General features: G+C 61.5%; 47 protein-coding genes and 2 tRNA genes (1 of these 49 running past the window's edge). 22 read left to right on the plus strand and 27 right to left on the minus strand.

The genetic code is table 11. From position 1 onward, the window contains the following. Nucleotides 1-609: 609 nt before the first annotated feature. The 9 genes from MU846_RS07375 to MU846_RS07415 form a co-directional block, all read right to left on the minus strand. A tRNA-Ser gene (locus MU846_RS07375) sits at nt 610-700 on the minus strand. Between the two features lie 115 nt (nt 701-815). Further along, nucleotides 816-1,004, minus strand: coding sequence for a carbon storage regulator CsrA (gene csrA / locus MU846_RS07380; RefSeq protein WP_246951208.1), 189 nt, complete (start codon nt 1,002-1,004; stop codon nt 816-818). Between the two features lie 203 nt (nt 1,005-1,207). Continuing rightward, a complete protein-coding gene (locus MU846_RS07385) occupies nt 1,208-2,437 on the minus strand; it encodes an aspartate kinase (RefSeq protein ID WP_246951210.1) in 1,230 nt (409 codons plus the stop codon). A 116-nt stretch (nt 2,438-2,553) separates the two neighbouring features. Further along, nucleotides 2,554-5,154, minus strand: coding sequence for an alanine--tRNA ligase (alaS, locus tag MU846_RS07390; protein WP_246951212.1), 2,601 nt, complete (start codon nt 5,152-5,154; stop codon nt 2,554-2,556). A gap of 232 nt (nt 5,155-5,386) precedes the next feature. Further along, complete coding sequence (locus tag MU846_RS07395; RefSeq protein WP_246951214.1) at nt 5,387-5,941, minus strand: regulatory protein RecX; 555 nt, start codon at nt 5,939-5,941, stop codon at nt 5,387-5,389. Between the two features lie 192 nt (nt 5,942-6,133). Continuing rightward, nucleotides 6,134-7,177 (minus strand): recombinase RecA, encoded by a 1,044-nt coding sequence (gene recA / locus MU846_RS07400; protein ID WP_246951221.1) that lies wholly within the window; start codon nt 7,175-7,177, stop codon nt 6,134-6,136. A 171-nt stretch (nt 7,178-7,348) separates the two neighbouring features. Then, nucleotides 7,349-7,840: a CinA family protein gene (locus MU846_RS07405; protein ID WP_246951223.1), complete on the minus strand. Its 492-nt coding sequence runs from the start codon at nt 7,838-7,840 to the stop codon at nt 7,349-7,351. 74 nt (nt 7,841-7,914) lie between these two features. After that, a complete protein-coding gene (locus tag MU846_RS07410; RefSeq protein WP_246951226.1) occupies nt 7,915-8,814 on the minus strand; it encodes an AEC family transporter in 900 nt (299 codons plus the stop codon). A 46-nt stretch (nt 8,815-8,860) separates the two neighbouring features. Next, nucleotides 8,861-9,601 (minus strand): glutamine amidotransferase, encoded by a 741-nt coding sequence (locus MU846_RS07415; RefSeq protein WP_246951228.1) that lies wholly within the window; start codon nt 9,599-9,601, stop codon nt 8,861-8,863. A gap of 398 nt (nt 9,602-9,999) precedes the next feature. Between MU846_RS07415 and MU846_RS07420 the strand changes: the two genes are divergently transcribed. Beyond that, the gene (locus MU846_RS07420; RefSeq protein ID WP_246951230.1) at nt 10,000-10,395 is read left to right on the plus strand and encodes a hypothetical protein; all 396 of its coding nucleotides are present in this window, start codon (nt 10,000-10,002) and stop codon (nt 10,393-10,395) included. 26 nt (nt 10,396-10,421) lie between these two features. Beyond that, nucleotides 10,422-11,981: a phospholipase D family protein gene (locus tag MU846_RS07425; RefSeq protein ID WP_246951232.1), complete on the plus strand. Its 1,560-nt coding sequence runs from the start codon at nt 10,422-10,424 to the stop codon at nt 11,979-11,981. A 78-nt stretch (nt 11,982-12,059) separates the two neighbouring features. Here MU846_RS07425 and MU846_RS07430 read toward each other — a convergent pair whose 3' ends face one another. The 4 genes from MU846_RS07430 to MU846_RS07445 form a co-directional block, all read right to left on the minus strand. Then, on the minus strand, nt 12,060-12,887 hold the full coding sequence (locus MU846_RS07430; RefSeq protein ID WP_246951234.1) for an energy transducer TonB family protein: 828 nt from the start codon (nt 12,885-12,887) through the stop codon (nt 12,060-12,062). After that, nucleotides 12,884-13,318 carry a TonB system transport protein ExbD gene (gene exbD / locus MU846_RS07435; RefSeq protein ID WP_246951236.1) on the minus strand — a complete coding sequence of 145 codons (435 nt, stop codon included), beginning with the start codon at nt 13,316-13,318 and terminating at the stop codon, nt 12,884-12,886. Before exbD ends, MU846_RS07430 begins: the two co-directional genes overlap by 4 nt. Then, complete coding sequence (gene exbB, locus MU846_RS07440) at nt 13,318-14,280, minus strand: tonB-system energizer ExbB (protein WP_246951238.1); 963 nt, start codon at nt 14,278-14,280, stop codon at nt 13,318-13,320. Before exbB ends, exbD begins: the two co-directional genes overlap by 1 nt. A gap of 389 nt (nt 14,281-14,669) precedes the next feature. Then, nucleotides 14,670-15,281 carry a hypothetical protein gene (locus MU846_RS07445; RefSeq protein WP_246951241.1) on the minus strand — a complete coding sequence of 204 codons (612 nt, stop codon included), beginning with the start codon at nt 15,279-15,281 and terminating at the stop codon, nt 14,670-14,672. A gap of 273 nt (nt 15,282-15,554) precedes the next feature. On the opposite strand from MU846_RS07445, the gene MU846_RS07450 reads away from it, so the two are divergent. The 5 genes from MU846_RS07450 (at nt 15,555) to MU846_RS07470 (ending at nt 24,193) form a co-directional block, all read left to right on the plus strand. Next, on the plus strand, nt 15,555-16,220 hold the full coding sequence (locus tag MU846_RS07450) for a response regulator (RefSeq protein WP_246951243.1): 666 nt from the start codon (nt 15,555-15,557) through the stop codon (nt 16,218-16,220). A 90-nt stretch (nt 16,221-16,310) separates the two neighbouring features. Next, the gene (locus MU846_RS07455) at nt 16,311-18,623 is read left to right on the plus strand and encodes a cytochrome c3 family protein (RefSeq protein ID WP_246951245.1); all 2,313 of its coding nucleotides are present in this window, start codon (nt 16,311-16,313) and stop codon (nt 18,621-18,623) included. Next, complete coding sequence (locus MU846_RS07460) at nt 18,605-20,842, plus strand: sulfatase-like hydrolase/transferase (RefSeq protein WP_246951247.1); 2,238 nt, start codon at nt 18,605-18,607, stop codon at nt 20,840-20,842. The genes MU846_RS07455 and MU846_RS07460 overlap by 19 nt, the downstream gene beginning before the upstream one ends. A gap of 98 nt (nt 20,843-20,940) precedes the next feature. Beyond that, entirely contained in the window at nt 20,941-21,747 is an 807-nt protein-coding gene (locus MU846_RS07465) for an outer membrane protein (protein WP_246951249.1), read from the plus strand. A gap of 178 nt (nt 21,748-21,925) precedes the next feature. Next, nucleotides 21,926-24,193 (plus strand): sulfatase-like hydrolase/transferase, encoded by a 2,268-nt coding sequence (locus MU846_RS07470; RefSeq protein ID WP_246951250.1) that lies wholly within the window; start codon nt 21,926-21,928, stop codon nt 24,191-24,193. Between the two features lie 75 nt (nt 24,194-24,268). Here the strand turns inward: MU846_RS07470 and MU846_RS07475 are convergent, their stop codons facing one another. The 3 genes from MU846_RS07475 to MU846_RS07485 form a co-directional block, all read right to left on the minus strand. Further along, complete coding sequence (locus tag MU846_RS07475) at nt 24,269-24,577, minus strand: putative quinol monooxygenase (RefSeq protein ID WP_246951251.1); 309 nt, start codon at nt 24,575-24,577, stop codon at nt 24,269-24,271. Between the two features lie 147 nt (nt 24,578-24,724). Beyond that, nucleotides 24,725-26,224, minus strand: a complete 1,500-nt coding sequence (locus MU846_RS07480) for a catalase (protein WP_246951252.1) — start codon at nt 26,222-26,224, stop codon at nt 24,725-24,727. A gap of 357 nt (nt 26,225-26,581) precedes the next feature. After that, nucleotides 26,582-26,989 carry a carboxymuconolactone decarboxylase family protein gene (locus MU846_RS07485; RefSeq protein WP_246951253.1) on the minus strand — a complete coding sequence of 136 codons (408 nt, stop codon included), beginning with the start codon at nt 26,987-26,989 and terminating at the stop codon, nt 26,582-26,584. Nucleotides 26,990-27,254: 265 nt separating this feature from the next. Here MU846_RS07485 and MU846_RS07490 point away from each other — a divergent pair, with 265 nt between their 5' ends. Together MU846_RS07490 and MU846_RS07495 are read left to right on the plus strand one after the other, a co-directional pair. Continuing rightward, the gene (locus MU846_RS07490) at nt 27,255-27,623 is read left to right on the plus strand and encodes a DUF3375 family protein (protein WP_246951254.1); all 369 of its coding nucleotides are present in this window, start codon (nt 27,255-27,257) and stop codon (nt 27,621-27,623) included. Between the two features lie 353 nt (nt 27,624-27,976). Then, complete coding sequence (locus MU846_RS07495) at nt 27,977-28,414, plus strand: DUF6878 family protein (RefSeq protein WP_246951255.1); 438 nt, start codon at nt 27,977-27,979, stop codon at nt 28,412-28,414. Between the two features lie 520 nt (nt 28,415-28,934). Here the strand turns inward: MU846_RS07495 and MU846_RS07500 are convergent. Next, a complete protein-coding gene (locus MU846_RS07500) occupies nt 28,935-30,062 on the minus strand; it encodes a GTPase family protein (RefSeq protein WP_246951256.1) in 1,128 nt (375 codons plus the stop codon). 77 nt (nt 30,063-30,139) lie between these two features. After that, complete coding sequence (locus MU846_RS07505; protein ID WP_246951258.1) at nt 30,140-32,074, minus strand: PKD domain-containing protein; 1,935 nt, start codon at nt 32,072-32,074, stop codon at nt 30,140-30,142. A gap of 249 nt (nt 32,075-32,323) precedes the next feature. On the opposite strand from MU846_RS07505, the gene MU846_RS07510 reads away from it, so the two are divergent. The 3 genes from MU846_RS07510 to fdxA all read left to right on the plus strand — a co-directional run bounded on the left by MU846_RS07510 (nt 32,324) and on the right by fdxA (nt 36,108). After that, a complete protein-coding gene (locus tag MU846_RS07510; RefSeq protein WP_246951260.1) occupies nt 32,324-32,650 on the plus strand; it encodes a helix-turn-helix domain-containing protein in 327 nt (108 codons plus the stop codon). Nucleotides 32,651-33,102: 452 nt separating this feature from the next. Continuing rightward, nucleotides 33,103-35,667 (plus strand): DNA mismatch repair protein MutS, encoded by a 2,565-nt coding sequence (gene mutS / locus MU846_RS07515; protein ID WP_246951262.1) that lies wholly within the window; start codon nt 33,103-33,105, stop codon nt 35,665-35,667. 117 nt (nt 35,668-35,784) lie between these two features. Further along, nucleotides 35,785-36,108, plus strand: coding sequence for a ferredoxin FdxA (gene fdxA / locus MU846_RS07520; protein ID WP_246951264.1), 324 nt, complete (start codon nt 35,785-35,787; stop codon nt 36,106-36,108). Nucleotides 36,109-37,115: 1,007 nt separating this feature from the next. Here fdxA and MU846_RS07525 read toward each other — a convergent pair. Beyond that, nucleotides 37,116-37,463: an Hpt domain-containing protein gene (locus MU846_RS07525; RefSeq protein ID WP_246951266.1), complete on the minus strand. Its 348-nt coding sequence runs from the start codon at nt 37,461-37,463 to the stop codon at nt 37,116-37,118. Nucleotides 37,464-37,644: 181 nt separating this feature from the next. Between MU846_RS07525 and MU846_RS07530 the strand changes: the two genes are divergently transcribed. Then, a tRNA-Arg gene (locus MU846_RS07530) sits at nt 37,645-37,721 on the plus strand. Nucleotides 37,722-38,375: 654 nt separating this feature from the next. On the opposite strand, the gene MU846_RS07535 is transcribed toward MU846_RS07530, so the two are convergent. Both MU846_RS07535 and MU846_RS07540 read right to left on the minus strand, forming a co-directional pair. Beyond that, nucleotides 38,376-38,864: a hypothetical protein gene (locus MU846_RS07535; RefSeq protein WP_246951268.1), complete on the minus strand. Its 489-nt coding sequence runs from the start codon at nt 38,862-38,864 to the stop codon at nt 38,376-38,378. Nucleotides 38,865-38,895: 31 nt separating this feature from the next. Continuing rightward, complete coding sequence (locus MU846_RS07540) at nt 38,896-40,344, minus strand: phospholipase D-like domain-containing protein (RefSeq protein ID WP_246951270.1); 1,449 nt, start codon at nt 40,342-40,344, stop codon at nt 38,896-38,898. 213 nt (nt 40,345-40,557) lie between these two features. Between MU846_RS07540 and MU846_RS07545 the strand changes: the two genes are divergently transcribed. Together MU846_RS07545 and smrA are read left to right on the plus strand one after the other, a co-directional pair. Then, a complete protein-coding gene (locus MU846_RS07545) occupies nt 40,558-40,728 on the plus strand; it encodes a hypothetical protein (protein ID WP_246951272.1) in 171 nt (56 codons plus the stop codon). Nucleotides 40,729-40,912: 184 nt separating this feature from the next. Next, the gene (smrA, locus tag MU846_RS07550) at nt 40,913-41,488 is read left to right on the plus strand and encodes a DNA endonuclease SmrA (protein ID WP_246951274.1); all 576 of its coding nucleotides are present in this window, start codon (nt 40,913-40,915) and stop codon (nt 41,486-41,488) included. Here the strand turns inward: smrA and sthA are convergent. From sthA to MU846_RS07570, 4 genes are all read right to left on the minus strand, one after another. Beyond that, nucleotides 41,485-42,882 (minus strand): Si-specific NAD(P)(+) transhydrogenase, encoded by a 1,398-nt coding sequence (gene sthA / locus MU846_RS07555; protein ID WP_246951276.1) that lies wholly within the window; start codon nt 42,880-42,882, stop codon nt 41,485-41,487. The two genes, smrA and sthA, sit on opposite strands and share 4 nt — an antisense overlap. 244 nt (nt 42,883-43,126) lie before the next feature. Further along, entirely contained in the window at nt 43,127-47,203 is a 4,077-nt protein-coding gene (locus MU846_RS07560) for a choice-of-anchor Q domain-containing protein (protein WP_246951278.1), read from the minus strand. Nucleotides 47,204-47,516: 313 nt separating this feature from the next. Continuing rightward, nucleotides 47,517-48,206: a DnaA regulatory inactivator Hda gene (gene hda, locus MU846_RS07565; RefSeq protein WP_246951280.1), complete on the minus strand. Its 690-nt coding sequence runs from the start codon at nt 48,204-48,206 to the stop codon at nt 47,517-47,519. Nucleotides 48,207-48,262: 56 nt separating this feature from the next. Continuing rightward, nucleotides 48,263-49,387 (minus strand): DUF2066 domain-containing protein, encoded by a 1,125-nt coding sequence (locus MU846_RS07570; RefSeq protein ID WP_246951282.1) that lies wholly within the window; start codon nt 49,385-49,387, stop codon nt 48,263-48,265. Nucleotides 49,388-49,498: 111 nt separating this feature from the next. On the opposite strand from MU846_RS07570, the gene purM reads away from it, so the two are divergent. From purM to MU846_RS07590, 4 genes are read left to right on the plus strand one after another with little or no spacing between them, the layout of a single operon-like run. Next, nucleotides 49,499-50,536 (plus strand): phosphoribosylformylglycinamidine cyclo-ligase, encoded by a 1,038-nt coding sequence (gene purM / locus MU846_RS07575; RefSeq protein ID WP_246951285.1) that lies wholly within the window; start codon nt 49,499-49,501, stop codon nt 50,534-50,536. Then, nucleotides 50,533-51,234 (plus strand): phosphoribosylglycinamide formyltransferase, encoded by a 702-nt coding sequence (purN, locus tag MU846_RS07580; RefSeq protein WP_246951287.1) that lies wholly within the window; start codon nt 50,533-50,535, stop codon nt 51,232-51,234. Before purM ends, purN begins: the two co-directional genes overlap by 4 nt. Then, a complete protein-coding gene (locus MU846_RS07585; RefSeq protein ID WP_246951289.1) occupies nt 51,161-51,874 on the plus strand; it encodes a DUF3108 domain-containing protein in 714 nt (237 codons plus the stop codon). Before purN ends, MU846_RS07585 begins: the two co-directional genes overlap by 74 nt. A 29-nt stretch (nt 51,875-51,903) precedes the next feature. Then, nucleotides 51,904-52,668 carry a DUF3108 domain-containing protein gene (locus MU846_RS07590; RefSeq protein WP_246951291.1) on the plus strand — a complete coding sequence of 255 codons (765 nt, stop codon included), beginning with the start codon at nt 51,904-51,906 and terminating at the stop codon, nt 52,666-52,668. A gap of 40 nt (nt 52,669-52,708) precedes the next feature. Here the strand turns inward: MU846_RS07590 and dcd are convergent, their stop codons facing one another. Beyond that, nucleotides 52,709-53,275: a dCTP deaminase gene (gene dcd, locus MU846_RS07595; RefSeq protein WP_246951292.1), complete on the minus strand. Its 567-nt coding sequence runs from the start codon at nt 53,273-53,275 to the stop codon at nt 52,709-52,711. An 86-nt stretch (nt 53,276-53,361) separates the two neighbouring features. Then, nucleotides 53,362-54,465, minus strand: coding sequence for an iron-sulfur cluster carrier protein ApbC (apbC, locus tag MU846_RS07600; RefSeq protein ID WP_246951294.1), 1,104 nt, complete (start codon nt 54,463-54,465; stop codon nt 53,362-53,364). Nucleotides 54,466-54,590: 125 nt separating this feature from the next. Between apbC and MU846_RS07605 the strand changes: the two genes are divergently transcribed. The 3 genes in view from MU846_RS07605 to MU846_RS07615 are tightly spaced (at most 24 nt apart) and all read left to right on the plus strand, a layout consistent with a single transcriptional unit that may run on beyond the window. Then, the gene (locus MU846_RS07605) at nt 54,591-55,295 is read left to right on the plus strand and encodes an SIMPL domain-containing protein (protein WP_246951296.1); all 705 of its coding nucleotides are present in this window, start codon (nt 54,591-54,593) and stop codon (nt 55,293-55,295) included. Between the two features lie 6 nt (nt 55,296-55,301). Continuing rightward, nucleotides 55,302-56,330 (plus strand): AraC family transcriptional regulator, encoded by a 1,029-nt coding sequence (locus MU846_RS07610; protein WP_246951298.1) that lies wholly within the window; start codon nt 55,302-55,304, stop codon nt 56,328-56,330. A 24-nt stretch (nt 56,331-56,354) separates the two neighbouring features. After that, nucleotides 56,355-57,671 carry the 5' portion of a glutamate-cysteine ligase family protein gene (locus MU846_RS07615; protein ID WP_246951300.1) on the plus strand. It continues 138 nt past the right edge of the window, so only the first 1,317 of its 1,455 coding nucleotides appear in the window; the start codon lies at nt 56,355-56,357; its stop codon lies beyond the right edge, outside the window.

The following is a 57,671-nucleotide window of genomic DNA, read 5'->3' on the forward strand; positions in this document are numbered from 1 at the left end:
CCTGCGCCGCCTGCGGCGGCTGGTCGAACGGGGGTTCTCATCAAAGCCTCCCTCACCGCCAGACACAAAAAAACCCGCAAGTGGCAGTAGCGGGCGTGGCAGTGAGACGCCGGTCGGGATTGACTCGCGCTTACGCGCTCGGGGCTGCGCCCCGTCATCTGCGATGACGTCCTGCGCCGCCTGCGGCGGCTGGTCGAACGGGGGTTCTCATCAAAGCCTCCCTCACCGCCAGACACAAAAAAACCCGCAAGTGGCAGTAGCGGGCGTGGCAGTGAGGCGCCGGTCGGGATTGACTCGCGCTTACGCGCTCGGGGCTGCGCCCCGTCATCTGCGATGACGTCCTGCGCCGCCTGCGGCGGCTGGTCGAACGGGGGTTCTCATCAAAGCCTCCCTCACCGCCAGACACAAAAAAACCCGCAAGTGGCAGTAGCGGGCGTGGCAGTGAGGCGCCGGTCGGGATTGACTCGCGCTTACGCGCTCGGGGCTGCGCCCCGTCATCTGCGATGACGTCCTGCGCCGCCTGCGGCGGCTGGTCGAACGGGGGTTCTCATCAAAGCCTCCCTCACCGCCAGACACAAAAAAACCCGCGTGAGCGGGTTCTTTTGTGTCTGGCGGTGAGGGAGGGATTCGAACCCTCGATACGCTTTTAACGTATACTCCCTTAGCAGGGGAGCGCCTTCAGCCGCTCGGCCACCTCACCAGATTTTGTGGGAAATATTATCCCAAGGCACCGGGCCGGCTAACGCCGACCGCGGGGCATAATACCACTTTCAAGATGAAATCCCAGCCCTGAAAAAGGATTGGCTGGAAAAAAATCAGACGCCATCGCCCTCGGTGGTTTTCTCGTGCTGGATTCGCATATAGATCTCTTCGCGATGCACGGCCACTTCCTTTGGTGCGTTGACGCCGATACGAACCTGGTTGCCCTTGACGCCGAGCACGGTCACGGTGACTTCATCACCGATCATCAATGTCTCGCCTACTCGCCGGGTCAGAATAAGCATGGGTAATCCCTCCTGGGTCCTTTCAGTGTTAATGAGCGCATTTCCGCGGCTCAGGGCTCTTGGCACCTCCGGGTTGATCCTTGGCCCGGAACCACGCACCCACTTCCCTGACGCGGGCTGACATTATGCAGGATGCGTCAGATAATGTCTTCCCGAGTTAGCCAGCCAGGGGGCAATTGTCTGCCGTGGCTGGCCCCATGATCTCAGCTTGCGACCGGGTGGTCGAGCTCAAATGCCGAATGCAGTGCACGCACGGCCAGCTCCAGATACTTCTCGGCAATCACCACCGATACCTTGATCTCGGACGTTGAGATCATTTCGATATTGATGCCTTCATCAGCCAGCGCCTGGAACATTTTCGAGGCAACACCTGCGTGCGACCGCATGCCCACACCTACCAGTGACACCTTGGCGATTTTGTCGTCGCCGATGATCTCCGGGTTGCCGAGCTCCTCGGCGGCATCGTGCAGCACTTGCTGGGCGCGCTTGAAATCATTGCGGTGCACGGTGAAGGTGAAATCCGCTGCGCCATCCTTGCCGACGTTCTGCACGATCATGTCGACTTCGATATTGGCAGCACCCACCGGCCCGAGGATCTTGTAGGCGATGCCGGGAGTATCCGGTGCACCTCGTACGATGATCTTTGCTTCATCACGGGTAAAGGCGATCCCGGAGATGACCGGCTTTTCCATATCTACCTCGTCGTCGACAGTAATGAGGGTGCCAGGGCCTTCCTGAAAACTATGCAGCACCCGCAGCGGCACGCCGTACTTGCCGGCAAACTCGACCGCCCGGATCTGTAGTACCTTGGAGCCCTGGCTCGCCATTTCGAGCATTTCTTCAAAAGTGATGGTGTTCAGCCTGCGGGCATTGTCGACCACGCGCGGATCTGTGGTGTAGACGCCGTCCACATCGGTATAAATCTGGCATTCGTCGGCTTTCAGGGCAGCCGCCAGCGCCACAGCCGTGGTATCGCTGCCGCCTCGGCCCAGTGTGGTGATGCGGCCCTGGGCATCAACGCCCTGGAATCCGGCCACCACGACCACACGCCCGGCATCAAGATCGGCGCGCATGTTGTGATCGTCGATGTGCTCGATGCGTGCCTTGGTGTGGGTGCTATCGGTGAGCACACGCACTTGCATGCCGGTGTAAGACCGCGCATCCAGCCCCAGTTTGTGCAAGGCCATGCTCAGCAGCGCGATGGTGACTTGCTCGCCGGTGGATACCAGCACGTCCATCTCACGCGGGTCGGGCGTGTCGGTCATGTCGTTGGCCAGTGCGATCAGGCGGTTGGTTTCGCCGCTCATGGCGGAGACTACCACTACCACCTGATCCCCTCTGGCCCGGAACCCGGCAATCTTTTCCGCCACTGCCTGGATGCGTTCCACGGTACCGACCGAGGTACCGCCGTATTTCTGTACGATGAGCGCCATAAATGAGATCAGTCAAGTGAATCGGGTGAAAAGGGGCGCTACTTTAACATCTGCACCGCACCCTTGTATAACCGTCCCGGCACTGGGCAAACCGCCCTTCCGTGCCGGTCTGCCTGTCAGCTTTGCCGCTGCCGAACCCAGTCTTCCACCGCCGCCAATGCGGCCGGCAGTGCAGCGGTATCTGCCCCGCCACCCTGAGCCATGTCCGCCCGGCCACCACCTTTGCCGCCAATGGCGCTGGCCACATGGCGCACCAGCTCCCCGGCCGGGTATTGCCCGGTCAGATCAGCGGTGGTGCCCGCCACCAGGCTGATCTTGTCGCCTTCCACGGCAGCCAGAATCGCGACCACCGAACCGAGCTTGCTCTTGAGATTGTCCATGGCGGTGCGCAAGGTACGTGCATCGGCGCCGTCCAGCTGCGCCGCCAGCACCTGCACGCCATTGACCTCGCGCACCTGGCTGCTCAGATCGCTGCCGGAGCCCGATGCCAGTTTCTGCTTCAGGCGTTCGATTTCCTTTTCCAGCTCACGGCTACGCGCCACGAGCTGCTCGACACGGCCTGCCACCTGTTCGGGCGCCGATTTCACCAGGCCGGCAACCCGTGCCACGGTGTCGGAGAGTTTCCGTACGGCTGCCAGCGCCTGCTCCCCGGTCACCGCTTCGATGCGCCGCACACCTGCTGCGGTGGCGCTTTCCGAGGTAATTCTGAACAAGCCGATATCACCGGTTCTGCTGACGTGTGTACCACCGCAAAGCTCTTTCGAGAAGGCGGCCTCGCCCATGGTGAGCACGCGCACCTGATCGTCGTACTTCTCGCCGAACAGGGCCATGGCGCCTGCTGCGCGGGCCGCTTCGATATCCATCAGCTCGGTGCCGACGGCACTGTTGGCCAATATATGCTCATTCACCAGGCGCTCGATTTCGGCAATCTGCTCGGCAGACAATCCTTCACCGTGGGAAAAATCAAAGCGCAGATAATCCGGGCCCACCAGCGAGCCTTTTTGCGTGACATGCTCGCCGAGCACTTTGCGCAGCGCGGCATGCATCAGGTGCGTCGCCGAGTGGTTGCGCATGATCGAGCGGCGGCGCGCCATATCCACGCCCGCCTGCACGGTATCGGCAATCGCCAGGCTGCCCTGCTCTACCTTGCCGTGATGAACAAACGCTTGCTGGCGTTTGCGCGTATCGGTTACACGGAATCGTGTGCCGTTTGCCACCAGCCAGCCGGTATCGCCCACCTGGCCACCGGACTCGGCATAAAACGGTGTGCTATCAAGCACCACCAGGCCCTCTTCGCCGGCTTCAAGACGCGCTACGGCTTCGCCATCGCGATACAGGCCCACCACACGGCATTGATCGTCCAGCAGCTCATAGCCGGAGAACGTTGTCTCGCCCTCGATTTGCAGGCGGTCGCTGTAATCATTGGCGAAGGCGTCTGCGCCGCGGGCACGCTGGCGCTGGGCCTCCATCGCGGCTTCAAAGCCGGCCTCGTCGATGCTCAGGCCCTTCTCGCGCGCCACATCGGCGGTCAGATCCGGCGGGAAGCCGTGGGTGTCATAGAGTGTGAACACCACCTCGCCCGGGATCACGGTGCCTTTCAGGCTGGCCACCGCCTGTTCAAGCACTTTCATGCCTTGCGCGAGGGTGCGGCCGAACTGCTCTTCTTCCGCCAGCAAGGCTTTTTCGATGCGCGCCTGCTGGGTGCGTAGCTCGGGGTAGGCATCGCCCATCTGCTCGGCCAGCGGGGCCACCAGCGTGTGGAAAAACGGTTTCTCGCACCCGAGCTTGTGCCCGTGGCGCAAGGCGCGGCGAATGATGCGGCGCAGCACATAACCACGGCCCTCATTGGACGGGATCACACCGTCGCTGATGAGGAAGCTGGCCGAGCGAATGTGATCGGCAATCACCCGCAGCGATTTGGCATCCGGGTCGCTGGTGCCGGTCGCTTTTGCCGCAGCGGCCAGCAACGCCTGAAACAGATCAATCTCGTAGTTGGAATGCACGCCCTGCATCACGGCGGCAATGCGCTCAAGGCCCATGCCGGTATCCACCGACGGCTTGGGCAACGGCACCAGTTCGCCATCCGGTTGGCGGTCATACTGCATGAACACCAGGTTCCAGATTTCGATATAGCGATCCAGATCGTCACCGGGGGAGCCGGGCGGGCCGCCTGGCACGTCAGCGCCGTGGTCGTAGAAGATTTCGGTGCAAGGCCCGCAGGGGCCGGTATCGCCCATTTGCCAGAAGTTGTCTTCATCCAGCCGGGAAAAGCGCTCGGCGCTGACGCCCATTTCCTTCAGCCAGATATCCGCCGCTTCGTCATCCGAAACATGCACCGTGACCCACAACCGCTCGGCAGGCAGTTTCATTTCGACAGTGAGGAACTCCCAGGCAAAGCGAATTGCCTCGCGTTTGAAGTAATCACCGAAGCTGAAGTTGCCCAGCATCTCGAAAAAGGTGTGGTGTCGTGCGGTATAACCGACGTTTTCCAGGTCGTTGTGCTTGCCACCGGCACGCACGCAGCGCTGGCTGCTGGCAGCGCGGTTATAGGCGCGCTTGTCACGGCCGAGGAACACATCCTTGAACTGGTTCATCCCGGCGTTGGTGAATAGCAACGTCGGATCATTCGCCGGCACCAGTGAGCTGGATGGCACAACGGTATGCCCCTGGCGGGTAAAGTAATCGAGGAAAGCCTGGCGAATGTCGGCGCTTTTCATAAGTCTCGCTGCAATGTCGGTCGAGGATATGGCGGAAAGCGGCAAGTATAACGAGGCAAGCCAGCAGGCGCCATGCGGCCACCCCGCCTCTCCAGCTCTCCTTCGAGCTCTCCTTCAAGCCGGCCTGAAGCGGCTTGCGACGGTCGAGATGGGGCAACTCGGGTGGCAGGTGAGGGCGGCAGCAGCATAAGGCCCACCAGGACAGGCGGCTCAGTTAAAGCCCTGCTCGGCGCTATTCGGTGAGGCGGTCACCATCCAATGCAGAAGAGTCCAGTGCGGCGGCGTCCAGTGCGGCGAAACACTGATCAGCCGTGAAACCACGGTATTGGAGGAAGCGCAACCGGCGCGCTTTTTCTTTTAGATCGGCAGGTGGGACGGCGCCGAAGCGTTTCTGGCAGGTGCTGGCCGCCAGCTCGAACCAGTCGCACTCTGCCTCAGCCAGTGCCTCTTCCGCCAGCGCGGTGCTGATGCCAGTTTGCTGTAGCGCCTGCCGGATGCGTAACGGCCCCTGCCCGCGTGCTACGCGGCTACGCACGAAAAGCCGGGCGTAACGGTTGTCATCCAGCAGTTGCTGGCCTTCGAGCCAGTCGAGCAACGGGGCTACGGGTGCCGCATCGCCAAAACGCTTGAGCAGCCGCTCGGCCATGTCCTGACGGGCAAAGTCGCGCCGCGCCAGCATGGCCAGCGCGGCATTGCGCAAATCCGCCTCCGGCGTGGGGGATGGATCGGCTTTTGCCGCCTCCCCGTCCTGCCGCCGTGGCGGGCGAAAGCTTGTTCTGCCAGCCATCTTGCTCTGTGCCTCTCAGGCTGCGCTTTTCTCTTTGAGCTCGGTTTTCTGACTCGGTTTTCGAAGCTCCGCTTTCCGGTCTCAGCTTTCCGATCTCAGCTTTCCGATCTCGACTTTGAGCTCGTCTGCTCTTGAGCTTGCCGGCTCTCGAGCTCGCCAACTTGCCCGCCGCCGCATTTCCGGCCCGTTGGGTCAGTCTGCCTGTTCTGCGGCCTGCTCTTCTTTCTCGTCACCGCTTTCCTTGGTGGCCGGGGTCAGCAGGCGAGCGCGAATCTGGGCTTCCACTTCCTGAGTGATCTCCGGGTGGTCGCGCAGGTAATCGCAGGCGTTTTGCTTGCCCTGGCCAATCTTGTCACCTTGATAAGCATACCAGGCCCCGGCCTTGTCGATCAGGCCAAGCTGCACGCCCATATCCAGGATTTCGCCCAGGTTGTTGATACCCGTGCCATACAAAATCTGGAACTCGGCCTGACGGAACGGCGGCGCCACCTTGTTCTTGACAACCTTGACGCGGGTTTCGCTGCCGATGATTTCATCACCCTGCTTTACCGCACCGATACGACGAATATCCAGCCGCACGGAGGAGTAGAATTTCAGAGCGTTACCGCCTGTGGTGGTTTCGGGGTTGCCGAACATCACGCCGATCTTCATGCGGATCTGGTTGATGAAGATCACCAGGCAGTTGGCATTTTTCACTGAACCGGTGATCTTGCGCAGCGCCTGGCTCATCAGGCGTGCCTGCACGCCCACGTGGTGATCACCCATCTCGCCTTCGATTTCGGCCTTGGGCACCAGCGCTGCAACGGAATCCACAATGACCACATCTACCGCGCCGGAGCGCACCAGCATGTCGGTGATTTCCAGTGCCTGCTCGCCTGTATCCGGCTGCGAGACGATGAGATCGTCCACATTGACACCCAGCTTTTCAGCGTAATCCGGGTCTAGCGCGTGCTCGGCATCGACGAAGGCGCAGTTGGCGCCGTGTTTCTGCGCCTGTGCAATCACGGACAAGGTCAGCGTGGTTTTACCGGAGGATTCCGGGCCATAGATTTCAACAATCCGGCCCTTGGGCAGGCCGCCGATACCCAGCGCCACATCCAGGCCGAGAGAACCTGTGGAGATCGCTGGCATCGGTTCGCGCTTGCGATCGCCCATACGCATCACCGAGCCCTTGCCGAACTGACGTTCAATCTGGGAAAGCGCCGCGCTCAGAGCCTTGCTCTTGTTGTCATCCATTGCTGGTTCCTCTCGATGATGGTCTCGATGATGGTCTCGATAGTGGTGTCGGCGAACGGTACACCCGCCGACAACCTGCGTCCTGCCAGTGGCCCGGCAGAAGCTGCCCTGGCCCGAGCACTGTTAATATGGACAGTATTATGAACAGGAGATCTGCCGCCTGCAACCCCCCTAAGAGCGCGCACCCGGCAAGCGCGCCAACAGCCCGCGCAGGGCCACTTCGATAGCGCCGCTGCGCACGCCATCACGATCCCCCGCGAGGCACTGGCAATGCGTATCGGTGCCGCCATCTCGGCGCGCCCAGGCAAACCAGACGGTGCCGACGGGCTTCTCTGCCGAGCCGCCATCCGGCCCGGCGATGCCGGTGACCGCCACACTGATGTCGGCAAGGCTATGCTGCAAGGCGCCCTCGGCCATGGCACGGGCAACCGGCTCGCTGACGGCGCCGTGTTGTGCCAGCAGTTCTTGCGGCACGCCCAGCATGGCCATTTTCGATTCGTTGGAATACGTCACGAAGCCCCGCTCGAACCAGCCCGAGCACCCCGCGATATCAGTGATGGCGGCGGCGATAGCGCCTCCCGTGCAGGATTCCGCCGTGGCCAGGGAAATCTCGGCTCGCGCCAGCGCTTCTCCTACTTCCGTTGCCAATTGCTGATGTCTCAAGGGCGCACCTCCAGGCATTCGATTGTGTTCGCGCCTGCCGCCATGGCCACCGGAGACTGTTACCGGCGCAATAATCACAGGCGCAATAAGTAGTCCGCTAACGGAACGGTAAGCAGTGACAACAACAAGCCGATACCGACAATGCGATTGGCAAGCGCCGGCGCCAGGCCATGCTGCTGTGCCAGGATGCCGGCGGTAATCATCGGTGCCATGGCGGCCTGAAGCACGGCGATATCAGCCGTCGCCGGCTGCGCTCCCATGGCGATCGCCAGCCCCGCTATCATCAGGGGTGCGAGCAACAGTTTCCAGCCCAGGCCGTACAACATGGGCACCAGATCATGCCGAACCGCGCTCAACCGCAACTGCATCCCGACGGTGAACAGCGCCAGCGGTGTGAGGGTCTGTCCGAGCCGGCCGAGCACTTCCATCAACACGCCCGGAAGACCGCCCGTCTGGCGCAGGATCAATGCCAGCAACAGCGCAAAAAAGGCGGGGAACATGGCCACGCGCCGCAGCAGATCCATCGCCGAGACGCGCTGGCCGGCATACACCGCCGCCACGATCACGCCCAGCGAGGAGAGCACCAGAAAAGAGCCCATCTGATCGGCGATCACTGCCACCCCAAGCGCCTCGGTGCCGCGCAGTGCTTCGATCAGGGGGTATCCGACGAACGAGGTATTGCCCAGCCCGGCCGTGAGCACCAGGGCGCCGATCTGGCCTCGTGTCCAGCCCAGGCTGCGACCAAGCAGGTTGATGAGGAGCCAGGCGCCTGCGAACACCAGCCACATCGCGACTGCCGGAAACAGCAGCTCGTGGCTCCATTGCAGCAACAGTATCTGTTGCAGCACCAGCGCCGGCAGGGCCACATGCAGCACCCACCAGTTCAAGCCTGCCGCGAGCCCTTCCGGATGATGAAACCGTGCCGCCAGTGCTCCGGCACCCAGACAGATTATGACCAGCCAAAGCGCACTCAAGAATTCGCCTCTACTCTCGTTCGGAATTGACAGGCGGCGCAGTGTATCACCAAGCATTGCTGCCGGTATGCCCGCACCCAGTTCCTGTGCCGGCTGCGCTCAATGCCGCAAAGCGGCTCAGGATGGCAGCGGCGTGCGGCGTTTCCTGCACGCTCCGGGCCAACACCGGGGCATCAGGTTCCGGTGCCAGTTGCTGCACGTACTCGCGCATCACCGTGGCAGAAAACTCGGGATGAAACTGCACGCCCCAGGCACGCTGGCCGATACGAAACATCTGGCAGGGCTCGGGCTCGTGGCCCGCCAGACGGCACGCGCCTGGCGGCAATCGCAGCACTGATTGCCGGTGCACAAATGGCGCCGGAAAGCGGGCCGGCAAGCCATCCAGCAACGCATCCCCGACAGCGCCAGCAGTGAGCTGCACCGTGTCCGTACCGAGAGCCAGACCACCAGCACGATAGCCGACCTCTCCGCCCAATGCGTAAGCCAGCAATTGATGCCCATAGCAAATCCCGAGCACCGGCACCTCCGCATGCACCAGCTCACGCAGCCAGCCCGCCAGCCGTTCGCTCCAGCTCTCATGATCGGTGACCATGCTCGGGGAGCCGGTCACCACGACTGCGGCAATATCCGTCACCGCCGGCAGTGAGGGCGCAGTACGCGCATCCAGCACGGCCACCGGCAGCGCCGGCCCCAGGCCGGCAGCGATCCAGTCGCTGAAATCGCCATGACGGCCGAGAATTGCCGGCGGCGGCTGCCCGGCGCTGACGATAATGATCGGTTTCAGCATGACTCGCTCCTGCCTCAAGGGGTTGATATCTGGCGAGCCGCCACTGCTGCATTCGCCGCCGTCCCCCGGATGCTGCGCCGGACAACCCCACCACCCACGCCATCCGAAAGCGGAAAGACCGTCTCGCGCACGGATCAAAAAAAGAGGAAAGCCTCGACCTTTCCATGCCGATCCGGTCACCATGCCGCTGATAGGCTGCTGCCACACGTGATCTGTATTACCCGTAGCGGAACGTGCATTATTCATACCACTATCACATGATCTCCATGTCTTCTTCGGTGGGGCTGCTGGATGGCGCGCGTGATTCACTCGATCAATACGACGGCGAGCGGCCTGTGCCTTCCTCTGGATAGCCGCGTTGACAACGATCATCAGCAGCATGCTATCGACCCTGTCTTATGCGCCAGCAGCCCGGTGGCCGGCACTCCGGTGGCCGGCATCCCGGTGGCCGGCACCCGGTGTTCGGCAGCACTGACTTTGACTTGTTTATGAGTTTCTGGCCCGATGCGCCAACGGCAACGAAAGCACCCGAGACAACGCAGCCTCTGGCAAAAGCATTCGCCGCCACCCCCGAGCAGGTGACGCCCATGGCGATGACGCGGCATGGCTGTAGCATTCTTGTGCGCAAGTTTGTGGAAAAATTGACGGCACCGCACGGGCCAGCCATCACCGTCGTCTGCCCCGTATTCGCCGCCAGCTTGCCGGGCAAAAGGCTGGCCCATGCGTTTTTCATTCCGGCTCGGCCGGCCATCGGTGCGGGCGTGCGGGTGGCAGGCGGTGTGGCAGTGTTTTGACAATATCTACTTTGGGTCTTCCAGACATGCCTTATAAATCAGCCCGCAACACAGCACTGAACAGCCTCTGCGCGCTGCTCTCCCTGGCCCTCGCCGGCTGCTCCCTGCCCTCCCTGGAAAGCCGGGTTGATAGCACTGTACTGCCCGCCGCCGCGCTGGAGGGTGGCTGGCTGGATGCGGCCACAAAGCCACTGGCCGCCGCTCATCCGGGGCTGTCCGGCATCCTGCCGATCACCGACGCCCGCCATGCCTTCGCCACGCGCATGTTGCTGGCTTATACCGCCGAGCGCACGCTGGATATCCAATATTACATCTGGCATCAGGACATCACCGGCACCTTGCTGCTGGAAGCGTTGCGCGATGCCGCCGACCGCGATGTGCGGGTGCGCCTGCTGCTGGATGACAACGGCGTGCGCGGCATGGATGAAGTGCTGGCCGCGCTGAATCAGCACCCGAACATCGAAGTGCGGCTGTTCAATCCCTTCAGCGTGCGCCGGCCCAAGGAGATCGGTTTTATCACCCATTTCTCCCGCGCCAATCGCCGTATGCACAACAAATCATTTACCGCTGATCAGCGCCTCACTATCGTCGGCGGGCGCAACGTGGGCGATGAATATTTCGGCGCCACTGACGGCCTGCTGTTTTCCGATCTGGACGTGCTGGCGATCGGCCCGGTGGCACAGGAGACGGCGCTCGATTTCGATCGCTACTGGGCCAGCCAGTCCTCTTATCCTGTCGAGTTGATCTTGCCCGCTGTGCCCGAACAGACGCTGGCCGCGTTGAGTGATGCCGCAGAACGCGCCGAACGCGATCCTCGTGCGGAAAAATATCTTCGCGCACTGCGTGAAGCCGGGCTTGATCGCCGTGCGCCATTGAGCGAGATGCCGTTCGAATGGGCGCCGACGCGCATGATCAGCGACGACCCCGCCAAGGGGCTCGGCCTGGCAGACGACAGCGATTTGCTGATCAGCGAGCTGCCCCGCGTCATCGGCCAGGCGAAAGAATCTTTCGATCTGGTTTCGCCTTATTTTGTGCCCACTGCCGCCGGTGTCGAGACGCTGGCGGAAATGGCCGCGCAGGGCGTGCGCGTACGGGTGCTGACAAATGCCCTGGAAGCCACTGATGTTGCCGCAGTACATGCCGGTTATGCCAAGCGACGCCGTGATCTGTTGCGCGCTGGCGTGCAGCTGTTCGAGACTCAGCGCCAACCCGGCGACCCGGGGCGCAACGAAAGTGCCGGGCCGTTCGGCAGCTCCGGCTCCAGCCTGCATGCCAAGACATTCGCCGTGGATGGCAAGAAAGTGTTTGTCGGTTCGTTCAACTTCGATCCGCGTTCCGCACGCCTGAATACCGAGCTTGGCTTTGTGATCGACAGCCCGCTGCTGGGCGAAGCCATCAACCGCGCCTTTGACGAGCGGATTCCAATGGAGGCGTACGAGGTGCGCCTGAATGACGCCGGCCGGCTGTACTGGGTGCAGCGCGAGCCCGACGGCGACATCCATCACCGCCGTGAACCCGGCACCAGCATGCTGCGCCGCGTGGGCGTGCGCTTGCTGTCCTGGCTGCCGATCGAGTGGTTGCTGTAGCAGCCGAGCAGCCGAGCAGCCGAGAGGATATCGCTTCGAGAACCGGTACTGTTCGTTCGCGTGTCGCTCGCGTGCTCATCAGCGCGTGATGGAAAACGCGATCGGCACCACCAGGCTGATTTGCTCTCCACCCACCTCCGGCGGCGGTTTCGGCAATGGCTCGGCACGCCGCAACAGCGCCAGCGCTTCACGATCCAGCAGTGTTTCACCACTGGGCTGCTCCAGCGCCGCCTCCAGCACTTTGCCTTGCCGATCCAGCGTGAACCGCACCAGCGGCACACCTTCGCGGCGCATCACCCGCGCCTGCCGTGGATAGCGCTTGCGCTGCTCCAGATGAGCCACCACCGTGCTGTGCCAGCGTTGCTCGGCCTCCACCGCCTGCGGGCTGGGCGTGCCCGGATTCGGGGCAGCGGCCATTTGCTCTGTTTCCGGCGCGTCCACTGCTGGCGATGCCGCTGCCGCGACCTGCTCGGCAGGCTCCGGTTCGGATTCGGGTTCAGCTTCCGGTTGCGGCTCGGGCTCCGGTTCTGGCTGCGGCTCGGGTTCCGGCTCAGGCTCAGGCTCAGGCTCAGGCTCAGGTTCTGGTTCTGGTTCGGGCTCAGGTTCGGGCACTTCCTCCAGCACCACTTCCGGCTCGGCCTCCGGTTCGGGGGGCGGCTCTTGCCGAGGCGGCTCCGGCGACGGCTCCACGGGCGGCGGCGCGGCAGATGTGGCGGGTGCCGTAGCAGCAAAGAACGCCACATCCATCACCAGCGGCGCGGCCATCGGTGCCTCGGGCAGCGGCGGGTTGCGCCATAACAGCGCCACTGCCACGGCTCCATGCGCACCCACCGCGAACATCGCAGCCAGCGCCCAGAGCCAGAGCTCCCGGCGGCGGCGCCTGAGACCACCCGCCAGCGGCGTCATGACCCCTCGCTTGCTCGCTCAAGGCCGACCAGCGCCACTTTCAGATAGCCCGCGCTACTCAGCACACTCATGATTTCCATCAGATCGCCGTAGGCCACCTGACGGTCGGCGCGCAGCAAAATGCGCTGCTCGGGATCCGGCACATCCTCCCGTAACGCGGCTGCCAGGGTTTCACGCCGCAGCTGCCGGCTTTCGCCCAGCGTCAACGTCAGATCAGGTTGAATGGTCAGATAAACCGGCTCCTGGGGCGCAGGCCGTGGCGAGGCAGCTGCGGCCGGCAAATCCACCGGAATACTCACCGTCGCCAGGGGCGCTGCCACCATGAAAATGATCAGCAGCACCAGCATCACATCAATAAAAGGCGTAACGTTGATATCGTGGTTGTCCGGCAGCTCCTCAGCGCCACTTCCGATCTTCATGCCCATCGCCATCAGCGCACTCCTTCCGGCACAGGTGCCTGATCCGCCGCCATCTCCCGCGCCTGCGGGTGGGAGCGGTCAAGATCCCGGCTGACCAGCGTCAGCAGGGCCGTGGCAATGTCGCCCAGCACCGCGCGGTAGCCGCCGATTGCCCGAGCAAAATGGTTATAAATGACGACCGCCGGAATCGCCGCCACCAGACCGATGCCGGTCGCCAGTAGTGCCTCGGCAATACCCGGCGCCACCACGGCGAGGTTTGTAGTCTGGGTCTGGGCGATGCCGATAAAGCTGTTCATGATGCCCCACACGGTGCCGAACAGGCCCACAAACGGCGACACCGAGCCAATCGTCGCCAACGCACCAGTGCCGCGATTGATCCGGTTGCCGGCGGCAACCTGTACCCGTTCCAGCCGCGCCGCAACACGTTCCTTGATGCCCTCATCGGTGGCCGGGCCGTGCGCCGACAACGCCAGCTCATGGGCAGTGGCCTGCAACAGATAGCAGCCGGCGCCGCGCTCGTCAGCACAGCTTTTTTGCGCCTCCGCAAAGCTCCCGGCATCCACCAGTCGCTGCAGCATATGGGCCGCCTGGCGGCGCACCAACCGCAACTGCACCGTTTTGAACAGCCAGATGGTCCAGGTGACCACGGAGGCGATCAGCAAGCCGATCATCACCGATTTCACTACCCAGTCGGCGGCCTGATACATCCCCCACACGGAGAGATCGTGGGGCAGCGCATCCTCGACAAGCGGAGGCACGGTATTTTCCACGAGACCCTCGCCCGCAAGACCTTCGTCCTCGGCCATCATGGTGCGCTCGCCAATAGCGCTCTCCACAGGTTCGCCAGCCTCGTCGAGCGCTCGCGGCGCCTCCGCTTCGGTTGCCGGCGCATCGGAGCCGGGCGCCTGCTGCGCCTGTGCCACAGACCATGGCAACCATGCCAGACATCCGATCAGCAGCCAGTGTCTCATCATCACGAATATTCCCAGGAAAACCGGAGATGCGCGCCGAATGCGCGCCTGAAAAGTAGCGCCGGAACCAGCCCGGCAACGGCATCGCATGGTAGCAGAACGAACAGTCAAATGAGAAGCAATATCAATAAAAAAAGCGCTACAGCCCTACCTGAAATCGTTCGCACGAGAGCATTGCTGCGATCGTCGGCTGCGCCCAAGCCGGGCCAAAGCTGGCCTGCCGCAGCTAAAGCGGCAGCCGCCAGCGGTGACCGAGGCCGGGCGTGGCAAGGCCAAGGTGAGGCCAAGGTGGCCTAAGTCGAGGCGACCAGAAGAGTGGCGGTTTAACGCCATACTCCTGTCAGGGGGAGATCAGACTGGAGGGGCGCCACGCGGTGCCCCCTGCGGCTGGCTCAACGGCTGGCAGCAGCACGCCCGCCCGGCCTGTGGCGAAACAAGAACAGCCGCACCGCTTCCCGCAGCGCAAATGCACCATGCATATACAGCCCACCCAGCCAATATGGCACGCCGAAGATATCCACGTGGCGATACTCCACCAGGCCGAACTGGATCAGCAGCCCCTCGCCGAACATGCCCCCCACGCCGAGCAACACGGCGATCAGCAGCAGGAACGCCCGCTCGTAACTGGCACAGAGCCGGATCAGGAAGGTGCCGTAGAAAAGCACGCCAAGCAGAAACGGCTCGAAATTGCCAAACCCGCTGACCGCGTAGGTCATGGCAAACAGCGTCATGCATTCCACAAAAGGCAGCGGCGACGCACGCCCGGAGGCGCTTTGCTCGCACCGCAGTGTGCCGCCCAGGTTATCTGCGAGAGCGGCGTAAATAAGGCTCATCGCCGAAAACGCGATGACGAATCCCGGAAACACCCAGAACGCCTGCCCCAACCACAGCGGCTGCGGGTATGCCAGGGTATCGGTAAACACATGGATCGCATCACACAGGGTGGCGACGATGGCGCTGAGCACAGCAATTACCACCAGCCCGGAAACAGATATATTCTTCACGGTTGCTCGCTTGTTCTCGTTGTTTTCTCCCGCACCCCATTGCCGCGTCACGTGCTCGCAAACGTGGGCCGGGCTCGTTCCCGGCTTTGCTGGCCGGGCCGCCGTTATGACACATCTGTCCATTGAACAAAAGCACGGCACGCCGGCCGTGGCAGCGCTGCGAGCATTGCCAGTGGCGCGATATCATGCACCGCACGTCGCATACCATGAATAGGGTATGTCACACACCCACAGCCGAGCCCACAATCCCGCCAGACACTAAGGCCGACAGCCATGACCGACAACACTGCTACGTCAGGCAGCCCGATACGGGTGCTGCTGCTGGAAGATGATCCGCCCTTGCGCAAGCATTTTGCGCAGATTCTCAGCGATTGGCCGGGCGGCGAGCTGGTGGCTGCCTGCGCCACGCTCGAGGAAGCCTTGCGGGCGCTGCGCGAGCAGGCCGTCGATTTGCTGATGACGGACCTTGATCTGCCCGACGGGCATGGCATTGATGCCATCCGCCTGCTGCGCACCCTGCACCCGGATGCCGATGCCATGGTCATCTCGGTGCTCGCCGATGATGAAACCGTGCTCGCTGCCATCGAGGCCGGCGCGGTCGGTTACCTGCTGAAGGACGCCGATTCCATCGAGCTGGTGGAGGCGATTCAATCGTTGCGCGCTGGCCATTCGCCGATCTCCGCTTCCATCGCGCGCATTCTTGTACGCCGGATGAATGCCCCCGCCGCCACACAATCCGGCCCCGAACTCACACCCCGGGAAATGGAAATCCTGCGTGGTATCGCCAAGGGATTCACCTACACCGAGCTGGCAGAATGGCTCAGCATCTCGCGCCAGACCGTGCCTGTGCACATCAAGAATATCTACCGCAAGCTGGCTGCCAACAACCGCTCCGAAGCGGTTTACGAAGCCTCCCGCCGTGGGCTGCTGCGGCTATGACACGACCACTGAAACAGATCACGCTGCCCGCACGCACGCGCCATACCCGCCGCCCGGCTGCGCTGCCGCGCAACAGCACAGCCTGATGCCATGCGTCTGCCTGTCGCACTGCCTTATCTCATTGCACCTGTGGCCGTTGCCCTACTGGCAGTCGCCGCCTGGCAGGCCATCCCGCAGGCTTCGGCACCCATCGCCGCAAACGAAGGGCCACACTGGGTAGCCGAAAACCAATGCCAGAGCTGCCACGCCGCACAATTCCAGAGTTGGCAAGGTTCGCATCATCAGCGCGCCATGCTGCCGGCCACCGATGATCACGTGCGTGCCGATTTCAGCGGCACTGTGCTGCGCAGCGACCGGGATTCGCTGTTCTTTCTGGACAGCGGCGCCCTGAGCAGCGGCAATCCAGGCAGTAACATTCCAGGCAGAGACGCTCAGTTTCAAGTGCGCACGGGCACAGGCTCTGACAATACAGGCACCTTTGATGTGGCCTACACCTTCGGTTGGGAGCCACTGCAACAGTATCTTGTTGCGCTGGATGACGGTCGCTTGCAGGCGCTGGGCGCCGCCTGGGATACGCAGCAGCAGCGCTGGTTTCATCTTTACGACAATCTGGGCGTGGATGCCGCCCACCCGCTGCACTGGCGCCAGCCGGCACAAAATGCCAACACCCAGTGCATCGAATGCCACACGAGCCATTATCAGCTCGGCTACGACGCCACCACGGATCGCTTTGATAGCCAATGGCACAGTCTCGGTGTCGGCTGCCAGGCGTGCCATGGCCCGGCATCGGAACATGTGCGCTGGGCGCAGGCGCCGAACACGCACCCCGGCAAAGGCTTTGCTGCGGCGCCCGCCAGCCGCACGCAACAACCGGATACCTGTGGCCGCTGCCACAGCCGCCGCACGCCGCTTGGCGACCCGACCGGCCACACGAAGCTGCACGATGCGTTTCTGGTCAGCCCGCTCAGCGCCGATCTGTATGAGGTGGATGGCAAGATCAAGGACGAAGTCTTCGAATACGGCTCCTTCCTGCAAAGCAAAATGCATCAGGCCGGTGTGGTGTGCAGCGACTGCCATAATCCGCACAGTGGCCAGCTACGCGCTCCGGACAATGCCGTCTGCACTCAATGCCACAACACAACCGGCACCGCGACGCACCCGTCCATCCGCACCGAGCACTTGCGGCCCGCGCATTACGACAGCGCCGCGCACCACCATCACCAGCCCGGCTCTGCAGGCGCGGCCTGCCGCGCCTGCCACATGCCCGGCAAGTTTTATATGGGCAACGACCTGCGCCACGATCACAGCTTCAGCTCGCCTGACCCCGCTCAGGCACAGGCGCTGGGCCACAGCGACGCCTGCCTGGGCTGCCACCGCGAGCAAAGCCCGGAAGCACTGATCACAGCCTTCCAGCAATGGTATCCAGAACACCAGCCCCGCGATGGCGGCTATGCCCGGGCGCTGTTCAAGGCCCGCGAGGGCAAGCCCGGAGCCGCGAACGCTCTTGCCAGCCAGCTGGCGCGAAACGATTTGCCCGCCCCGCGCCGCGCTGCGCTCGTCGCCGAACTGCCACGCTACCCTTCCGACACCGCACAAGCACTGCTGCGCGACGCGCTGACCCACGACGATGCCAGCGTGCGTCGGGCCGCCATTGAGGCGAGCGCCACACTGGCACCGCCGCTGCTGCAACAGCATTTGCCCACCTTGCTGAACGACACCGTCCGCAGCGTGCGCCTTGCCGCCGCCGAACAGTGGCTGCTGCTGGCCGATCAGCAAGGCATGGTGTTACCGGCCGAGCCCTTCGAGGAATACGAGCAGGTGCAACAGCAACTGCTGGCCAACGCCGAGGCGCATTTCAGCCTCGCCAATCTGTACCGCCAGACCGGGCGCGGCGAGCGTGTCGAAGCCGCTCTGGCAACCGCCGTCGAACGCAACCCTCATTTCTCACCGGCCGTGATCGGGCTGGCGCAATGGCGCGAACAGGCAGGCGATGCTGCCGCCGCGCTGCAACTGTTGCGGCAGCGCCTGCAAACCCATCCCGGCGATGCCAGCCTGCACCACGCCCTGGGGCTGGCACTGATTCGCAACGGCCAACTGGCCGCAGGCATCACCGAGCTGGAAAAAGCCCATTCGCTGGCACCCGAGAACGACACCCACGCCTGGGTGCTGGCAGTGGCCTGGCACGACACCGGGCAACGCGAGAGAGCCCTGCAACTGCTCCGCGACCAGCTGCAACACCGGCCGGCAAACCGTTCCCTGCGTCTGGCACTGCTCGGCTACTTGCCCGCCGGCGAAGAACGCCACCAGTTGCTGCACGCACTGGCACAACAAAATCCACAGGACCCGGTGGTGCTCTACCACCGACAAGACAGGGGGGATACAACATGGCCCGACGCGCCGTAATCCGGCTTGAAACAATAGCGACCACCTTGCCACTGGCGTGCCTGAGCGTGTTGTTGCTCAGCGCCTGCGGTGGCTCCAGCTCCAGCTCGGGTAGCAGCAAAGCACCCGTACCTCCCAATATCCTGTTCGTGATCATGGACGACGTGGGTATTGATCAGGTGCCGGCCATGGGCTACGGCGGCGCACAGCCTGCGCATATGCCGAGCATTGACGCCATCGCGCAATCCGGGGTGCGTTTTCGCAACACCTGGGCCATGCCCGAATGCTCGCCGGGGCGCGCCGCCCTCCTGACCGGCCGCTACCCTTTGCGCAGCAATGTGTATCAGGCCATCGGCCCCAATGATCTGGCCAATTCGCAGATATCCCCGTACGAAATCACCACGCCGAAACTGCTGCAAAACGCCGGCTACGAAAGCGCCATGTTCGGCAAATTCCATCTCGCCGGCCCGGATTACAACCCGGCAGAAAACGGCACGCCACGTGAGCTGGGCTGGGATTATTTTTATGGCTGGACCGGCGGCCTGCCCGGCTCCATCGACACCACCGCAGGCGGTGCCGGCGCCGAAGGCACCTACACCTGCGGTTACGTTCCCTCTCTCGCAGATGATTCCGGCAATGGCGCCAACACAGGCGCCTGTTATATCCCCGATGCGCAAGGCGGCTTCAGCTGCGCAGTGATGCACACCAGCCCGGCAGCGGGCCCCGCCGGGTTGCAGTGCCTGACTGACGGTGGCGTGCTGCTGCCTGATGCCACCGAATGTGAAGCCACACCACCGGCCCAGCTCAAATTTGATCGCGAGAACGCTCATTATGTTTCACCGCTGGTCATCAACAGCGCAACCGGCGTGGAAGAACTGCCCTTGACCGATCCCCGTGGGCGCGGCTACCGCTCGATCATCGAAGCCGAAGCCGCACGCGACTGGATTCTGAGCCGTGACGGCAGCAAACCGTGGATGGTGACTGTCAGTTTCAGCGCACCGCACACACCTCTGCAAACACCACCCGCGACGCTGCTGAAAGCGCATACCGCCCACCAGCTCAACCCTGACTGTCGTCTGGTCCCCAGCACCATTGCCAACCAGCGTCACCTTACCGATGCCATGGTGGAAGCCATGGACTATGCACTCGGCCAGCTGCTGGTGGATACCGGCATAGCCCTGCGTGACGCCGACGGCGACCTGATCTATCAACCGTATAGCAACACGCTCGTGGTCATTGTCGGCGATAACGGTTCCTTCGGGCCCACTGTGAAAGCACCTTTTGACCCGAGCCGCGCAAAAGGCACCGCGTACCAGACGGGGGTATGGGTGCCACTGATCGTCGCCGGCCCCATGATCCAGCGGCCCGACCGCGACGTGGAACACATGATCAACGCCACCGACGTTTTCCGGCTGTTCGGTGAAGTTGCCGGGCTGGATGTAGATGCACTAACGCCCGCCGGTACCGACAGCGTCGCGATGCTGCCTTATCTGATCAACCCCGCCCAAAGCTCGCTGCGTGACCACAACTTCACGCAGGGCGGCCTGAACATCCAGCTCGATGGCGGCCGTAACGGTCCCTGCGTCATCGGCCCCATGTGCTCACACACGCCGGTGAGCAAAACCGTCTGTGAAGACAACGGCGGTGTGTGGTGGGGCAAAGGCGCGGACGATCCCGTCGTCGTCGATACTTACGACAGCGGCGAGCTGGAGCAATGCTGGCAGGTGAACCAGGCCATCTATCACGCCGCCCCCGCCGACTATGAACAAAACCGCATCGCCATGGGCTGGACCCGCTACCAGGCAGTGCGCAACGACCATTACAAACTGGTACATAACCACGCGCTGGGTTACGACACCGACACCGACGACAGCACCGATCTGTACTCGGAGGAGCTGTACGCCGTCAGCCAGAGCCACCCGCCACAGATTGATCGCGAGAGCGACGATCTGCTACGTGATGGCGTGGCGAACCTTGGCACCGAGGCTTATCAGCATTACCTCGCGCTGAACGACACCCTGGCGAGCATTCTGGCCAGCAAACCCGGCTGCCCCGGTGACGGCAACAACGATGGCCGTGTCGACGACACCGACCTCGCCAACTTCGATGCCCTTATCGCCAGCGGCTGGCACGGCTCCAGCTGGTACGACTTCAACCATGACGGCATCACCGATCAGGCTGACCGCGACACCATCACCGCCAACCTGGGCACCGTCTGCCCACCGGCTGGCCCACAGTGAGCGCCGCCATGGAAACGGGACAACATACATATCATGACCAAGGGCTCCGCCAAGGGATAACAGAACGTCGCCAGCGAGTAACAGAGCACCCCCGGCGAATGGCAAAATGCTGCTTGCTGGCAATCAGCGCCGCTGTGTGTGTCAGCCTGGGCAGCGCTGCCGCCCAGGCTAACGACACAGCGGCCACGCAAACGGGCGGCTTTTACGTCGGCGCTCTTGCCGGCGTCGGCGCAGCACGCAGCACAGATCTGCAACAGCGTGGCGCCGTGCATCTGCTGCTCGGCAAGCTACCCATTGATGCCAAGGGGCCCACCGAGAGCAGCACACGCACACACCTCGGTGGCTTGCAGCTCGGCTACGAATTCGATAGCTGGCAACACAGGCCGAAATGGCACATCACGCCCACGGCAGAACTGGAAGCCGTTTACATGGGCAAGCACAGCCCCACTGGCGAAATGCCTGTCCATCCGGCTTTTCTCGGCATGCAATATGTCACCGTGCCCACCCAGATAGGGCTGGCCATGCTCAACGCCGGCCTGATCTTCAAGACGCCTTATTCCGAGAAAGTATTACCGATGCTCGGCATCGGTGCCGGCGCAGCATTCGTCTCCATCACCGGCGCCGACTCCGCCAACCCCAGCGAACCGGGCATCAATCACTTCAACAGCGACCCGGATGCCTCGGATACCGCTCTGGCCTTGCAGTTCAAGGCCGGCGTCAAGATACGAATGAGCACACGCCTGGATCTGCTGGCCGAGTACCGATACCTGACCATAGACGCCACACATTATCGTTTTGGAGAAACCGATTATCCCGGCGAGCACCAGCCGACCGACAGCTGGCGGCTGGACATGGATCGCCAGCAATTCAACTTTTTTGCTGCCGGGTTTCATTACCGTTTTTAAACAACCTGACTATGCAAAAAAACAGCTCGGCAACAGCGTTTCAGACATAACAATAACGAGTTTTTCAAATATTACCGCAACGGCACTGAGCAGCTTTCCGCTCGCAGGCCATTAGTGCAACAGACGTAACAGATAAAGCCCGGCCCGCACAAGCGCCGGCAAGAGAGGGATATTCATCATGAAATACTACACCGCATTCTTGGCCGGGCTATGCCTGGCGACGCTCGCAGGCTGCGGCGGCTCGAGCTCGAGCTCCGGTTCCAGCAAACCCGAACAACCGGCCAGCCCCAATATTCTGTTTATTGTCGTCGATGATGCCGGCGTCGATCAGTTCGAAGCCTTCGGCTACGGCGGCCTGACACCCCCGGCGACGCAGAACATCAACGCCATCGCCAATGCCGGCGTTCGTTTTCGTAACACCTGGTCGATGCCCACATGCACACCGACCCGCTCCACCTTCTTCAACGGGCAATATCCGTTCCGCACCAATATTCGCAACGCGGTCGTCAGCAACGATCTGGCAAATTCACAGCCATCTCCCTATTCGCTCACTATTCCGAAGTTGTTGCGCGAGGAAGCCGGCTATGTGAGCGCACTGGTCGGCAAGATGCACCTGACCGGCTCGGAGCTGAACCCGGACAACCACCCGCTTGGCGACGAGGCCATGCGCGAGCTCGGCTGGGATTATTTCGCCGGCTATCTGGACGGCGCCCCCTACCCGATCGACACCACCGCAGGCGGTATCGCATCGGCGGGCACCTACCCTTGCGGCTTCGTGCCGACCACCGCAATCGATGCCACTCACGGCGCCGATTTCGGCGTCTGCTACTTGCCGGACAATCACCCCTCCGGCGAACTCTTCATCGTTATGCCCGAGGAAGCGTCACCGCCGTCAGGTTTCAACACCCCCGGCCGCAGCTGTGTAGAAATGGGCGGATTGTTCGATCCGAACACCTTGACGGCTACCGAAGCGCGCCGTGAACAGATGCAGTTCGAGAATCAGAACGGCTTCTATACTGCACAATGGAAAATCAATCACGAAGACGGCAGCAATGAAACACTCGAAGCCTATGATGCCAAGGCGCGTGGCTACCGCACCATTCTGGAAACCGATTACGCCATCGACTGGATTCAGCGTGCCGCCACGGCCCATCCTGGCAAGCCATGGATGCTGACGCTGGGCTACTCGGCCATGCACACCCCGCTACAGCCGCCGCCAGCACACCTGCTCCCTTTCCCGGATGCTGCGCCCAGCCTCACTGGGTGTGGCACGCCCGTGGCAAGCTATGCCGCCGAGCTCGGCCTGCCGGTCACCGGGGATCTGGCCGACTTCGCTCAACAGCGCGCCGTCGCCCAGCATATGCTGGAAGCGGTAGACCACGAAATCGGCCGTCTGCTGGCAGAAACTGGCATCGCCGAGCGCCTTCAAGACGGTACGCTGCAATACAACCCCGACAGCAATACGGTCGTCGTATTTGTCAGCGATAACGGCACGTATATGCCCAGTGTAAAACTGCCCTTCGACCCTTCCCGTGCCAAAGGCTCACTCTATCAAAGCGGCATCTGGGTACCATTGATCGTGGCCGGGCCGCCGTCCGTGGTGAACAGCCCTGGCCGCGATGTAGAACACATGGTCAACACTACCGACCTGTTCAGCTTGTTCCGCGAGCTGGCGGGCATCAACGAAAGCCGCGTGCCAGCTACTACACCGATCGACGCCCAGCCCGTCCGGCCCTACCTTGCCGAGCCGGCCCAGCCTGCTATCCGCAGCCACAACTTTACCGAGCAAGGCACCAATCTCAGTGCCTCGCCAGCGCCGCCTTGTGTGATCCCTGCTGCCAATACTTGTGTGCAGATTTTCCCCCAAGCGGGCGTCTGCGAGGATCAAAGCGGCGACTGGTACGGCCCGGACGAACACGGCGCTGGCGGTTTCGACTCCTGCTGTGCCGTCATCGAACACTTGAACACGATCGAAGAAGACGGAACGTCCGTGCGGGTCTTCCCTCACGAACAGCGCGCCTTGCGCAACGAGCACTTCAAGCTTGTGCGCGTAAGCCGCATGGATTGCAGCATTGGCAGCCTGGTCGACACAGAAGAGTTTTATCACATCAACCAGAGTGCCGATGTCGCCACACTCAAGCTCGACACCGCCGACGCCGACCTGCTCGCTGCCGGCGAAGCCAACCTCAGCCCCATGGAAAAAACCAACCTGACACTGCTGCGTGCGGAGCTCGATGCAGTGCTGGCCAGTGCCGTCCATTGTCCCGGTGATGGCAACAGCGATCTGGTGGTGGATGAGAAGGACCTGGAGGAGTGGGCGTACTGGGCCGACACCAGCGCCGGCCGTGGTATGTCGAGCTGGTATGATCTGAACCATGACGGCCGCACCGACAGCGCAGATCGCACCATCATAGAAGCCAACCTCGGCACGGATTGCCGCCTCTGAAAAACCGCGGCACCGCCAGCTTGCCTGACGGTGCCGCATTCGGACATTTCTCTTTCTTACACCGGCAATACCGCCTCAAATGGCCTTGACCCACTGCGGCGCCAGCGATTTTATCTGCGGAGCCTGTTCGAGAAACTCCCGGCTTTCGGCCAGATATGCAAGATAGGCCGGGTGCGAAAGAAACTCCCTGGCCGCCTCCGCTGACGCATACAGCTGAAATGCGCAGATCACATCCGGATCATCTTTATCAAAGGTGTAAAAGTAAGCCAGATGCCCGCTATTCGCCTGAATCGCGGGCGCCATTTGCTTCAGCCAGATCGCTTTTACGGTGTCACGCTTTCCCGGTTTGGTCTGGTGAATGATCAACAGCCCCGTTTCGCTCATGCCGAACTCCATCCAGCGGCAGCCCCACAAGCTGCCCATGAACGCATGATACGCACACTTTCTTGACAGTGCACCGGTACTGCCTCGCCAGCGCCGGCTAGTGAGCCGTCAAGTGTGGAGCGGTGCATTATCGATATTCACAGCATTTCAAGCTTCGCCCATGCCCTCCGCCGGCTGCCCTGCATGGCCGCTGCGCACCTTCTCTTCAATACGCTGGCCGACCTCGGCATCAATACTCTTCCAGTACTCGAGCGCCCTCTCCAGCACCGGGCTGCGCACGCCGCCAAGCAAACTGCCGGCTACCTGCTCCACCAGCTTCGCTCGTTGCTCATCGTTGAACACATCACGCACCAGCGCACCCGGCTGGCTGAAATCATCGTCATCCTCGCGCAACGTGTAGGCACTGCGCACCATATCGCCGTCCACTTCCCAGCTGTCATCGACCGCCCCAGTCTCGTCCGACCAGGCGCGGCCGCCGCTGTTGGGCGCGTAGACTGGCGCGTTGCCACTGTTGTGATATGCCATCTGGCCGTCAAACAGATAGCTGTTCACCGGTACCTTCGGTTGATTTACCGGCAACTGATGAAAATTGGCCCCAATCCGGTTGCGCTGCGCATCGGCATAAGCAAAAGCCCGACCGAGCAGCATTTTATCCGGCGACAAGCCAATACCCGGCACCGTATTGCCCGGCGAAAAGGCAGCCTGCTCGATCTCCGCAAAAAAGTTTTCCGGATTCCGGTTCAGCGTCATCTTGCCGACCTTGATCAATGGATAATCCTTGTGCGGCCATATCTTGGTCAGATCAAAAGGATTGAACCGGTAGGTCTTCGCTTCCGCATAGGGCATGATCTGGACATGTAGCGTCCAGCTCGGGTGCTCACCGCGCTCTATCGCCTCGAACAGATCCCGGCGGTGAAAATCCGAATCGCTGCCAGCCATGGCGGCTGCTTCATCGTTGGTGAAAAACGCCATGCCCTGATTCGTGTGAAAATGATATTTCACCCAGAACTTTTCGCCCGCCGCATTGACCCACATGAAGGTATGTGAGCCATAACCGTTCATGTGACGCCAGGTACGGGGCAAGCCACGCTCGCCCATCAGATAAGTTACCTGATGCGCACTCTCCGGGTTGCTGCTCCAGAAATCCCACTGCATGTGATTATCACGCAACCCCGAATCCGGCAGTCGCTTCTGGCTACGGATAAAATGCGGAAACTTCATCGGATCGCGCACAAAGAATATTGGCGTATTATTGCCCACCAGATCGTAATTGCCTTCTTCGGTATAAAACTTCAACGAGAAACCGCGCACATCCCGCCAGGTATCCGGGCTGCCCGCTTCGCCGGCCACAGTGGAAAAGCGTGCCAGCATGTCCGTTTTGCGGCCCTTCTGAAACAACGCGGCCTTGGTGTAGGCAGACACATCCTCCGTAGTTTCAAACACCCCGAAGGCACCCGCCCCCTTTGCATGTGGCTGGCGCTCCGGCACCTTCTCCCGATTGAAGTGCGCCATCTGCTCAAGGAAATGCACATCATGCAACAGCACCGGGCCATTGGGCCCGATCGTCAACGAGTTCCGATCGCTGGGCGCCGGAGCGCCCCAGCCAGTGGTCGAACCGCCGTTTGGCTTTTTGCTTGAATCACTCATGACACACCCTCAGCTGAAACATCGCCAGATGCTTTGAACATGGACGACAAACCATGCTCACCACCTTAATCTGCCAGCAGAGGAGGGGACGATACAGGACCGGGCTGCTGTTGATTGGATCACATAAAGCAGTACACCCAACCCACGCTTTCAAAACGGCGAGCAGAAGAACGCGGCTGTATACGGGTGTCTTCTATATGAGTGCTTTCATTTGGGGCTTTTCATGCAGGCGTGGCCTCAGCAGCGGCAACCAGACGGTAGCGCGCGGCACGGCTACGCAGCCAAATCGGGCCGGCAGAGCAGGCGGCGCGCCAGACCACCTGCTCTCGTCTCCCTGCGGCGCGGAGAGCTGAAGCATCAGCCCCGGGAAGATATCGACACTCCCTGCTCCGCAAAAACCTCCTGCGCCACTTTCAACGCATTCAGCGCCCGCGGAAAGCCCACGTAAGGAATCAAATGCATGATGCAGCCGGCAATCTCATCCGGTGTCAATCCGACGTTCAGCCCGGTGATGACATGCATCCCGATCTGCGGCGTGCCCTGCGCCACCAGCGCCGAAATTGTCGTCAGCACCTTCTGCTTGTTATCCAGCCCAGGCCGGGCATAGATATCACCGAACGCAAATTCGACCACCAGCCTGGTCAGATCAGGCGCAATATCCTTGAAACTCTCACCCACTTCCATATGGCCGGTGGGGCTGCTCTCGGTGGCCACAGTCAGCTCTCCCAGTTTGGTCATGCCTTTCTGGTAACGGTCGGATGTCATTTCAAACTCCTGAATCAATCAAGCGCTTCGCTATCAGAGAGAACCCCCCTGCCAGCTTCCGGGCAGTACCATACGGGTTTGTGCGCGCAAGATGAACCCGCCGCGCCTGGGAGCAAAGCACTCTGCTGGCGGGCCTTCCTCGCCTTGTGCAAGACAGCAGCGGATCGCTGGAATGCCCGGCCGCTCGTTAGCCGCCAAAGTGATGACGATCAACGCAGGCCGTGTCAGTATGGCGCCTGCATAACGATTAATACGGCGCATTTCGATGGCCACAAACAATATCCAACAGCGCACCCGAAAATATATTAGCGCCCGACGGCACCACCCGGCCTGGCTGCTGCTGGCCTCCCCCCGTGCGCCGCTGGTCCTGGGGTGCCTGACCACCCTGTTCGAGTTCGCCGACGACGGCGTTGCCGAGGCCGATGCCTTGCAGGCGCTCTCGGAAATGCTGGCCGATTACGCCGCTCAGGACGAGTACGACATTGCCCCGGACAATCTTCAGACTGTTGGCGAAGACAGAGCGCCTTCTTTCATAAAGCAGCAATCCGTACAAAGCACTCTGAATAGCGTTAGCCGTACCCAGCCCCAGATTGTGAGCACGGCAAACTTCTTGAAACTAAGCATAGGAAGGTGATCCCGGAATCAGCGGCCCTACCCTCGCAAAGCCACCGTTTCTTCCACCAGTGACCAGCCACCACCATAGCGGCTGCGGCAACTTTGGGGCATGTGTCAGGTGATAACCATCACTGTCCACGCCTGAACATCAGCCGCCTCAACTGCGACACGACCTGTCGCACAGCTGCTGCATTCTTCCTTTCAGGTAGCCCTATCCGGCAAATCTGCCAACGGTGCGCCATTACGCCGAGCGCCGAGCAAGAATCTGGCGGACGAAGCCCGTCAATAAAGAGTGCGTGGCTAACGGCGTAATTTGCTCATGCCGTGGGGCGTTGGAGTTATCCCGCTTTCCTGTTGATCAAGGAGATCATCATGATCAGTAAATACCAGCAACTCAGGGCGCAGGCATTGCCGCACAATCGCGCTACGCTGATGGCCCTGCTCAAAAAGCATGGCATTCAGTCGCTGAGCGTCTTCTATTCCGGCAGCGGCAGCACCGGCGACACTGATAAAATCACCGCCACACCACCGGAAGCGGTCGCGAGGCTGGCAGATGTCACTGTTTCTCTGCACCAGGCAAAAGTGGAGGTGCTTGCCGGGGTTGCCGCGCATGCTCTGATAGCAGAGAAGAAGCCAGCCCTGGAAGCATTACGTGAATTCACGCTGGCGTGGGTTGAACAGACACATTGCTGTTGGGCAAACAGAGATGGTGGCTCGGGCGATGTCACCTTCAATGTGGCTCAAGACACCTGTCGTCTCAAGCACACCGAGTATTATACAGGCAGCCTCCACCATGAATATTCTCTCTAGGTGCGGGCTGTTTCGCTACGCATGCAGACATGGTTGGCCACGTGCATCTCCTCCAGCTGTGGAAGGCACCATAGGCGCGCACAGGAGGGTCAGCATTGCGTGGGTGGTATTGGCCGAAGCTGGGCGGCACAGGCGCTGGTGAGGGGCGTACAGGGTCACTTCTTTTATTGCGTAACGGGAAACCTCAGGAAAATCTTGTTCTTTTCGCGCTCAAACGCCAGACCACAACAGCCTTGGCAGCTTTGCGTGTGGCGAACGAGCCGATTACCAAATACGGAGAAAGCCCCATCAGCGTCATCGCCGCAGAACACTGTGGCCACATGCAACGGTGATTACCCGAACCATCCTGTACAGGATGCCTCCTCAGGCAACAATTATCCTGACAGAATGGGCCTCGTCCGACCGAAAAGCGATCAGAAGCACTTCACTATCACACAACTTGTGTGCAGCCAAATTAACAAGCGCTGCAATTCATACGGAGAAAATCGAGGCCCTATGGAAACCATGGGGCCTCACCACTTTACCAACGCCAGCGCTCCTTCAGCCAGCCACTGAAGACCGTTGCTACCGTAGTAACAACCTTCGGCAAATGGTTTTTTATTGCCTCTGTTGCCATATCAACCAATTCATGTCTGATATAATATGCCGCATCACCAAGCTTCTCCGCGACATAATCCATAAGACCGGTTTCAGCGACGGCGATCGTTTCTGGCGTTACGTTTTCTTCTCTTGCCTCTCTGGTAAACGAAACCTTTTTTTCATTGGGCAGCACCTCGACCACCCGCGTAACCAGAGCATCCAGATTGTAGTGGTCATGAGCTGAAACAGCCACCACACTACTAACCGGAATATCGAATTCCTTTGATATCTCATGTTCTTTCAAAGTTATATTGTGAAGCTGCTTCTCACCTGGCCGTTTATTTTCTATATCCCATTCCCGAAAGGGCTCGATCTTGTCTGTGTGAGTGATGACGAATACAACAGGACATTTCCCAAGATGAGGTTTCACAGCAGTCTTGTAGGCGCGGACCGCAGAGGAGTAAGCCCGATCATCCGCTTTTATCGCCCATAGCACCAGATCCATTTCTGGCATCAGGCTTTTATAAAGCTCGATATACTCGATATCCCGCGCCTCGTTTTCACCCACACCAGGCACATCGACAAGGATCAATCCGCCGTTGGCGGCGTCGCCGATCATGATTTCCTGCGGCGATCTTGTACAAGCCGCAACATCACTTATCTTCGCAACATCCCGGCCAAACAGCGCATTGCACAAGCTCGATTTGCCCACGCCAGTCACACCGAAAACACCCACTCGTGGCGTATAGGTGCGGGCCTTGTGCAGCTCTTTTCTGACAAACTCCAGAAGCTTGATCTTTTTCTGACGCTCCATCTCGATATCAGACGGATCGGCTTTTTCATCGCTGACATTCGCCTTGCTTTCTGCCGAGGGCTCCTGGCTATTTTCAGCGTCCGAGCGGAGATGGCTATCAATATTTTCTCCAGCCGCCTCGCCTTTATGAGAAACATTCCCCGCTATATCAGGTATCGCACTCACTTCAGGCGAGTCTTCTCTCGCTGCTTCCCCTGATGAAAGCTGCCCGGCCGAAATAGACAAAGGTTCTTTGTCGCTCGCGTTGCTACCCATTTTAACCCCTCGCGAAGAAAAAAATGAAAACAGGAAAATAAAAAGGCCTGGGGGTTGTCCCCAGGCCCGCTGCGCGTTCAGTAAAGTGTTACCTTACGGTTTACTTCAAACCGATTGCCTGTTTCGACAACATCAAACGCGAACTGGACATCGATACCGCTGACCTGGACGCGTGCTACCTCCAGGGTGAACTCAACGGTCTGACCCTCGACAATCAACTGACCGGTGTGCAGGCCATTGATGTAGGGGTTTAGTTGAAGACCCACTGTACCCAATACCGACGCATCCACATTCGACACGGTGTAATCCCCGCCGATTGCGGTGACGCGATACGTGGCCAGCACCACGTCTGTTGGGCAGGTGCCCACGCAGGTGGTGGTGCGTTCAATGGTACCGTTACTGATGTAAGGCATTTTGATATCCGACCAAGAACTGCCGGAGTTGTTGACTTCAAGACGCAGACCATCTACCAGGGGTTCCACGGCGGTGATTGTCACCGTGTCAGCCAGACTATCGACTTGTCCATCATTAACGATCAGTCGAAATACATAGTCCCCCGCCCGATCAGGCGTGAAGCTTGGGGTGGGGCTGGTAGTATCCATCAGCACGGCGTTACTGCCTGAGGCGCGTGAGGTCATCGTCCAGGCATAGCTGAGGGTGTCGTCGGCATTGTCGTCATAGCTGTTGGTGCCGTCCAGAAAGACCAGATCACCGATGTTGACGTGTTGGTTCTCGCCGGCATCAGCAACAGGACGGTAGTTAGGTTCGGCTACGGTGACAGTGATACGGGTTTGCTCACTCTTTAACCCATTGCCCCATACGGTCAAACCGATCACGTAGTAGCCCGGTGTGTCGTAGGTGATTCGAACATAGGTGCTGGTGTGGCGCCCAGGGATGAGTTCTGATTGCGAACCTTCTGGTTTTGAAACCAACTCCCAGGTGAATCCCCCCACGGAAGTGCCGTTGGGGTCGACAGTTGCCGCTCTGACGTTCAAGGTCGCCCCCAAGATCGTACTGTAATCACCTTCCTGAATCACCGCGATGGGCGGCAGGGGCTTATCATCCGCTGTTACCGTGACGTTGGTTTGTGCACTGCTAAGCTCACCGTCATCGATAACAAGCCCAATCACGTACACACCCGGAAGATCAGCGGTGAATGTCGGGCTAACTGTATCCGCCCCACCCAATACCGCTGCACTGCCTTCAGGCTTTGACACAATATGCCAAGCGTAAGTAATTAAATCACCGTCCGCATCGGCACTGCGACTGCCATCCAGTGTGACCGTGTCACCCTCCGTCACCGTTTGATTCGACCCCGCATGGGCTACCGGCGCGCTGTTTGGTGTAGCGGCAGTGATAGCGACTTCATCCGTTTCGCTCTCAAGTGCTCCGTCACTGACTACCAGACCTACGACATACACGCCATCCAGATCCGGCGTAAAGGTCGTGGTCACTGCCCGCGCATTACCCAGCAGTGCGGTGCTGCCCTGTGGCCGCTGAACAAACGCCCACTGATAGGTCAGTGAATCACCGTCCACGTCGCTACTGTTGCGTCCATCCAGCGTCACCAGACTGCCGGTCTTCACCGACTGGTCACTACCGGCATCCGCCACTGGCGCACTATTGGCCACCGTTGCCGTCACGCTCACCGTTACCGGTTCACTGTCAGCGCTACCGTCATTAACAATCAGCTCCAGGACATACTGCCCGGCACTGAGTGCAACGAACGTTGGACGCACCGTATCGCCACCCACCAACGACACGCTCTCGCCACCCGGGGCGGATACCACGCGCCACTGGTACGACAACGCATCGCCGTCTTCGTCGAAGCTCTTGGTGCCGTCTAGTACAACGGTGTCACCCACTTTGACGTTTTGGTTATTCCCAGCATGGGCAATTGGCTCGGCATTCACCGCCCCACCACCACCACTGGAAGACCCGCCTCCGCCGCAGGCGGCAAGCGATAAGAAAATTACCACGGCCAGAATTCGAGCAAACCAGGCAGGATACATACTGTCTCTTCCCCTAATACTTCCCTATACCAAGGAGCAAAGCGCGCCGGCGCAGCACTCCATGTCTCCTGATAAAAAACCCCGGGGATATCTGTTCAATAGACGCTCTGCGCTCTTTTTTTCACCTTTTTCTACATCCAGCACAGAGAAAACATCATACAACATCATATTTAGGCCATCAATCGCCGTTCCACACCGTTCTGAAGGGCTTCGTCATCTGCTGAACTGCCGGGAAAGCAGGAGCCACCCATGAAAGACCCAAAGCAATTGATAGGTGCACGCATCAGCACTCTGCGCCGGGCACGGCACATGACACAAAATGACCTGGCAGAGAAGGTGGGAGTGGATGGCCGACACATTTCCCGGCTGGAAACAGGCAAATACTTCCCGTCCCTGGATACTCTGGTGACCATGGCCAGGGTGCTTGAGGTGGAGCTTCAGGAGTTCTTTCTGTTTCCCACGGTGGAAACAGAAACCGAAATGCGAGAGGCCCTGATCGCCATCGTTCATCAGGCACCGGCGCCTGTACTCAGAGAGCTGCTTTCATTCGCCCGCAATCTCATGGCGCACCGTTAGCCCGCCCATTCAGCAACGCCGGCCATCATCAAACCACCCCTCCGCAGAAGCAGCTTCGCGCCCCTGCGCTCGCGAACCTCGAAACCTCTGGAACCCAGCGCCATGCAAGTTTTCCATGAGGCTCGCACACGGCAGCGACGGCCCACGCTGGGCCCGGCTGGCTGCGTCAAAACGGAACAACGGATACCTGTTCGCCTCCTCGCGACGCACGTTTCCTGTTACTCGCCCGGCCATCCTCCGCCCGTGCCTGGCCAGCAGCCCGGATAGTGGCTGCGCCTCGCATTTGTTATGCTTCACCACTTGCTTCAGTTCGAAATGCCCATTTTCTGATCGCTCATATTCAGCGCCAGGTATCGTCGCCAGCCTCATGCCGGAACTGGCTGCGGGCTGAAGCGCGCATATAAAAAGCCTCTTTTAAAACCGAACGCCAGGATTCAAGGAAAACGCCCCACATGTCGAAGGACGATTTCAGCGCCCACACCCCCATGATGCAGCAATACCTCCGCATCAAGGCCGAGCACCCCAATCAGCTGGTGTTCTACCGCATGGGCGATTTCTACGAGCTGTTCTTCGGCGATGCCGAAAAGGCCGCTCGCCTGCTGGATATCACCCTCACCGCTCGCGGGCAGTCCAGTGGCAAGCCGATCCCCATGGCCGGGGTGCCTTACCACGCGGCCGAGGGTTATCTGGCGCGGCTGGTACGGTTGGGTGAATCGGTTGCGATCTGCGAGCAATTTGGTGATCCGACGGCCGGCAAGGGCCCGATGGAGCGGCGCGTGGCGCGCATTGTCACGCCGGGCACGGTCAGTGATGAGGCGCTGCTGGATGAGCGCCGTGACAATCTGCTGTGTGCGCTGGCGCAGCACGGCGATCACTTCGCTGCGGCAAGCCTGGATCTCGCTGCCGGACGCTTTACCGTCACGCAGCTTGACGGCCACGAAGCGCTGCTTGCCCTGCTGGAGCGCTGGCAGCCGGCGGAGCTGCTTTACAGTGAAGATGCTCTGCTGCCGGAGAGCGTGCGCCAGCGCACTGGCGCACGTTCGCGGCCAGTGTGGGAGTTTGATGCCGAGGTTGGCAAGCGCCAGCTGTGTCAGCAGTTCGGCACGCACGATCTCAGCGGTTTCGGCAGCCCTGGCGCGCTGGAAATCGCCGCAGCGGGTTGCCTGCTGCAATACGCTCGCGACACCCAGCGCACCAGCCTGCCGCATGTGCGCGGCTTGCGCCGTGAGGATCACAATGCCGGCATTCAGCTGGATGCCGCCACGCGCCGTAATCTGGAGCTGGTGCAAACGCTGGATGGCCGTGACACGCACACCCTCGCCTGGGTGCTCGACAGCACCACCACTGCCATGGGCGCGCGCCTGCTGCGCCGCTGGATCAATCAGCCGCTGCGTGATCGCACCACGCTGCTGCAACGGCAGGAGCGGGTTGCGCGGCTGCGCCAGGGCTGGTTGTTCGAGGAGTTGCGCCGCGTGCTGGAAGATGTCGGTGATATGGAGCGCATCCTCGGCAGAGTAGCGCTGCGTTCGGCCCGGCCGCGCGATCTCACTCGTTTGGCGCAAAGTCTGCACGCGCTGCCGCGTATTCACGGTTTGCTGGATGATGACAATCCGGTGCTGGCATCGCTGAAAAAATCGTTGACGTTGTTTCCCGAGGAAGCTGATCTGCTGCAACGGGCAGTGATAGAAAATCCGCCCATGCTGATTCGCGATGGCGGTGTCGTGGCACCAGGTTACAACGCCGAGCTGGATGAGCTGCGCGCTATCAGCCAGAACGCCGGCGACGTATTGGTGGCGATCGAGAAGCGCGAGCGCGAGCGCACTGGCCTGAGCACATTGCGCGTGAAATATAACCGCGTGCATGGCTATTACATCGAGCTGTCCCGGCGTGAGGCGGAGCAGGCGCCGGCAGATTATGTGCGCCGGCAAACGATGAAAAACGCCGAGCGCTTTATCACGCCCGAGCTTAAAACATTCGAAGACAAGGCGCTCTCTGCCAACAGCCGTGCGCTGGCGCTGGAGAAAACCCTTTACGACGAGTTGCTGGAGAAAATCGCCGAGCGGCTTGGTCTGTTACAGGAATCCGCTGCGCTGCTGGCCGAGGTGGATGTGTTGTGCTGCTTTGCGGAGCGCTGCGAAGTACTCGGCTATGTGCTGCCGGAACTGGTCGATGAACCGATACTGGAAATCGTCGATGGCCGCCACCCGGTGGTGGAGCAGGTGCTCGACGATGCGTTCGTGCCCAACAGCCTGCATCTGGATCGCCAGCGGCGAATGCTGATTATCACCGGCCCGAACATGGGCGGTAAATCCACCTATATGCGGCAGACTGCATTGATTGCGCTGATGGCGCACATTGGCTGCGGTGTGCCCGCCGCCGGCGCCAGGATCGGGCCGCTGGATCGCATCTTCACGCGCATCGGCTCGTCGGATGATCTGGCTGGCGGCCGCTCGACCTTTATGGTGGAAATGGCCGAGACGGCGAATATTCTCAACCATGCCACCAGCGAAAGCCTGGTGCTGATGGATGAGATCGGCCGAGGCACCAGCACTTTTGATGGCCTTGCACTGGCCTGGGCGGCAGCTCGCCACCTGGGCACCGAGTTGCAGCCCTTTACGCTGTTTGCCACGCATTATTTTGAGCTGACACAGCTGGCGGACGAGATGCCTGCCGTCTTCAATGCGCATCTTTCTGCCGCCGAGCACGAGGACAATATTGTTTTTCTGCACCGCGTGCAGGAAGGGCCGGCCAGCCGCAGTTACGGATTGCAGGTTGCCCAGCTGGCGGGTGTGCCGCCGATCGTGATCCGGCAGGCGAGAGAAAAGCTGACCGAGCTTGAGAATGGTGCGCCGGGCGACCCGGCCCGAGCGGCACCCGCTGCGGCTGCTTCGCCCCTTCAGCCGGACATGTTCGCCGCGCCCTCCCGCGTGGAACAGGAGCTGCGCCAGCTCGAGCCAGACAATCTGACGCCCAAGCAGGCACTTGAGGCGCTTTATCAGCTACGCCAGCTGCTTTGAAAACCGCCCGCTCCCTTGCCAGGGAGCAGAGCCGCCGGCTGCCAACAGCCGTTTGCCTGAACAAGGTGAACTGGCTAGACTAGCGCCGCCGAGCCAGCGACACCACGAGGACCGACTATGACGTTCGTAGTAGGCGAAAACTGTATCAATTGCAAACACACCGACTGCGTTGAAGTCTGTCCGGTGGATTGTTTCTATGAAGGCCCGAACTTTCTGGTCATCCATCCTGACGAGTGCATCGATTGTGCGCTGTGCGAGCCGGAGTGCCCGGTGAACGCCATCTTCTCCGAAGATGAGCTGCCGGACGATCAGCAGGAATTCCTCAAGATCAACGCCGAACTCGCCGAGCAGTGGCCGAACATCACCGAGTTGAAAGATGCCCTGCCGGATGCCGCCGAGTGGGATGGCAAGCCAGGCAAGCTGAAGCTGCTGGTTCGTTAAGCTTGCTGTGCCGGCCGGTTAGCCGAGATGCCCGGCGTGAGGCAGCGTCGTCGACGCGCCACCCGTGCGATGCACCCCCAAGCGCCCGATGTAACACGTCGGGCGTTTTTGTTTCAGGCAACCCCCGCACCACCGCCTTGGTCACAAGTGCAAGGCATTAGCTCCTCGCCCCGCCCTAGACGTAAAGTGCACGCATTGATTGCTCGCCCGGCCGTGGCCGCAACGTGCACGGCATTGCCCGCTCTTCCGGCGTTGAGTACACGGCACTGGCTGCTCTGTTACAGGCTATTGTGGATGGCTCGGGCAAGGCGCGGCGGCGTATCCGGGATAGGCAGCAGTAAACGCTTGAAAATCGCGCAAAGAAAAAGGGCGGCATCCTGCCGCCCTTTTTTTCGAGTAATCCTTACCCGTCTTGCGCTCACCTCGACTTCCGTGTCTACCAGTCCTTGGCAAATCCGTGTGCTCGGCATTCCCTGCGACACGCAACTACTATAACAGCCGAATTCGGTCTGTGGATGCGAAGAACAGCGCCTTCAACTAATACCTTCGGCTTACATGATATAAAAAAGCAATAAAATCAACCAGATACACTCAGGCAATCACAAAGATGCGCTTTTGAAGCACAACAAGTCGCAGGCTTTTCCTACAGCCTGTGTAAGCAATCTCTTACACGGCGAGCAAAAAACCAGCACGTGGCAACACGGGAGCCCAGCCAAGGGACTGATGGCAACTTGCCACCATCCGAGCAATCACGGGCGTAAAAGTTACAATCAGGCGCATTTACATAGCAGCTGCTTACATTTATACGTCTGATTTTTAACAGCATTTCCAACGGGGCCGCCCTACCATGACGTTATTGGCCAGGCCAGAACGATCCCCCCAAGGCGCTATACACACATAGCGCTCACAACCCCCCCTCTCCACCCTCTTTGGAGAGGGGTTTTTTTTGCCTGTGTGCGGTTTCCCAGGCATCACTACCCGCCCGGGCCCGGCATACCGGCAGGCTGCTACTCGCTCAAGGTGGTACGCAATGCCTGGCTGGCCTGCTCCACGGCCGCTGAAATCTCCACCAACTGTTGTGCGATCACATCCGGCGACCAGGCATCCGCTTTTTGCTCCAGCACGGCACAATGAGCCGAGACGGCATAGGCGCCCAGATTACTGCTGCTGCCCTTGAGCGTATGCGCAGCCTCGCGCAATGCTTTTCGATTGCCCTGCGCATGGCTCTGCCGCAGCTCCTCCAGCCGCTGTGCTGCATCGCGCAGCCAGGCCTCTACCAGCGTCGGGTATTCCGTGCCCATGATATCGCGCAGTTCCGCTACTACGGTTTCATCCAGCACTGACTGCTGCTCCATCTTCTACTCCCGGGCACTGCGCCCTGCCGCGTTGATACATGCCGGCCCGGCCGCAGCGATGAGCGGCGACAAGCTCGCTTCACAAGGGTGGCAGCCGGCCTGATACATACTACAATAGCGCGTCGCGCAACGGCCTGATGTTACGCAATCGCCATCGTGGATGGTGCGCGCTTTTCTTAACGCCCCGGTAGCTCAGCTGGATAGAGCAAGTGCCTCCTAAGCGCTAGGTCGGACGTTCGAATCGTCTCCGGGGCACCAATTGATCCAGCAGGCCATTTTCGCGCTTGCATGGCTGCGCGAAACCCCACTGCCTGAAACCCGCCCGACATCCATCGCGATGCAACGGCTTTATCGTGCACTATCTACTATCTGCCGGCTGCCATCGACTGCCCTTCCCATAAGCATTGCTTGAAGGGCCACACCCGGGAATATCTATTCCAACCGCATTGCCACCATGGTGCTGTTCGAACAGCACATTTCCTGCGGCCGGATACTGCGATCATGCCTGACGGATAAAGCTCTGATCGGTGGCAAGGCGGCCACCGGCACGGTAACGAGCCCACGAAAAGCCGTGTGCAAAATACCGCGGCGAACACAAGACAGAAAGGAGCCTGATGCGAGCACGTGGATAACACATGGAGAATACAAGGGGAGCACAGTGAAAAGGAAAATAGCGAGTACGGTAGAAAACACGGTAGGAAGCACGGAGAAAAATGCAGTTAAAAGCTCAGCGATGAGCACGGTAACCCACGGCGTGCTGCAAGTGAAAATACCTGGCAGAAGGCACCTTCGAGAGCACGCACAAGGCGATCAACGCGATGTGTATACGACGCGATAGCCCGGGCACGAACTGCCCGTGCTCCGGCAAATCGCCCCGGCCGCTGGCGCGATATCGGCACCGTGTCGCTGTCGTCAGTAAGTCTGCCCGACTGTCCACAAGGCTACTGCAAGGCTGCCCAACGCCACCGCCAGTAGCTGGCTCTGCTGTCGGCGGGCGTTGAGCCAGGCCGCAGGCCAGCGGCTGCGATGGGAAGGTAGGCGCTCCAGCAATGCTGATAACACCAGCGCCAGCAACAACAGCAGCACCGTGAAGGCCAGCGGCAACGACCAGGCCAGCAGCGTCAGCAAAAGCGGCACCGCCATCGCCACGCCAAATCCTCCCACCGGCTGGGATGCCTGCTCCTCATGAAAAAGCCCGGCGCAATACAGGCCGGCTATGTGCCACAAATACGCGGTCGCCAGCATGCAGGCCCAGGCTGCGATGGCGGCACGGTTGCTATCTACCGGCACCCACACGGCCATGCCTGCCAGCACCGCCAACAGCACCAGCGCGTAATGCATTCGCATCATCTTCACTGCTCGGGCCGGCATCCGGCTTCCTGTTCCTGTTTCAAGGCGCATTACATTCTCCTTTCAGTGCCATGCGAGCAGCTCACAAGTAAGGCTCAAGCAGGAAGGCGACGGCGTTGCGCAAACGCTTCAGGTAAGGCTGCTGTTGCAGCTCTGCCAGGCTGACGCGCCGTGCCGCCTGGCGATGCTGTTCCATCACCCGGTTGAGCCGGTCAGCAAGCGCCGGGTCATAGCATTCCACATCAAATTCGAAATTCAGGCGCAGGCTGCGTGCGTCCCAGTTGCCGGAGCCGAGCATCGCCCAGGTGCCGTCCACGGTCATCAGCTTGCTGTGATCGAACGGGGGCGCAGAAAAGTACAGCGCACAGCCATCGTTCACCAGCCACGGCAACAGATGCAGCGCTGCCCAGTGCACCATGCGGATATTGGTGCGACCCGGCAGCATCAGCTCCACGCGCACGCCGCGCAGGCAGGCCAGTTGCAGCGCTGTCAGCAACGTCTGATCCGGCACAAAGTACGGTGTCATGATGCGGATTTCATGTTGGGCGCTGCCGATGGCGGCCAGCAACATCATGCGTCGCTTGCCGATGTCGGCATCCGGCCCGGCGCTGATGCCGCGAGCCAGTACCGGGCCGCACACCAGCGGGCCGATGTATTCCACCGGCAGCGTTTCGCGGGCAGAGAACTGCCAGTCGGCGGCAAAACTGCGCATCAGATGCCCCACTACCGGGCCTTCCACGCGCATATGCAGATCACGGGTGGTAGGCGGATCACTGATGTAGCCGGCGCGCAGGTTCATGCCTCCGGTGAAGCCGATGGCGCGGTCAATCACCAGCACCTTGCGGTGATTACGCAGGTTCATGTATGGCATGCGCCAGGGCGCAATGGAGTGCAGAAAACGTGTCGCCGGAACACCTCGCCGCCGCAGCCGGCGCATCACGGTGGGGAAGGAATACAGCGATCCCATGCCGTCGATCAGCACACGCACTTGTACGCCTCGCTGCACCGCTCTCGCCAGCGCATCTATCACCGGCCGGCCGGCCGCATCGTTGCCAAAGATGTAGGTGGCGAGATAAACCGATTCGCTGGCGGCATCAATGGCGCTGATCATTGCTGCCAGAGCGTCCGGGGCTTCCAGGGGCGTTACGTTATTGCCGGGCAGCAAAGGCAGGCCGGTGAGGCGCCCGGCCAGCTCGGCCATGGAGTGCAGGTGCTGATCGGCGGGCCGTGGCTGCACTACCGGGTAGGGATCGGCATCCTGCGCCAGCCCTTCGGCAACCAGTTGCTGCGCACGGCGATGAATACGGTTGACCCCAATCAGCAGATACAGAAAAGAGCCAACAAAAGGCACCAGCCAGATCAGCCCTGTCCAGGCTGCCGCAGCGCGGGCATCGCGCTTGTTCATGACGGCGTGGGACATCATGACGATGGCCAGCACCAGGCCGGTGAACGCAACGATGCCCGGCCAGTACCCGAACACGCGATCAAGCAGCGGTGCCCACTGTTGGTGCCAATGTTCGATACGCTCCACCTGAACCGTTCTCCTTCCCCTGGGTGCTGCCGCGCCGGCCGCCGCCTGATGATACGTGTTCCGCCGCCTGCACGGCACCCCGTGGGCCAGCGATGCTAAAAACGATGACAAGGTCGCCGAAACCGATTAAAAATGGTCAGGCGGTACCGTCGGGGTGCTGCGGCCTGCCCCGGCCAGTCGGGGAACAGATGCGAAATACGAGCTAATACTGCCATGGGACGCCGTCAATTCGACGACTACGATCAGGATGAATGGGAAGAAAATCACTCCCGCGCGGAACGCCAACGGCAACGCAAGGAAGAGCAACGCCGCCGGCACAACGATGATTCGTCCAGTCTTTCCCCCGCCACGGACAAGCGATCACGCCGGGCACTCGACGACTGATCGCTGATTACGGCACAGCCCTCGGGCCTGTGCCGTAAGCACACGGGGAACCCACCGCTACCGCCGTTCGTGCGCGTAGGGAAGCCGCTTATTTCCGTTTCCGCCCGCCAGCCAGCAGAGAGCTGTTTTCCCGCTTTCAAGCCGGTAATATGGCATTCAGCCACTCTCAAGCCGGAAGCTGACGATGAACAAGCATGATCGGGATCTGTTCCGTGATCAGATGAGCGATGTACAGCCCCTCGGGCCGTCCGATCGCGTCACCGATGCGCCCCCGGCGCGGCCGTCCCTGGCGCAGCTTGCACACCGTCAGGCAGCGACACGATTCAGCCGCCACGACCCGAATCCGCTGACACTGCCGGAGCGCGTGCCCGAGATCGGCCCGCTGGATATTGTCGGCGAGCGCAAGAACGGCGTGCAGGAAGGGGTGTATCGCAAATTGCGCCTGGGCAAATATGAAGTCCAGGATATGCTTGATCTGCACCGCATCACGCTGGTGGATGCCCGGGCGATGCTGTATGACTTTCTGCAACGCGGCCATCGTCACGGCTTGCGCACCGTTATCGTGACTCACGGCAAGGGGCGGCACAGCCCCACGCCGGGGCGACTGAAGAGTTTCGTCATGCACTGGTTGCATGAATGCGATCTGGTGATGGCTTATCACACAGCACAGCCCGCGCATGGTGGCACGGGTGCGACCTACGTGTTGCTGCGCAAATCTGCTGAGGCAAGCCGCCGCACCCGCGAGCAATTCACGGGTTAACGGCGCAGGCGGTTGATGCCGTTGATCGCCGCCACCCGATAGGCTTCCGCCATGGTCGGATAGTTGAACGTAGTATTGATGAAATAGGCAATGGTGTTGTTCGGTGCCGGCTGTGACATGATCGCCTGCCCGACATGTACTATCTCGGTGGCCTGATAGCCGAAGCAGTGAATACCCAGCAGCTCCAGCGTGTCGCGATGGAAAAGCAGCTTGAGCATCCCGGCACGCTCACCGGTAATCTGCGCCCGCGCCAGATTCTTGAAAAACGCCTGGCCCACCTCATAGGGAATTTTTGCTTCCGTGAGCTGCTGCTCGGTAGGGCCGAGAGAGCTGATCCCCGGAATGGTATAAATGCCCGTCGGCACGTTCGATACGGCGCGTTCCGGGTCGCCACACATCATGCTCACGCAAAAACGACCCTGATCATAGGAGGCGCTGGCCAACGAGGGCCAGCCAATCAGATCGCCCACCGCATAGATGCCCGGTACGCTGGTCTGATAGCGCTCGTCGACTTGCAGCTGGCCACGGCTGTTGGGCTCCAGGCCGACCGTTTCCAGCCCCAGTTGCTGCGAATTGCCGCTGCGGCCGTTCGACCACAACAGCGCGTCCGCACGCAGCCGCTTGCCGGAAGCAAGCACCAGCGTGACACCATCGTCGTCGGGCAGCACCTCCTCGTATTCTTCGCCGTGGCGAATGGTCGCCCCTTGCTCGCGCAGATGGTAACTCAGCGCATCACTGATCTCGGTATCCAGAAAATCCAGCAGGTGTTCACGGTTGTTGACCAGATCCACGCGCATGCCCAGCCCGGTCAGGATGCTGGCATATTCACAGCCGATCACGCCCGCACCATAAATGATGATATTGCGCGGGGTGTGCGTCATCGTGAGGATGGTGTCGCTGTCGTAAACTCTCGGATGGCTGAAATCGACGTCGTCGGGATGGTAAGGGCGAGAGCCTGTGGCCAGCAGGATATTGCGCGTTTCCAGCAGCCATTCGCGCTCATGCTCATCAGTCACGAGCACGCGGCCTTCGCCGCTGATACGGCCCCGGCCATTGAATACCTGTATGCGGTTGCGGAAGTAGAAGCCGGAGCGCACCTGCACTTGCGCACCGATGACCTCGTTCACTCGCGACAACAGCTGCGGCCAGCCGATCTCCGGCAAATCGCGCACGCCCTGCAACAACGGGTTGCGGCGATGACGCACCAGTTGCCGCACCTGATGCCGAAACGCCTTGGAAGGTATCGTGCCCAGATGCGTGCAGCTGCCACCCACCTGCGGTTGATCCTCGACCATCGCGACCCGCATGCCACCCTTGGCGGCACGCATCGCGGCCGCTTCCCCCGCTGGGCCACTGCCAATCACTACAAGGTCCCAACCGGAAGAGGTATTCATAACTGCTCCTTACCCGATGAAGCGCTTGTTGCGCCGCCGCATGCGCATCATCTCGCACCGTGAATGTATCGCCAAGAGCTTAATGGGGGCGGCTGGCGATTTTTCCAGCGCGTGCGCCCTGATCGCCACATTACCGGACACCATACCGCCCGCTGTAGGCAGTGTGCAGGAGCAATGTGTCGAACACGGGAATCAATACGAGAGCGAGGGTGCGCCGGGCAGCGAGCTGCTGCCCGGCCGGAAGCTAGCGCCGGCGACGCCCAAGCAGCAGTAGCGCGCCGAACAGCCACCAAGGCGCTGCGGCACCACCAGCGCTGGAAAGCGGGCCACCGCCGTTGCTCTGCTGCGGGAAAGTGATCTGCACGGGAATATCTGTTGTGTCACCGCAATCATCTTCCGCGCGCACAATAAACCGATCGGTAAAATGCTTGGTGTTATCCGCGTGCACATAGGTGACCGTCAGTGCAGCCTGATCGAAGATCACCCCCACGCCCTCCACTTGGCGCGTGTAAGGATCACGTGCCGCGAAATTCGGGCGGCCACTGCTTGGCAGCGTCAGGGATACGACCTCGCCGTCGGCGTCCATCAGACCCAGCGCACGCAGATCAATGGTGACTTGGCTACCGGGTTCGATACGACGTGTGACAGGTTCGGCCGGTGCTCGTGGCGGCACGTTGCGTATCGTCACCTTGACCAGGCCGGTCACCGCTGTGCGCGTGCCCTCCCACTGGATTTCGTCATCGGCATCCAGACTGAAATCCTCTGCCTCGATGCTGTAGCGGAAGTGATCCTCCAACGGCAAGGCATCGCATTGCACCTGGCTAGGCTGCCCCGATACCGTATCGAGCCGGTAAACGATCACGCAATCGTCATCCAGATGCTGCGGATCAGGGCCTCGATTCGCCGAACCGTCAGTATTGAGCCCGACGCCACAGAACAGCGTCGGATCATCAATATCGGTTACCGAATACTCGAATTCCACCCCCTCGCGAGAGACCCCGGCAATATCGTCGTAACCCTGAATCATCTCGTCTTCAGGATGGCGTTTGCGCAGCCGCACGAACGCCTCCCCCAAGGTATCCGGCAGATCGGCGTCGTTCTCCACCCGGCTCAGGCTCAGCGTGCCCGGCCGAAAACGGTAGCCATCGCCCGCCACATCGTTATACAACACATCCAGCAACACTGTGCGGGTACGACGATTCTCGTTCGCCGCCACATCTTCGACAGCGGTCGTCAGCTGCAACTCATAGGCACCGCGATCGCACTGTTCGCCGGAGGTGCGGGGCTCGCCACGCAGATCCGTTTCGCGGCAAGCATCGGTATTGCCCGTGCCATTTACTTGCGCAGCCGGATTACCGGCATCAAGGATATCGCTGAAATGCGGGTCGGTGAGCGGCACGTGCGGCAGGAAATAATCTTCGCCGGCAGCCGCCATCAACAACACACCGCCATTGAGCGCGGCACGAATATCCGCCAGCGGCACGCCGGTGCTATTGCCCTCGTCATTGTTGGCGCCCGTCGCCTCACAGGTCACATCAGCGCTCGCAAACAGATTGAATTTGCTGCGATCAAACCGGCGATCACCACTGCTGCACCCTGTCGTCGCACCGGCGTAGATGGAATTGGCCATCGTCCGGCTGCCGGATTGCTGCGGCAACTCCGCACCGAGATCAATCTGGCCGCTGGCACCGGGATTATCCAGAAATGTGCTGTTGATGATCGACACGCTGGTGGCGACATCGGCCAGATCCAGTGCCGCACCACCAGTCGCCGCCGTGTTGTCGATAAAGGTGCTGTTGATCACCCACAGCGTGCCTGATCTGAGGTTGGCGTCAATGGCGCCACCCCGACTCCCGGCGCTGTTGCCTGCAAAGGTACTGCCAAGCACTTCGATATCCCGGCGCTGGGTCTGGGCAAAGGTGCCGATAGCGCCGCCATCTGCGGTGGCTACATTGTCGCGGAAGAAGACATTGCGAAACCGTGCGGTGCTGCTCTCGTCGCGGTTGAACGCCAGAAACACCGCGCCGCCATTGGCAGCCTGATGCTGCTCCAGCACCACGTTCTCCAGCGTCAGGTTTGCCCGCGCCAAAATGGCTCCGCCGTTGTCGGCGCCGGCATTGCCGAGCCGCAGTGTGAGATTGCGCAGCACCAGGTTGCTGTCGGTGCTCAGCAGTCGCCAGGCGCCGGTGCCTTCGATGATGGTCTTGTCCACGCCCTCGCCTTCGATCGCAAGGCCGTTGGCCGCGCCGATCTCAAGCGGCGCCACCAGGGTTATGGTGCCTTCGGGCAGCTTGATCAGATCCTGCCCGGTCTGCCCGTTGATGCAGCCACTGAGGTTTGGCTGTTTGTCGATCCCGCTGTGAATCGCCTCGCGCAGGGTGCATTGCCCGGCCTGATTCAACGGCGGCATGTGATCCTCCGTGGTCGAGACGGTGATTTCCGCTGCCCCTGCCATGCCGGCAGCTGACAACAGCGCCACGCCTGACAACAGGCGCCAGCGCGGCAGCCGTCGCCACAGCCCGGCAGCCACCAGTGTGCCGAGCAAGAAGCCGCTGATACCGCCGAAATCGCTGATGTCGCGGCTGCCGGTCATACCGGATCCGGGGCGGGCAATCACCGCTACCCGAGCGCCCACATCCGCATCACCAAACGTCGCCCCGACAAAGGCATCCTTGTGCACCAGATATTCAAAATAATCGATGCCATCAAAGCGGGCTGCAAAGCGGTAGAGCAGCTTGGGGTAGCCATCCGCATCAATCACCTCCTCGATGGTGATGCCGTTGCGGGTCGAGGGGATGACCACTTGCAGGCAGGGGCCGTTCGTGACGCGCCGGCAATCAATCCCCGAGTCGCCCAGATCATTGGCCACCACATCAAGCTCCAGATCAACACCGCTCACCGCCTCGAAGCTGTCCACCTGCCCTTCGGAGCGCTGGAATTCAAAAGCACCGATGTCGCAGCGATCCGCCCGGTTGTGGCCGCGCTGGTCATTGCCCTCACACACGTATTGCGTGGCAGTAATCGGGCTGCCGGTATCGAACAGGCTGGGCACGCCCGCGTTCTCCGGTATTGCAAACTCGGGCAAATAGCCTGGCAGGGCATCCGGCTCGTCAAGGATGATCGGCTCGCACGGCGAGCCGGCGACGCAGGGGCCGTCGCTATTGCGCAACACTGAAATGTCCGCTGCGTTGGAGAGGTTCACCCCGTTCTGGATATTGCGAAAAGCGGTGTACTCCGGTGGCGACGGCGGGCAGCTCGCGCCGGTCACTGTGTGCCGCAACAGCAGATCGTCAAAGCCGTCGCCTGCGCAGTCCGCCGCCGCATTGCCGACGACGGCACTGTTAGCCAGCAGGTCTTTATCGCTGGCCGCCGCCAGATACACCGCCGCCGTGCCTGCCGGGCCACTATTGTCGGCAATCGTCAGGTTGTTCAGATCCAGGCTCAGCGATGTCTCCAGCTCTTCCACATGCAGCGCTATCCCGCCTGCGCCTGCCGTATTGCCGCGCAAGGTACCGTTGAACAGGCCGATATTTGCGTGCTTGCCCTGCACCAGCGCGGCGCCGCCTTCGGCGCCACTGCTGTTTGCCGCCATGTAGAAGTGGCTCAGCCCGAAGGTGCCGGCAAAATCATCCGCCGTCGCCACGGCACCACCCTGGAGCACCGCCGCGTTACCGATGATCTGAAGATTGCCGCCACTGAAGGAGCCGGATTTAGCCAGATAAACTGCGCCACCAGACGCCGCCTGGCCGTTCTGCAATATCCCGTATTGCATCACCAGCGTGCCTTCGTTGTAGACCAGCCCGCCGTAAGGCTCGGCCAGGTTGCGCACGTCGCCATCGCGGAGGTCGATGCGCGTCAGCGCCAGATGCGCGCTCTCGTGAATGCGGAACACCCGCTGTTCATGGCCGGCTTCGATGATGGCATTGGCTGGCTCGTCATCGTCTTCCTGTGCCGGATCAAGCTGCAAGTACACGCGCGGATTGACCTTGCGCTCATCGATCACCGGCTGGCCATTCTCCAGTACCGGCTCGCCGTCTTCGTCAAGGCGCGGAATCTGCAATGTGACACCGCCCAGCGACAGTTCCTCGGCGAGCACATACACCGCACCCGGTGTCAGCCGCACGGTGTCATTGCCGGTCCCGGCCGGGCAGGCGTTACGCTCTTCCTGGTAATTGATCGCATGAAACGCATCACGCAGAGAACACTCGCCCGACAGCGACGCATCCTGCGTGGTGGTGATGGTGAAAAGAGCTGCTTCTACCCCGGAACCCAAGCACAGCAGCAACCCCATGGTCAGGGGTCGCAACCCGCGATACATCATATTGTTCTCCAGCGGGCGTACCCGCTTAACATTATTTTTATACTGGTGCCGCCGCCTTCAGCCGCCCACACCGGCCCGGTGTGTTGCAGGCTGCAAAGCGCTTTCCTGATATCTTTCGCCCTTGCCGGCGCACGCCTGGCATGCAACATCCAGGCAGAAACACTCGGTCAGGCTGTTCTTGTCTCGGCGCTCGGTCATGGCATGCTGTTGCCTGCCTGATCCGGGCTGTTGCATCTGATCTGATCCTGTTTGACCTACCGGAATGTTAGCCAGCCGGCAATCGCGTCACTGTTGTAAATTTGTTACCCGGGTTTTACCAGCCCAGCGCTTCCTTGACCAGTGGAATGGTCAAGCGGCGCTGCCGGGCCAGCGCATGTTCATCGAGCCGATCCAGCAATGCCAGCAGCGCCGCGGGTGTGCGTGCACCCCGGTGCACGATGAATGCAGCCACCTCACCGCTCAACGCCAGCCCCCGCCGGGCCGCACGGCCCTGGAGCAGCTCCGTCAGATGCTCGTCCGCCAGCGGTTGCAGGCGAAACACCGGCCCCGCCGCCAGGCGGCTGGCCAGATCCGGCAGTACTATCCCGAGCGCTGCCGGAGCCGCATTCGCCGCGAACAGCAGCGCGGCACCCCGATCACGGCAGCGGTTATAAAGATGAAACAATGCTTCTTCCCACTCGTGCTGGCCGGCAAATTGCTCCAGATCATCCAGTGCCAGCAGGTCAAAATGATCGAAATCTTCCAGCAGCGCCGGCGGCAGGGAAACCAGCTCGCGGGCCGGCAGCAGGCAGGCGCGCCGGCCATCGGCCTCGGCTTGCCGCACCGCGCCGGCGAGCAGATGCGTCCGCCCGACGCCAGGAGCGCCATAGCAGTACAGCTGGCCGCCTTCGCCACGCAGCAGCGGCGCAAGCGTCGTCAGCACTGCACCGTTGGGGCCGGCCACGAACGTCTCAAGGCTCAGGCCATCACGCAAACGCAATGCCAGGGGAAGTTGCGCAGTCATCGGCTCACTCTCGCACTCTCTCCCACCCCTCTCCCGCTATACACGGCCGGCCAGTGCTAGCGCTGGCGCCAGCACAGGCGTAGTGCTGGCCCTTCGTCCGTGAGCAGCACACCGGGCTCGCTGGCAACCCTGGCGGCCGCGATTGGTGCATCGCAACGACCCAGCCGGGCGTGCAGCAGCAACAGCCGCTCCAGCTGGCCCGCGCTGCCGGCAAAATCCAGCCGTAACTCGGCGGTGTCGCCAGCCAGCCGCGCCAGCGCCACATCACGCACGCCCGCCTGGCTGGCAACAAACTCGTATAACGCCTGCCAATCCGTGAGGCGGGTAATGCCTGCCACTTGTATTCGCGCCAGCCGGACATCACTGCCCTGCACGGCGTACTGGGCCGCCATGTGATCAGCCAGCGTATCCGCCAGCGCTGCCGCCAGCTCGGTTTCCGAGGCGGCGCTCAACTGGCCTTCGCGCAATACCGCCGCCCCTTGCAGTACACGCCAGCGCAAGCTCGGCTGCCCGGTGGTGTAATACACCACCGTGACCGCAAAGGGGCTGTCGTAACGGCGGGATGCGGCCTGCAAGGATTGATCGAACTGCCCGCGAATATCCGCTGCGCTGATCTGGGCGCGGTCCTGGTCATCCATCAGCGGCAATTGCAGCGGCAGCCCGCGAGCGGCGGCCCGTTGCTGTAATGCGGTAATGAAACCGGCGTCGGTATCGCGCCCGTAAATATCACCCCGATCAGGCGCTGCCCACAGCAGCAGGGCCGGTCGGCCCGCACCCCAGACCGGCGCGCCACTGCGCTCCAGCTGGTTGCTGATGGCGCGCACATCAAAGCGCGCCTGTAAACGAAGCTCCTCGCCCTCGCCGCTGTAGCCGTACTGAGCCAGCCAGGTCTCCGGCTCGGCAAGAATCGCCTCTACTCCCGGCAGCTCGTGCGGCGAGGTGCTGCCGGTGAGCCGCACCATGATCTGCTCCAGCGCGATGCGCAGCGCATCCACGCGCGCCTCGGCACTGCGATCCTCCACCGGGAGGCTGACATCATCCAGTGTGCTGGCCTGCGCAAACGGCGCCATAGAGGCAAGCAGGATCATCACCAGAGCACGACGAAACAGGCGGGGCAGAAGCCAAAGCGGCTGCATGGGTGTGGGCATCAGATAATCCGGGCCGGTTATGAACCTGCGCATTATCCATATTTCTGCAAGGCGGCGCGAACCTGCTCTGCCATCCCGGCGATGACACCAGCGTGCGCAAGCCCTAGAATGTGCGCCCTCGCCCCGCCTGCCTGGAGCCTTACCATGACGGACAACAAGCGCCCCCTGAGTTACCGGGACGCCGGCGTTGATATTGATGCCGGCAATGCCCTGGTGAAACGTATCGGCCCGATCGCCCGACGTACCCGCCGCCCCGAGGTGCTCGGAGGCCTGGGTGGCTTCGGGGCTATTTGCGCCCTGCCGAGCGGTTACCGCGAGCCGGTGCTGGTGGCTGGCACCGATGGTGTCGGCACCAAACTCCGCCTGGCCATGGAGCACGGCCGCCACCGCGGCGTCGGGATAGATCTGGTAGCCATGTGCGTCAACGATCTCATCGTCGGCGGTGCCGAGCCGCTGATGTTTCTGGATTACTACGCCACCGGCAAGCTGGATGTGGACACTGCCACCGAGGTGATCGAAGGCATAGCCGATGGCTGCGAGATGGCCGGCTGTGCACTGGTAGGGGGCGAAACCGCCGAAATGCCGGGCATGTACGAAGGGGAGGATTATGACCTTGCCGGTTTTTGTGTGGGCGTGGTCGAGCGTGATGAAATCCTCGACGGCAGCCGTGTGGCTGCGGGCGATCAGCTTATCGGCGTGGCCGCCTCGGGGCCGCACTCCAACGGTTACTCGCTGATCCGCCGCATTCTTGCTCAGGCAGACTGGAATGAGGACACACAAGTAGGCGAGCAGCGGCTGATCGATGCACTGCTGGAGCCGACCCGTATTTATGTGAAGCCCGTGCTGCAACTGATCCGCGAAAGCACCGTGCATGCGCTGGCACACATTACCGGCGGTGGCCTGCCGGAAAACCTGCCTCGCGTCTTGCCGGCCGGCCTGCGTGCTCGCATCAACAGCGCCAGCTGGGCCTGGCCGCCGGTCTTCAGCTGGCTACAGGAACAGGGCCAGGTGGAAACCGCCGAAATGTACCGCACCTTCAACTGCGGCGTCGGCGTCGTGCTGGTGGTACCGCCTGCTGCGCTGGATCAGGCGCTGGCCTTGCTGGAAGCGGCCGGCGAGCGTGCCTGGCTGCTCGGCGAGGTCGAGGCCCATGACGGCGAGCCGGATGTTGTTTTCGAATGATTGCGCCACCCAGCGGCCAGCCACGGTTGCATCGGCTGGCCATCCTCATCAGCGGTAGCGGGACTAATCTGCAAGCGATCATTGCGGCGCGTGACGCCGGTGTCTTGCCGGTGGAGATTGCCCTGGTAGCCAGCAACCGCCCCACGGCGGGCGGCCTGCAACGCGCTGCCGCAGCCGGGATTGCCACCGCAGTGGTGGATCATCGCGAGTTCGCTACCCGCGAGGATTTCGATCAGGCGCTGATACAACAGATTGACCGTCACCAGCCCGACACCGTCGTGCTGGCGGGCTTCATGCGCATCCTGACGGCTCCGTTTGTGCGCCACTATGCCGGCCGTTTGCTGAATATCCATCCCTCGTTGCTGCCCCGCTATCCGGGCCTGGATACCCACCGCCGTGCTCTGGAAGCAGGCGACAGCGAGCACGGCTGCTCGATTCATTTTGTCACCGATGAGCTGGACGGCGGCCCGTTGATCGCCCGCGCACGGGTGCCGGTCAGCGCGAACGATACCGCCCTCAGCCTGTCTGAACGGGTACAACAGGCAGAACACTGGCTATATCCGCGGGTGCTGGGCTGGCGTGCCAGCGGGCGCCTGCGACTCGACCGAGAAGGGGTATCTCTGGATGGGCAGATTGTTCCTGCGACCGGTATTTGCGTTGCTGCTGGTGACGACGATGGCCTCCCCGAGCTGGGGTGATCGCCAGGTGATCGCACCGTTCTCCCATACCTATAATTTCTCCGGCGCCGGCGTGCCGTTCTCGATCAAGGCGGAGCGCACCTTGCGCGCCCTGCCCGGCACCGATGTGTGGGAAATGCAGATACGCGCCCGCAACCTGCTCGGCGAGATTCGCGAGACCACCCGGTTCCGCTGGGACAGCTGCCTGCCGATCAGCGAATACTATGGCTATTACCGCCGTGGCCTCGGCCGTGTGCGCGAAGCGGCGCTGACACTGGATCAGGCGGCCGGTCAGGCGGTGCTGCATCGTGACGGCGCCCTCTACCGCGAATTTGCCATCACCGACAACACCACCGACATTCTTTCCCAGACGCTGGCTCTCCAGTGCCTGCTGGAAAATGGCCGGCTCGATGATGAGCCCATGACCTTTGATGTGGCCAGCGAACGCCGCCTTGAGCCGATGACCTATGTGGTCACCGGCCGCGAATCACTGCGTACTCCCGCAGGCCGTTTCCAGACCATCCGCCTGGAGCGCCTGCGCGACGATGACAGCGGCCGCCGCACCCTGTTATGGTTTGCGCCGGAATTGGGGCACACTCTGGTAAAGATGATTCAGGATGACGACGGCGACGCCTACGAACTGGTACTGCGCAGCCGTTGATCTTTCACCTTCCTTTCCGGGACACAGGCATGGCTGATCTCAATTGTGTGCGTCTGTTTGCCGCCGCTCTGGCGCTGCTGTGGGCCATACCGGCTGCGGCCGAAACCGCAGCGGCCCAGGAGCAGCACCCGCTGCAGCCGTTCAGCGTCGAATACCGTATCAACGTCAGCCGCATTCCCACCCCTGTGAAGGCCGACATGCGCCTGGAAGCAGGCGAGGATGACACCTACCGCCTGAGCCTGGATATCGATTCGCGCCTGATGCGCAATAGCGAGCTGAGCATTTTCCGGTGGCGAGATTGCGAACCACGCACACTGCACTATCTGCACAGCTTCAAGGGGTTTCGGCGGGAACGGGATTACCAGATGGATTTCTTCTGGGCACCGCCGCCACGCGTGGACGTGGTCACGCATTCCGATGACGAAGAACCCGACACTCGCAGCTACCCGATCACGGAAGAGACACTGGACGAGTTGACGATGCTGCTGACCGCACGCTGCCGCCTCAACGACGAGCAGACCGATTACCAGCTCACCACCGCCTACGGCAAGCGCCATCGCACCCATTTCATTCAGGTGCAGGGGCGGGAAACGCTCAATACCCCGCTGGGCAAGCTGGAAACGATCCGTATCGAAAAGCGCCGCGATCAGGACAGCCGCCGCCGCACCGTTTTCTGGCTGGCACCGGAACTGGATTATCTGCTGGTGCGCGCCCGGCATATCGAATCGCCGGGGCTGTTCGGTGAGCTGCGCATGATTGATTACGAAGGGCCGTTCGATTACCTGAAACAGTAATCAGCAGAGCAGCCGGGCCTGCGTCCCGGCTGTCTTGTTTTCAGGCTCGCGGCAAGGTAACGCCGCGCTGGCCCATATACTTGCCGCCGCGATCCCGATACGAGGTTTCACACACCTCGTCCGATTCCAGGAACAGCATTTGCGCCACGCCTTCATTGGCATAAATCTTCGCCGGCAAGGTGGTGGTGTTGGAAAACTCCAGCGTCACATGCCCTTCCCACTCCGGCTCCAGCGGTGTCACGTTGACGATGATGCCGCAGCGCGCATAGGTGGATTTGCCCAGACAGATGGTGAGCACACTGCGCGGAATGCGGAAATATTCCACCGTGCGCGCCAGCGCAAAGGAGTTCGGCGGAATGATGCAGTAGTCGCCACGGATGTCGACAAAACTGCGCTCGTCGAAATTCTTCGGATCGACGGTCGCCGAATGAATATTGGTGAATACCTTGAACTCATCGGCACAGCGCACATCGTAGCCGTAGCTCGAGGTGCCATAGGAGATGATCCTGTCACCGTTCTCGCCCTGACGCACCAGCTCCGGTGCGAAAGGTTCGATCATGCCTTGCTCGGCCATGCGGCGGATCCAGCGATCGGATTTAATACTCATGCCTTTCCCCTGTGCTATCGGCCCGGCGGGCCCGGCGAACCGCCGCATCATAGACGCTGGCGGCGGCTAAATCATCCTGCGGCAGCTCATTGTGGCGGCGGCGTGTGCGTCATTACCATGCGTGCGAACGCCTGCTGGCCCTGGGGGCGTAGTGACAAACGCCCGGCCAGGCGCCGGGCAGCGGCCATGTATAACGCCGCCTCGGCGCTGTCCGGGCGCGCCAGCACAAGCGGCGTGCCGCTGTCCGCCTGCTCGCGGATACCACTGGCCAGCGGCAGGCTGCCCAGCATCGGCACCTGATACTGCTCGGCCAGCCGCGCACCGCCGCCACTGCCGAACACCGGATCAGCGTGCCCGCACTGGCTGCACACATGCACGGCCATATTCTCGATCAGGCCCAGCACATGAATACCGACCTTGCCAAACATCTCGATGCCCTTGCGCGCATCGCGCAACGCCACCTCCTGCGGTGTGGTGACCACAATCGCACCCGCCACCGGCACGCGCTGCGCCAGCGTCAGCTGAATGTCGCCGGTGCCCGGCGGCATATCCACCACCAGATAGTCCAGCTCACTCCACTTGGTCTGTGTGGCCAGCTGCTGCAACGCGCCACTGGCCTTCGGCCCGCGCCAGACCACCGGCGTCTTTGCGTCCACCAGAAAACCGATCGACATCACTTCGATGCCGTGCGCCTTCGGCGGTAAAAAGAATTTTTCCTGCTCCACACCCGGGCGCGTACCATCCGGCAGGCCGAGCATCAACGGCAGGCTCGGGCCGAACACGTCCGCATCCAGCATGCCCACCTTGGCGCCTTCCGCAGCCAGCGCCAGCGCCAGATTGACGGCGGTGGTGGATTTCCCTACCCCGCCCTTGCCGGAGCTGACCGCGATAACATTTTTCACTCCGGCCAGCGGCGCCATCTGCTGCTGGGTACGATGCGGCAGCACTCGCCATGCCAGATTCAGCTCCAGCCGCCGGCCGTCAAGCAGCGGCTCCAGCGCCTGCGTCACCTGACGGCGATACAACGGCAGCTGAGTCTCGCACGGATAACCGAAACTCAGCGCCACCGTGACGCGCTCATCCGTCACCTGCACCGTCTCCAGCACCGAAGCAGCGAGCAGATCACAACCCAGCGCATCGGGCACTACTGCGGTCAAAGCTTGTCTGATAGCGTAATCTGCGGTGGTCATGACGGGCCTCCTGGGGCGAATGCGCAGGCCATCATAAGCAGCCGCCCAGGCAACGCCAAGGCCACCTGCGGAGACTTTTCCTCGCTGTTTCTGCAAAATGAACTTTCCACAAGAGAGAGACTGCCATGACCACACGCCGATTGACCGGCTCATTGTTTCTTGTCGCACTGCTGGCGGGTGTACTCAGCGCTTGCGGCCCGGAAGGCACGCCGCCGCCTCGCGATACACTCGACGTCTCCGGCACCGGCGAAGTCAAGGCGACGCCGGATCGCTTCCGGGTGCGTGCTGTTTCCAGCCGTACCGGCAGTGATATCAACGCCATGAAACAGGAAGTCGACGCGGAAATCGGTGCTGCTATCAAACTGGCCGACGAACTGGGTATTGCCGACAATCTGGTACGCGCCATGGGCCTGAGCGTCCAGCCGGAATGGCAGTGGCAGCCGGAGCGCAAACTGATCGGCCACCGCGTTACCCGCGATATCGACTTCGCTGTCGATGGCGTGGAAATCTACGCCGAACTACTCGAAGCACTGACCCGGCTCGGCTTCACCGAACTGCATCAGGCCGGCGCCGAGCTGGCTGATCCGGCCTCGCTGGAAGAGCAAGCACTGCGGCAAGCCGTCGACGACGCCCGGCGCAAGGCCGATATCCTCGCGCAGGCCGCAGGGCGCACGCTGGGCGCGGCTATCGCCATCCAGGAACAAGGCAGCAGTATGCCGCAGCCGGTGATGATGGCCATGGATGCTGCCGTACAGCGTGAAAGCAGCGCCTACGCGGCCGGCGAACTGACCGTGCGCCAGCAGGTTCAAGTCCGCTTCTTGCTTGAGTAAAGACCCATGACCAACCTGGGCAGCATCTCCGGCGCGGCACTTGACCAGTATCTGGTCAGCGCCCGAGCTGCCGGGCTGGATATCAGCCCGGCGCTGGCCGCGGCTGGCCTCACGGAAAGCAGCGCCCGGCAACCGGACAGCCGCGTGCCCAGCGCACTGTTCGAGGAACTGCTGGCGCAATTGATCGCGCTTTCCGATGATCCGCTATTCGGCCTGAACACCTCCCAGTTTGTGCAACCCGGCTCGTACAGCGTGATGGGTTATATCGCCATGAGTGCCGCCACGCTCAATGAAGCGCTCTCGAAAGTTGCGCTATATGAAAAACTGGTCGGCGACATGGGAGTCACCGAGGTGCACCCCACCGATCACCTGGTCGAAGTGCGCTGGCTATGTCGCCACACACGCGAGCCGGTGCGCCGCCACCTGATCGAAAACGTATTCGGCTCCTGGGTGCGGTACGGCCGCTGGCTTGCCGATGACGACAGCCTGGCACCCGAACGGGTGCTGTTCGAGCACCCGGCGCCGTGCGCGTCGCTGATCGCCGCCTATGAAGATGTGTTCGGTTGCGAAGTCCGCTTCGATCAGCCCTGCTCGGCCCTGCACGCCGATCCGCGCGTGTTGGACGCCCCGCTGCGCCACCCTGATCCGCAACTGCTTTCCACGCTGGAGGCACATGCCGCCAGCAAACTGCGTCGCCTGGGCATCGATACCAGCCTCACCCACAAAGTGCGTGAGCGGATCCGCGCCTGCCTTGGCGAGCGGCTACCGCGCAAGGAACAGATTGCCGCCGAGCTGGGTCTCAACATGCGCACCCTGCACCGGCGATTGCAGGAAGAAGGCACCACCTGGCAAGCCATCCTTGATGAGCTCCGGCAATCCCTCGCACTACACTACCTCACCACCAGCGAACTGCCACAGGCCATCATCGCCGAGCGGCTGGGATACTCGGATATCCGTTCATTCCAACGCAGTTTTCGCCGTCACAACGGCATGACACCGGGCGAGTATCGCGCCGCCCGGTCCCCGCAAACATGACGCAACGACCGGCAGGAGGCTGGCATGGGCGGCAAGCGGTGCACCGGAGCATACAGCGACGAGGATTACCTGCGGTTCAGCCACCGTCTGTACGCACAGTTACCTCTACTGGCACAGCGGCTGCGTGATCCGGCACTGGATCAGGGGCCGGCCAGCGTCGGCGCCGAGCTTGAGCTCTACCTTACCGATAGCCGGTTCCAGCCGCTGAACCGGAATGATGCCCTGTGCCGGCTCGCCGATGACCCGCTGCTACAGCGGGAACTGAACCGTTTCAATCTGGAATACAACCTGCCACCACGCCCCCTGGCCGGCACGCCCTTTACCGATTACGCCGACCTTGTTCAGCGTAAGCTTCAACAGCTGGGTGAGCTGGCGGCAACCCTGCCGGAGCCGGGCCGCATCCTCGCCATCGGCATCCTGCCGACCCTGACCGCTGCCCATCTGCAAGATTGCATGAGCGACGAACCCCGCTACCACGGCCTGGCGGATGGCCTGCGGCGCATCCGCGGCGAGCCCTTCCAGATTCATATCGAAGGGCCACATGAGCGGCTGGATATCACCAGCGAGGATGTCACGCTGGAAGGCGCCAACACCTCGTGGCAATTTCATCTGCGCGTGCCGGCCAGCGATTTTGCCGACTGGTACAACGCCATCCAGCTGGCCACGCCGCTGGTCGTCGGCTTCAGCAGCAACAGCCCGCTATTGTTTGGCCAGGCACTGTGGGAAGAAACCCGTATCGCACTGTTTCGGCAATCCATCGACAGCCGCTCGCCGCGGCTGCAGCGTTGGCGCCCGCCAGCCCGCGTCGCCTTCGGCGAAGGCTGGTTGCGGGAAGGCGCTTGGGAGCTGTTTGCCAGCGCGGTGGCGCTTTACCCGCCATTATTGCCCGATTGCAGCGACGCGCCCGCCGAAGCGCTTGCCGAACTGCGGCAGCACATGGGCACGGTGTGGCTCTGGAACCGGCCCATCTACGACCCGGCCGACGGCGGCCATCTGCGCATCGAAATGCGCGCCCAGCCAGCCGGCCCCACCGGCCTCGACATGGTTGCCGGCAGCGCGTTTCTGATCGGCCTCGCCAATCACTTGCGGCCGCACATGAAACAGCTCACCACCGCGCTGCCCTTTCGCTACGCCGAATATAATTTTGTCGAAGCAGCACGCCACGGCATGGCCGCGCGGCTGGTGTGGCCTGGTGATCGGCAAGTGCAGCTGGCAGACCGCCCGCTGACGGACATCTTCACACAACTCTTGCCGGCCGCGCACGATGGCCTGCGAGCACTTGGCGTCGATGCCACCGAAGCGGATTTCCTGTGCCAACTGTTGCAGGCGCGAATCGAAAGC

It is taken from the genome of Alcanivorax quisquiliarum (assembly GCF_023051175.1).
GTDB classification, from domain to species: Bacteria; Pseudomonadota; Gammaproteobacteria; order Pseudomonadales; family Alcanivoracaceae; genus Isoalcanivorax; species Isoalcanivorax quisquiliarum.

Coding starts and splice junctions, on each gene's coding strand:
- MU846_RS07610 (WP_246951298.1), top strand. CDS start 55,302: ATGACCAACCTGGGCAGCATCTCCGGCGCGGCACTTGACCAGTATCTG.
- sthA (WP_246951276.1), bottom strand. CDS start 42,882: ATGAATACCTCTTCCGGTTGGGACCTTGTAGTGATTGGCAGTGGCCCA.
- csrA (WP_246951208.1), bottom strand. CDS start 1,004: ATGCTTATTCTGACCCGGCGAGTAGGCGAGACATTGATGATCGGTGAT.
- MU846_RS07485 (WP_246951253.1), bottom strand. CDS start 26,989: ATGACATCCGACCGTTACCAGAAAGGCATGACCAAACTGGGAGAGCTG.
- purN (WP_246951287.1), top strand. CDS start 50,533: ATGATTGCGCCACCCAGCGGCCAGCCACGGTTGCATCGGCTGGCCATC.
- MU846_RS07385 (WP_246951210.1), bottom strand. CDS start 2,437: ATGGCGCTCATCGTACAGAAATACGGCGGTACCTCGGTCGGTACCGTG.
- hda (WP_246951280.1), bottom strand. CDS start 48,206: ATGACTGCGCAACTTCCCCTGGCATTGCGTTTGCGTGATGGCCTGAGC.
- apbC (WP_246951294.1), bottom strand. CDS start 54,465: ATGACCACCGCAGATTACGCTATCAGACAAGCTTTGACCGCAGTAGTG.
- MU846_RS07475 (WP_246951251.1), bottom strand. CDS start 24,577: ATGAGCGAAACGGGGCTGTTGATCATTCACCAGACCAAACCGGGAAAG.
- MU846_RS07425 (WP_246951232.1), top strand. CDS start 10,422: ATGCCTTATAAATCAGCCCGCAACACAGCACTGAACAGCCTCTGCGCG.
- fdxA (WP_246951264.1), top strand. CDS start 35,785: ATGACGTTCGTAGTAGGCGAAAACTGTATCAATTGCAAACACACCGAC.
- MU846_RS07430 (WP_246951234.1), bottom strand. CDS start 12,887: ATGACGCCGCTGGCGGGTGGTCTCAGGCGCCGCCGCCGGGAGCTCTGG.
- MU846_RS07585 (WP_246951289.1), top strand. CDS start 51,161: ATGGGCAGATTGTTCCTGCGACCGGTATTTGCGTTGCTGCTGGTGACG.
- exbD (WP_246951236.1), bottom strand. CDS start 13,318: ATGGCGATGGGCATGAAGATCGGAAGTGGCGCTGAGGAGCTGCCGGAC.
- MU846_RS07490 (WP_246951254.1), top strand. CDS start 27,255: ATGGCCACAAACAATATCCAACAGCGCACCCGAAAATATATTAGCGCC.
- MU846_RS07535 (WP_246951268.1), bottom strand. CDS start 38,864: ATGCGCCTTGAAACAGGAACAGGAAGCCGGATGCCGGCCCGAGCAGTG.
- MU846_RS07450 (WP_246951243.1), top strand. CDS start 15,555: ATGACCGACAACACTGCTACGTCAGGCAGCCCGATACGGGTGCTGCTG.
- MU846_RS07545 (WP_246951272.1), top strand. CDS start 40,558: ATGGGACGCCGTCAATTCGACGACTACGATCAGGATGAATGGGAAGAA.
- MU846_RS07455 (WP_246951245.1), top strand. CDS start 16,311: ATGCGTCTGCCTGTCGCACTGCCTTATCTCATTGCACCTGTGGCCGTT.
- purM (WP_246951285.1), top strand. CDS start 49,499: ATGACGGACAACAAGCGCCCCCTGAGTTACCGGGACGCCGGCGTTGAT.
- MU846_RS07470 (WP_246951250.1), top strand. CDS start 21,926: ATGAAATACTACACCGCATTCTTGGCCGGGCTATGCCTGGCGACGCTC.
- MU846_RS07465 (WP_246951249.1), top strand. CDS start 20,941: ATGGCAAAATGCTGCTTGCTGGCAATCAGCGCCGCTGTGTGTGTCAGC.
- MU846_RS07510 (WP_246951260.1), top strand. CDS start 32,324: ATGAAAGACCCAAAGCAATTGATAGGTGCACGCATCAGCACTCTGCGC.
- dcd (WP_246951292.1), bottom strand. CDS start 53,275: ATGAGTATTAAATCCGATCGCTGGATCCGCCGCATGGCCGAGCAAGGC.
- MU846_RS07570 (WP_246951282.1), bottom strand. CDS start 49,387: ATGCGCAGGTTCATAACCGGCCCGGATTATCTGATGCCCACACCCATG.
- MU846_RS07590 (WP_246951291.1), top strand. CDS start 51,904: ATGGCTGATCTCAATTGTGTGCGTCTGTTTGCCGCCGCTCTGGCGCTG.
- MU846_RS07500 (WP_246951256.1), bottom strand. CDS start 30,062: ATGGGTAGCAACGCGAGCGACAAAGAACCTTTGTCTATTTCGGCCGGG.
- MU846_RS07460 (WP_246951247.1), top strand. CDS start 18,605: ATGGCCCGACGCGCCGTAATCCGGCTTGAAACAATAGCGACCACCTTG.
- exbB (WP_246951238.1), bottom strand. CDS start 14,280: ATGATGAGACACTGGCTGCTGATCGGATGTCTGGCATGGTTGCCATGG.
- alaS (WP_246951212.1), bottom strand. CDS start 5,154: ATGAAAAGCGCCGACATTCGCCAGGCTTTCCTCGATTACTTTACCCGC.
- MU846_RS07395 (WP_246951214.1), bottom strand. CDS start 5,941: ATGGCTGGCAGAACAAGCTTTCGCCCGCCACGGCGGCAGGACGGGGAG.
- MU846_RS07525 (WP_246951266.1), bottom strand. CDS start 37,463: ATGGAGCAGCAGTCAGTGCTGGATGAAACCGTAGTAGCGGAACTGCGC.
- MU846_RS07560 (WP_246951278.1), bottom strand. CDS start 47,203: ATGATGTATCGCGGGTTGCGACCCCTGACCATGGGGTTGCTGCTGTGC.
- smrA (WP_246951274.1), top strand. CDS start 40,913: ATGAACAAGCATGATCGGGATCTGTTCCGTGATCAGATGAGCGATGTA.
- recA (WP_246951221.1), bottom strand. CDS start 7,177: ATGGATGACAACAAGAGCAAGGCTCTGAGCGCGGCGCTTTCCCAGATT.
- MU846_RS07495 (WP_246951255.1), top strand. CDS start 27,977: ATGATCAGTAAATACCAGCAACTCAGGGCGCAGGCATTGCCGCACAAT.
- MU846_RS07415 (WP_246951228.1), bottom strand. CDS start 9,601: ATGCTGAAACCGATCATTATCGTCAGCGCCGGGCAGCCGCCGCCGGCA.
- mutS (WP_246951262.1), top strand. CDS start 33,103: ATGTCGAAGGACGATTTCAGCGCCCACACCCCCATGATGCAGCAATAC.
- MU846_RS07480 (WP_246951252.1), bottom strand. CDS start 26,224: ATGAGTGATTCAAGCAAAAAGCCAAACGGCGGTTCGACCACTGGCTGG.
- MU846_RS07505 (WP_246951258.1), bottom strand. CDS start 32,074: ATGTATCCTGCCTGGTTTGCTCGAATTCTGGCCGTGGTAATTTTCTTA.
- MU846_RS07420 (WP_246951230.1), top strand. CDS start 10,000: ATGCGCCAGCAGCCCGGTGGCCGGCACTCCGGTGGCCGGCATCCCGGT.
- MU846_RS07605 (WP_246951296.1), top strand. CDS start 54,591: ATGACCACACGCCGATTGACCGGCTCATTGTTTCTTGTCGCACTGCTG.